The 56,587-nt window shown below is 65.1% G+C and carries 56 protein-coding genes and 2 tRNA genes (1 of these 58 only partly in view); 28 read left to right on the top strand and 30 right to left on the bottom strand.

Annotation, left to right across the window (positions count from 1 at the left end; genetic code table 11):
- Positions 1–293: 293 nt before the first annotated feature.
- Genes JL811_RS11020 through JL811_RS11040 form a run of 5 tightly spaced genes read left to right on the top strand, consistent with a single transcriptional unit; the run spans position 294 to position 4,935 of the window.
- Positions 294–1,712: a terminase large subunit domain-containing protein gene (locus tag JL811_RS11020; RefSeq protein ID WP_337924741.1), complete on the top strand. Its 1,419-nt coding sequence runs from the start codon at positions 294–296 to the stop codon at positions 1,710–1,712.
- On the top strand, positions 1,703–2,038 hold the full coding sequence (locus JL811_RS11025) for an HNH endonuclease (RefSeq protein ID WP_202688679.1): 336 nt from the start codon (positions 1,703–1,705) through the stop codon (positions 2,036–2,038). Before JL811_RS11020 ends, JL811_RS11025 begins: the two co-directional genes overlap by 10 nt.
- Before the next feature lie 3 nt (positions 2,039–2,041).
- Entirely contained in the window at positions 2,042–3,313 is a 1,272-nt protein-coding gene (locus tag JL811_RS11030) for a phage major capsid protein (protein ID WP_202688680.1), read from the top strand.
- A gap of 3 nt (positions 3,314–3,316) precedes the next feature.
- Entirely contained in the window at positions 3,317–3,868 is a 552-nt protein-coding gene (locus JL811_RS11035; protein ID WP_202688681.1) for an HK97 family phage prohead protease, read from the top strand.
- Positions 3,868–4,935 (top strand): phage portal family protein, encoded by a 1,068-nt coding sequence (locus JL811_RS11040; protein WP_202688682.1) that lies wholly within the window; start codon positions 3,868–3,870, stop codon positions 4,933–4,935. Before JL811_RS11035 ends, JL811_RS11040 begins: the two co-directional genes overlap by 1 nt.
- A 102-nt stretch (positions 4,936–5,037) precedes the next feature.
- Here the strand turns inward: JL811_RS11040 and JL811_RS11045 are convergent, their stop codons facing one another.
- A complete protein-coding gene (locus tag JL811_RS11045) occupies positions 5,038–5,358 on the bottom strand; it encodes a hypothetical protein (protein WP_202688683.1) in 321 nt (106 codons plus the stop codon).
- Positions 5,359–5,360: 2 nt separating this feature from the next.
- A complete protein-coding gene (locus tag JL811_RS11050) occupies positions 5,361–5,582 on the bottom strand; it encodes a hypothetical protein (RefSeq protein ID WP_202688684.1) in 222 nt (73 codons plus the stop codon).
- Positions 5,583–5,674: 92 nt separating this feature from the next.
- Between JL811_RS11050 and JL811_RS11055 the strand changes: the two genes are divergently transcribed.
- From JL811_RS11055 to JL811_RS11080, 7 genes are read left to right on the top strand one after another with little or no spacing between them, the layout of a single operon-like run.
- The gene (locus JL811_RS11055) at positions 5,675–5,863 is read left to right on the top strand and encodes a hypothetical protein (RefSeq protein ID WP_202688685.1); all 189 of its coding nucleotides are present in this window, start codon (positions 5,675–5,677) and stop codon (positions 5,861–5,863) included.
- Positions 5,860–6,063 (top strand): hypothetical protein, encoded by a 204-nt coding sequence (locus tag JL811_RS11060; protein ID WP_202688686.1) that lies wholly within the window; start codon positions 5,860–5,862, stop codon positions 6,061–6,063. The genes JL811_RS11055 and JL811_RS11060 overlap by 4 nt, the downstream gene beginning before the upstream one ends.
- The gene (locus JL811_RS11065; protein ID WP_202688687.1) at positions 6,060–6,290 is read left to right on the top strand and encodes a hypothetical protein; all 231 of its coding nucleotides are present in this window, start codon (positions 6,060–6,062) and stop codon (positions 6,288–6,290) included. Before JL811_RS11060 ends, JL811_RS11065 begins: the two co-directional genes overlap by 4 nt.
- Positions 6,287–6,415 (top strand): hypothetical protein, encoded by a 129-nt coding sequence (locus tag JL811_RS20155; RefSeq protein WP_273542489.1) that lies wholly within the window; start codon positions 6,287–6,289, stop codon positions 6,413–6,415. Before JL811_RS11065 ends, JL811_RS20155 begins: the two co-directional genes overlap by 4 nt.
- A 57-nt stretch (positions 6,416–6,472) precedes the next feature.
- Positions 6,473–7,099, top strand: a complete 627-nt coding sequence (locus tag JL811_RS11070) for a hypothetical protein (protein ID WP_202688688.1) — start codon at positions 6,473–6,475, stop codon at positions 7,097–7,099.
- A 4-nt stretch (positions 7,100–7,103) separates the two neighbouring features.
- A complete protein-coding gene (locus JL811_RS11075) occupies positions 7,104–7,280 on the top strand; it encodes a hypothetical protein (protein WP_202688689.1) in 177 nt (58 codons plus the stop codon).
- Entirely contained in the window at positions 7,277–8,350 is a 1,074-nt protein-coding gene (locus tag JL811_RS11080) for a tyrosine-type recombinase/integrase (protein ID WP_202688690.1), read from the top strand. Before JL811_RS11075 ends, JL811_RS11080 begins: the two co-directional genes overlap by 4 nt.
- A 20-nt stretch (positions 8,351–8,370) precedes the next feature.
- On the opposite strand, the gene JL811_RS11085 is transcribed toward JL811_RS11080, so the two are convergent.
- A tRNA-Glu gene (locus tag JL811_RS11085) sits at positions 8,371–8,445 on the bottom strand.
- A gap of 326 nt (positions 8,446–8,771) precedes the next feature.
- Positions 8,772–9,236: a copper chaperone PCu(A)C gene (locus JL811_RS11090; RefSeq protein ID WP_202688691.1), complete on the bottom strand. Its 465-nt coding sequence runs from the start codon at positions 9,234–9,236 to the stop codon at positions 8,772–8,774.
- 208 nt (positions 9,237–9,444) lie between these two features.
- Between JL811_RS11090 and glpX the strand changes: the two genes are divergently transcribed.
- Positions 9,445–10,410 carry a class II fructose-bisphosphatase gene (gene glpX, locus JL811_RS11095; RefSeq protein WP_202688692.1) on the top strand — a complete coding sequence of 322 codons (966 nt, stop codon included), beginning with the start codon at positions 9,445–9,447 and terminating at the stop codon, positions 10,408–10,410.
- 205 nt (positions 10,411–10,615) lie between these two features.
- Positions 10,616–12,370: a single-stranded-DNA-specific exonuclease RecJ gene (recJ, locus tag JL811_RS11100; RefSeq protein ID WP_202688693.1), complete on the top strand. Its 1,755-nt coding sequence runs from the start codon at positions 10,616–10,618 to the stop codon at positions 12,368–12,370.
- Between the two features lie 30 nt (positions 12,371–12,400).
- Here recJ and JL811_RS11105 read toward each other — a convergent pair whose 3' ends face one another.
- The 5 genes from JL811_RS11105 to JL811_RS11125 form a co-directional block, all read right to left on the bottom strand.
- On the bottom strand, positions 12,401–13,489 hold the full coding sequence (locus tag JL811_RS11105) for an ABC transporter ATP-binding protein (protein WP_202688694.1): 1,089 nt from the start codon (positions 13,487–13,489) through the stop codon (positions 12,401–12,403).
- An 11-nt stretch (positions 13,490–13,500) separates the two neighbouring features.
- Positions 13,501–15,156 carry an alpha-amylase family glycosyl hydrolase gene (locus tag JL811_RS11110; protein WP_420496778.1) on the bottom strand — a complete coding sequence of 552 codons (1,656 nt, stop codon included), beginning with the start codon at positions 15,154–15,156 and terminating at the stop codon, positions 13,501–13,503.
- Between the two features lie 10 nt (positions 15,157–15,166).
- Positions 15,167–16,297 (bottom strand): carbohydrate ABC transporter permease, encoded by a 1,131-nt coding sequence (locus JL811_RS11115; protein WP_202688695.1) that lies wholly within the window; start codon positions 16,295–16,297, stop codon positions 15,167–15,169.
- Entirely contained in the window at positions 16,297–17,289 is a 993-nt protein-coding gene (locus JL811_RS11120; RefSeq protein ID WP_202688955.1) for an ABC transporter permease subunit, read from the bottom strand. The genes JL811_RS11115 and JL811_RS11120 overlap by 1 nt, the downstream gene beginning before the upstream one ends.
- A 105-nt stretch (positions 17,290–17,394) precedes the next feature.
- Positions 17,395–18,750, bottom strand: coding sequence for an ABC transporter substrate-binding protein (locus JL811_RS11125; protein WP_202688696.1), 1,356 nt, complete (start codon positions 18,748–18,750; stop codon positions 17,395–17,397).
- Between the two features lie 244 nt (positions 18,751–18,994).
- Here JL811_RS11125 and JL811_RS11130 point away from each other — a divergent pair, with 244 nt between their 5' ends.
- The 3 genes from JL811_RS11130 to JL811_RS11140 are packed head-to-tail and all read left to right on the top strand — an operon-like array spanning position 18,995 to position 22,372.
- Entirely contained in the window at positions 18,995–20,026 is a 1,032-nt protein-coding gene (locus JL811_RS11130) for a LacI family DNA-binding transcriptional regulator (protein WP_202688697.1), read from the top strand.
- Position 20,027: 1 nt separating this feature from the next.
- Positions 20,028–21,383, top strand: coding sequence for a GH1 family beta-glucosidase (locus JL811_RS11135; RefSeq protein ID WP_202688698.1), 1,356 nt, complete (start codon positions 20,028–20,030; stop codon positions 21,381–21,383).
- A gap of 11 nt (positions 21,384–21,394) precedes the next feature.
- The gene (locus tag JL811_RS11140) at positions 21,395–22,372 is read left to right on the top strand and encodes a glucokinase (protein ID WP_202688699.1); all 978 of its coding nucleotides are present in this window, start codon (positions 21,395–21,397) and stop codon (positions 22,370–22,372) included.
- Between the two features lie 121 nt (positions 22,373–22,493).
- Here JL811_RS11140 and JL811_RS11145 read toward each other — a convergent pair whose 3' ends face one another.
- The 13 genes from JL811_RS11145 to JL811_RS11205 all read right to left on the bottom strand — a co-directional run bounded on the left by JL811_RS11145 (position 22,494) and on the right by JL811_RS11205 (position 42,633).
- Entirely contained in the window at positions 22,494–23,282 is a 789-nt protein-coding gene (locus JL811_RS11145; protein WP_202688700.1) for an FAD binding domain-containing protein, read from the bottom strand.
- A gap of 13 nt (positions 23,283–23,295) precedes the next feature.
- Positions 23,296–25,668, bottom strand: coding sequence for a xanthine dehydrogenase family protein molybdopterin-binding subunit (locus JL811_RS11150; protein ID WP_202688701.1), 2,373 nt, complete (start codon positions 25,666–25,668; stop codon positions 23,296–23,298).
- Positions 25,669–25,725: 57 nt separating this feature from the next.
- A complete protein-coding gene (locus JL811_RS11155) occupies positions 25,726–26,217 on the bottom strand; it encodes a (2Fe-2S)-binding protein (protein WP_202688702.1) in 492 nt (163 codons plus the stop codon).
- A 40-nt stretch (positions 26,218–26,257) separates the two neighbouring features.
- On the bottom strand, positions 26,258–26,797 hold the full coding sequence (locus JL811_RS11160) for an SRPBCC domain-containing protein (protein ID WP_202688703.1): 540 nt from the start codon (positions 26,795–26,797) through the stop codon (positions 26,258–26,260).
- Between the two features lie 143 nt (positions 26,798–26,940).
- Positions 26,941–29,184 (bottom strand): hybrid sensor histidine kinase/response regulator, encoded by a 2,244-nt coding sequence (locus JL811_RS11165; RefSeq protein ID WP_202688704.1) that lies wholly within the window; start codon positions 29,182–29,184, stop codon positions 26,941–26,943.
- A 1-nt stretch (position 29,185) separates the two neighbouring features.
- Complete coding sequence (locus tag JL811_RS11170) at positions 29,186–30,307, bottom strand: FIST N-terminal domain-containing protein (RefSeq protein WP_202688957.1); 1,122 nt, start codon at positions 30,305–30,307, stop codon at positions 29,186–29,188.
- Positions 30,308–30,362: 55 nt separating this feature from the next.
- Positions 30,363–31,076: a response regulator transcription factor gene (locus tag JL811_RS11175; RefSeq protein WP_202688705.1), complete on the bottom strand. Its 714-nt coding sequence runs from the start codon at positions 31,074–31,076 to the stop codon at positions 30,363–30,365.
- A 412-nt stretch (positions 31,077–31,488) separates the two neighbouring features.
- On the bottom strand, positions 31,489–33,120 hold the full coding sequence (locus tag JL811_RS11180) for an alpha-D-glucose phosphate-specific phosphoglucomutase (protein ID WP_202688706.1): 1,632 nt from the start codon (positions 33,118–33,120) through the stop codon (positions 31,489–31,491).
- A 16-nt stretch (positions 33,121–33,136) separates the two neighbouring features.
- Positions 33,137–35,230, bottom strand: a complete 2,094-nt coding sequence (gene glgX, locus JL811_RS11185; protein ID WP_202688707.1) for a glycogen debranching protein GlgX — start codon at positions 35,228–35,230, stop codon at positions 33,137–33,139.
- Entirely contained in the window at positions 35,227–36,651 is a 1,425-nt protein-coding gene (glgA, locus tag JL811_RS11190) for a glycogen synthase GlgA (protein WP_202688708.1), read from the bottom strand. Before glgA ends, glgX begins: the two co-directional genes overlap by 4 nt.
- Before the next feature lie 76 nt (positions 36,652–36,727).
- Positions 36,728–37,999: a glucose-1-phosphate adenylyltransferase gene (gene glgC, locus JL811_RS11195; protein WP_202688709.1), complete on the bottom strand. Its 1,272-nt coding sequence runs from the start codon at positions 37,997–37,999 to the stop codon at positions 36,728–36,730.
- A 49-nt stretch (positions 38,000–38,048) separates the two neighbouring features.
- The gene (gene glgB, locus JL811_RS11200; RefSeq protein ID WP_202688710.1) at positions 38,049–40,250 is read right to left on the bottom strand and encodes a 1,4-alpha-glucan branching protein GlgB; all 2,202 of its coding nucleotides are present in this window, start codon (positions 40,248–40,250) and stop codon (positions 38,049–38,051) included.
- Between the two features lie 19 nt (positions 40,251–40,269).
- Positions 40,270–42,633 carry a glycogen/starch/alpha-glucan phosphorylase gene (locus tag JL811_RS11205; protein WP_237684943.1) on the bottom strand — a complete coding sequence of 788 codons (2,364 nt, stop codon included), beginning with the start codon at positions 42,631–42,633 and terminating at the stop codon, positions 40,270–40,272.
- Positions 42,634–43,337: 704 nt separating this feature from the next.
- Between JL811_RS11205 and JL811_RS20160 the strand changes: the two genes are divergently transcribed.
- Entirely contained in the window at positions 43,338–43,469 is a 132-nt protein-coding gene (locus tag JL811_RS20160) for a hypothetical protein (protein WP_273542490.1), read from the top strand.
- A gap of 108 nt (positions 43,470–43,577) precedes the next feature.
- Positions 43,578–43,934 carry a TfoX/Sxy family protein gene (locus JL811_RS11210; RefSeq protein WP_202688712.1) on the top strand — a complete coding sequence of 119 codons (357 nt, stop codon included), beginning with the start codon at positions 43,578–43,580 and terminating at the stop codon, positions 43,932–43,934.
- Positions 43,935–43,954: 20 nt separating this feature from the next.
- Here JL811_RS11210 and JL811_RS11215 read toward each other — a convergent pair whose 3' ends face one another.
- Both JL811_RS11215 and JL811_RS11220 read right to left on the bottom strand, forming a co-directional pair.
- Positions 43,955–44,695, bottom strand: a complete 741-nt coding sequence (locus JL811_RS11215) for a GNAT family N-acetyltransferase (protein ID WP_202688959.1) — start codon at positions 44,693–44,695, stop codon at positions 43,955–43,957.
- A gap of 76 nt (positions 44,696–44,771) precedes the next feature.
- Positions 44,772–45,245 (bottom strand): outer membrane protein assembly factor BamE, encoded by a 474-nt coding sequence (locus JL811_RS11220; protein WP_202688961.1) that lies wholly within the window; start codon positions 45,243–45,245, stop codon positions 44,772–44,774.
- A 268-nt stretch (positions 45,246–45,513) separates the two neighbouring features.
- Here JL811_RS11220 and JL811_RS11225 point away from each other — a divergent pair, with 268 nt between their 5' ends.
- The 9 genes from JL811_RS11225 (at position 45,514) to JL811_RS11265 (ending at position 52,316) form a co-directional block, all read left to right on the top strand.
- Positions 45,514–46,197, top strand: coding sequence for a YceD family protein (locus tag JL811_RS11225; protein ID WP_202688713.1), 684 nt, complete (start codon positions 45,514–45,516; stop codon positions 46,195–46,197).
- A 234-nt stretch (positions 46,198–46,431) separates the two neighbouring features.
- The gene (gene rpmF, locus JL811_RS11230; protein ID WP_202688714.1) at positions 46,432–46,638 is read left to right on the top strand and encodes a 50S ribosomal protein L32; all 207 of its coding nucleotides are present in this window, start codon (positions 46,432–46,434) and stop codon (positions 46,636–46,638) included.
- Between the two features lie 24 nt (positions 46,639–46,662).
- On the top strand, positions 46,663–47,874 hold the full coding sequence (gene plsX, locus JL811_RS11235) for a phosphate acyltransferase PlsX (RefSeq protein ID WP_420496779.1): 1,212 nt from the start codon (positions 46,663–46,665) through the stop codon (positions 47,872–47,874).
- Positions 47,871–48,845 carry a beta-ketoacyl-ACP synthase III gene (locus tag JL811_RS11240; protein ID WP_202688716.1) on the top strand — a complete coding sequence of 325 codons (975 nt, stop codon included), beginning with the start codon at positions 47,871–47,873 and terminating at the stop codon, positions 48,843–48,845. Before plsX ends, JL811_RS11240 begins: the two co-directional genes overlap by 4 nt.
- A 93-nt stretch (positions 48,846–48,938) precedes the next feature.
- Positions 48,939–49,241: an integration host factor subunit alpha gene (ihfA, locus tag JL811_RS11245; RefSeq protein ID WP_202688717.1), complete on the top strand. Its 303-nt coding sequence runs from the start codon at positions 48,939–48,941 to the stop codon at positions 49,239–49,241.
- Positions 49,242–49,259: 18 nt separating this feature from the next.
- The gene (locus JL811_RS20165) at positions 49,260–50,474 is read left to right on the top strand and encodes a MerR family transcriptional regulator (RefSeq protein ID WP_202688718.1); all 1,215 of its coding nucleotides are present in this window, start codon (positions 49,260–49,262) and stop codon (positions 50,472–50,474) included.
- Positions 50,475–50,553: 79 nt separating this feature from the next.
- Positions 50,554–50,631 (top strand) — tRNA-Pro (locus JL811_RS11255).
- Positions 50,632–50,745: 114 nt separating this feature from the next.
- Complete coding sequence (locus JL811_RS11260) at positions 50,746–51,837, top strand: 2'-deoxycytidine 5'-triphosphate deaminase (protein WP_202688963.1); 1,092 nt, start codon at positions 50,746–50,748, stop codon at positions 51,835–51,837.
- A gap of 2 nt (positions 51,838–51,839) precedes the next feature.
- Entirely contained in the window at positions 51,840–52,316 is a 477-nt protein-coding gene (locus tag JL811_RS11265) for a hypothetical protein (protein WP_202688719.1), read from the top strand.
- 45 nt (positions 52,317–52,361) lie between these two features.
- Here JL811_RS11265 and JL811_RS11270 read toward each other — a convergent pair whose 3' ends face one another.
- From JL811_RS11270 to argS, 6 genes are all read right to left on the bottom strand, one after another.
- Positions 52,362–52,595, bottom strand: a complete 234-nt coding sequence (locus tag JL811_RS11270; RefSeq protein WP_202688720.1) for a hypothetical protein — start codon at positions 52,593–52,595, stop codon at positions 52,362–52,364.
- A gap of 9 nt (positions 52,596–52,604) precedes the next feature.
- Entirely contained in the window at positions 52,605–53,195 is a 591-nt protein-coding gene (gene scpB, locus JL811_RS11275) for an SMC-Scp complex subunit ScpB (RefSeq protein ID WP_420496782.1), read from the bottom strand.
- Positions 53,196–53,284: 89 nt separating this feature from the next.
- Positions 53,285–54,079 (bottom strand): segregation and condensation protein A, encoded by a 795-nt coding sequence (locus JL811_RS11280; RefSeq protein WP_202688722.1) that lies wholly within the window; start codon positions 54,077–54,079, stop codon positions 53,285–53,287.
- Positions 54,072–55,097 carry a glycoside hydrolase family 3 protein gene (locus tag JL811_RS11285; RefSeq protein WP_202688723.1) on the bottom strand — a complete coding sequence of 342 codons (1,026 nt, stop codon included), beginning with the start codon at positions 55,095–55,097 and terminating at the stop codon, positions 54,072–54,074. The genes JL811_RS11280 and JL811_RS11285 overlap by 8 nt, the downstream gene beginning before the upstream one ends.
- Positions 55,094–56,107 (bottom strand): SPOR domain-containing protein, encoded by a 1,014-nt coding sequence (locus JL811_RS11290; protein WP_202688724.1) that lies wholly within the window; start codon positions 56,105–56,107, stop codon positions 55,094–55,096. Before JL811_RS11290 ends, JL811_RS11285 begins: the two co-directional genes overlap by 4 nt.
- Positions 56,108–56,180: 73 nt before the next feature.
- Positions 56,181–56,587, bottom strand: partial view of an arginine--tRNA ligase gene (gene argS / locus JL811_RS11295; protein WP_202688725.1) — the final stretch only. 1,336 nt of this gene lie beyond the right edge of the window; only the last 407 of its 1,743 coding nucleotides appear in the window; the start codon falls outside the window, past its right edge; it ends in the stop codon at positions 56,181–56,183.

Raw genomic sequence — 56,587 nt, forward strand, 5'->3', positions numbered from 1 at the left:
CCATCCAGCAGGATGGGAAGCAGAAGACGCAACGATTGAATATGAGAGAGGACGGCAAGACGATGAACGGCAACACGGCAGCTCTGGGCGACCTCTTCGGCGGATCTGGTCCCAATGCCCCCAAAGTCGGCGGCCCCGGGACCGCGCGTGTGAGTGTTGCTTTCTCTCTCCTGAAAAAAATCAGGGGAAAATCGCAAGCCGTCCGCGCCATTCAATTTCTGGGCCTTTTGCACGTTCCCGAGGGCAAGAAGGCCGGAAAACCCCTGAAACTGGCCGATTTTCAACGGAAATTCGTGAAAGGCTCACTTGCCCGGAAAGTCATGGTCGGGGTGCTGTCGATCGGGCGCGGCAATGCCAAGACGGCCCTTTCGGCGGGGCTGGCCTTGGCCGAGCTGGTGGGCGCGCTGGAAGAAAAGCCGCAGCCCAAACGCGAAATCATCCTTGCGGCCCGGAACCGGGATCAGGCCAAGACCGCATTCCAGTTTCTGGTCGGCTTCATTCAGGGCCTGCCCGAGGCGGATCAATCGCTGTTCACGATCCGGCGCGGCTCAAAGCTGGAAGTGGAGTTTGCGGGCAATGGCGGCGGGCTGGCGCGCGTGATCGCAGCCGATGGCAAGTCCATTCTCGGCGGTGCCCCGACCCTTGCAATCATGGATGAACGGGCGGCATGGGAACGCGAGAAGGGCGACAGTCTGGAAAACGCGATCCTTTCCGGGCTTGGCAAGCGTGACGGGCGGGCGCTGATCATTTCCACCAGTGCGCCCGACGACGCGAACACCTTTTCCCGCTGGCTGGATGATCCGCCGCCCGGAACCTATGTGCAGGAACACCGCCCGCCCTTCGGCCTGCCCGCCGATGATCTGGAAAGCCTGCTGATCGCCAATCCCGGTGCGACCGAGGGCATCGGCGCGGCCCCGGAATGGCTGGTGTCGCAGGCGCAGCGCGCAATCGCCCGTGGCGGCTCGGCCCTGTCCAGCTTCCGCAACCTGAACCGAAACGAGCGGGTTTCGACCGAGGACCGTTCCGTGCTGGTGACGGTCGATGAATGGTTGAGTGCCGAGGTTGCGCCCGATGATCTGCCCGGGCGGGATGGCCCCTGCATCCTCGGCGTTGACCTCGGCGGGTCGCGTTCCATGTCGGCGGCGGCATTTTACTGGCCAGAAACCGGGCGGCTGGAAGCCCTCGGCACCTTCCCGGCAACCCCTTCGCTTGCGGATCGGGGCGCATCCGATGGCGTGTCGGATCGGTATTGCCAGATGCAGGACCGGGGCGAACTGTCCGTCATGGGTGAGGCGACCGTGCCGCCCGGCCCATGGCTGGCCCGGATCGTGGCGCATCTGGACGGGATCACCCCGGATTGCGTTGTCGGGGACCGTTTCCGTCATGCCGAATTCAGCGAGGCGATGCAGGCGGCAGGGCTGGCCCGCGTTCCCTTCATCTGGCGCGGCTTCGGCTGGAAGGATGGATCGGAGGACATCGAGCGATTCCGCCGCGCCCTGTTTGACGGCGAAGTGAAGGCGGCGCCCTCGATGCTTCTGCGCTTTGCCTTCTCCGACGCGATCACGCTGGTTGATCCGGCGGGCAATCACAAGCTTGCGAAGGCGCGCAGCCTCGGGCGGATCGACGCGGCGGCGGCAACCGTGCTGGCCGTGGCCCAAGGCGCGCGGATGAAAGCCGCCCCGACCCGGAAAGCGAGGGCGCTATGGGATTGATCCGCAAGGACCATGCGCGCCATTCCAAGCGCGTCACGTCAACCCGGCGCTGGCAGGTGCTGCGGCACCAGATCCTTGAGCGGGATGGCTGGAAATGCCGCTGCTGCAATGAACGCCGCCGGCTGGAAATCGACCATATCAAGCCGGTGCGGACGCACCCGGAATTGTCCTTCGATCCGCGCAACCTGCAAACCCTCTGCGGCCCCTGCCACACGAAAAAGACCCGGATCGAGTGCGGCCACAAAGAGAAATCCCCCGAGCGGAAAGCTTGGGCCGATGCCGTTGCCGAACTGGCAGCGGAAACTGCAACCCAAGCAAAGGAGTAAACCATGCTTGAATCTGTCAAGATCGCCCGGCGTCAGTCCGAGATCCGCCAGCAACTGTCCGAGCTGGTCGGCAAGCCCAGCCCGACCGAGGACGAAACCCGGTCTATGGAAACCCTTGATGCGGAATACCGCACCAATGAAACCCGCTATCGCGCGGCCCTGATTGCCGAGGATACCGAGCGCCGCGAAGCCGGGGCCGATCTGGAAACCCGCGCGGGCCGGGAATGGGAGGATCTGGTGCAGGGCTTCGAACTGCGCCAGGTGGCCCTTGCCCTGTCCGAAGGCCGCAATCTGGACGGGCGCACCGCCGAAGTGGTCGAGGAACTGCGCAGCCAAGGCGGCTATCGCGGCGTTCCGGTGCCTTGGGCTGCGCTGGAAGTGCGCAATACCGTGTCCAGCGGCACCCCGGACCCGATCAGCACCCGCCCGATCATTGACCGGCTGTTCCCGGAATCGGTCGCGGGCCGGATGGGCGCGCAGATGATCAGCATCGACGCGGGCGCGGTGGAATGGCCGGTCACGACTTCGGCAGTCTCGGCAGGCTGGGCCGCGACCGAAGGCGGCAACGTGGCCGGGCCGACGCAATACACGACCGCCGACCGCGCCCTGAAGCCCGATCACAATCTGGGCGTCCAGATGCGGATCACCCGCAAGGCGCTGCAGCAATCCGGCGCGGCGCTGGAAGCGGCGATCCGGCGCGACATGCAAGGGGCCATGGGGGCCGCGATGGACCGGGCCACCTTCCTCGGCACCGGGGCGGACGGGCAGCCCTTGGGCGTGATCACCGGGGCGGCGACCTATGGCATCACCGTCACCGAAGTTGACGCGCTGGCAAGCTGGGCAGCCTTCCGCGCGGCGGTTACCGCCTTCATGGTCGCCAATGCTGCAACCGGCCCCGCCGCGATCCGTGCGCTGATCCGGCCCGAGCTGTGGGACTATCTGGACGGCGACCTGATCACCGGCACCGCCGTTTCCGAATGGGACCGGCTGACCGCCCATATCCCGTCGGGCAATATCGCCATGTCCAGCAATGCCCTTGCCGCGCTGGCCGGTGACGTGCTGGCATCCTCGGCCCTGCTGACCACGGCGACCAGCGGCGTTTCTCCGGTCTTTGTGGGCGCATGGGGCGCGGTGGACGTGATCCGCGATCCCTTCACCGATGCGCAATCGGGCGGGCTGCGGATCACGGCGCTGGCCACGATGGACGTGACGGTTGCGCGCCCGGTGCAGCTGCGCGTCCTGACCGGCCTTGAAACCGCCGTGTCCGGGGGCTGATCCATGCTGTGGGGCGATCACACCGGCAGCCTTGAGCTGCGCACCGAAGGCGGGGCAACCCGCCTGACGGCCCGTTTCCCCTATGGACGGGAAACCGAAATCGCGGCGGGGCGGCATGAGGTGATCGCCCCCCGCGCCTTCCGCGCCCGGATCGAGGCCGGGGCGGAAATCCATCTGCTGGCCGGGCATGACTTTGAAAAGCCGCTGGCATCCCGCGCGGCGGGCACCCTGACCATGACCGATTCCGATGATGCGCTGACGCTGGATGCCCGGATCGAGGGCGGCACAAGCTGGGCGCGCGACTTCCTGTCTGCCCATGCCTCGGGCCTGATCCGGGGTCTGTCGCCCGGCTTCCGCGTCCCTGTCGGCGGGGAGCGGATCGAGCGGCGGGGCGCGGGCATCCTGCGCACCATCGCCTCGGCCGAGCTGTTTGAGCTGTCGGCCGTCACCCGCCCCGCCTATCCGGCCGCCCAGATCGAGGCGCGGAACTGGCAGCCGGTGGGCGATGTGGCCGCGCAGATCGTGACCCATCACCTGAAACGCTGGAGGCTTTGATGTTCGGATGGTTGAAACGGTGGGCCGCGCCCGAGGTTGAAAAGCGGTCCAGCGGCGCGGGTTACACCGCCCAGGTGATGGCCGCGCGGGAAAACTGGATCAGCGGCAACCTGACCGTGGCCGAACTGACAGCGGCGGTGCAAAGCTGTGTCAGCCTCTGGGAAGGGGCCTTCACGCTGGCCGATGTGAAGGGAACCGACCTGCTGGACCGGCAGACCATGGCCCTCATCGGGCGCGGCCTTGCCTTGCGGGGTGAAGCGGTGTTCCTGATCCGGGATCGGCTGATCCCCTTCACCGACTGGGATCTGACCACGCGCGACGGCATCCCCCGCGCCTATCGGGGCCAAGTGCCCGAGGTGGGCGGCGGGCGCATGGAAACCGCATTGGCAGCCGAGGTGCTGCATCTGCGGATCGCCTCGGATGCCTTCACGCCATGGGCGGGCAAGTCGCCCCTGTCGCGCGTTCCCCTGTCGGCATCTCTGCTGGCCGAGGTGGAAACCGCCCTGCGCGATGTTTACCGCGATGCGCCGCTTGGCAGCCAGATCGTGCCGGTGCCGGACGGATCCGCCGATGACATGGCCACCCTGCGCGGATCGTTCAAAGGGCGGCGGGGGGCGGCTCTGGTGATCGAGGGCCTTGCGCAATCGGTCGGCGCGGGGATGCACCCGCAGCTGGGCAAGTCGCCCGATCAGCTTTCCCCGGATCTGTCGAAATCCATGACGGGGGAAAGCCTGACAGCCGCGCGCGATGCCGTGTCGCTGGCCTTCGGTGTCCTGCCTGCGATGATGAACCGATCCGTGACCGGCCCCGCGGTGCGAGAGGCGCAACGCCACCTTGCCCAGATCGTGCTGCAACCCTTGGCCCAGATCGTGGCCGAGGAAGCCGGGGCCAAGCTTGGCGGGCGCGTCCTGATCGACGTTGTTCGGCCCATGCAAGCCTTTGACGCGGGCGGCAAGGCGCGGGCGCTGTCCACTATGATCACGGCGCTGGCAGCCGCCAAGGAAGCCGGGATCGACGGCACGACCCTGCAGGACGCGCTGGCCTTCATCGACTGGCATGACGAATAGGGCAGGATGCGCCCTGCGCAAAGGGTTCGCGCAAAGCATCCCCGTTACTCGGTGAGTGGGTAAACCCCGAGAGAGTGCCGCGCCTTCCCGTGGGCGCGGCGCTCAGTCTTCCTGATCCTCAACCACTGTTTTTCGAAAAAATCTCAAGGCAAAAAGAAACGCAATCACGGCTGGCGTCATAATTACTCCCCAACCGTTAAAGAAAAGAGACTCCATTTCTTTTTCGGGCAAGGCGGTTTTTTGTCCGATCATATAAAACGCGTCCGCAATACCAAGCGCTAGAAAAATCGCCAAAAGAAAGTATACGTATCGGTCAACTACAAAATCAAACTTCTTTGGACGGTTCTTCCCAACCCAAAATGGAAATCCAATGGCGGCAGTGATTGCCATTACGATAAGGGAAACTGCCACTGCATCGAACATTGCTAATTACCTTCCTTATCCAAAATCGAATCGGTGATTAACTTGTGCTCGTCCAGCACCTGCCGGATAAACTCCGGCCTGCTTGGCTCCGGGTCCAGCTTCGCGCGTTCGGCATCGACCCATGCCAGAAGGTCGGGCTGTAGCCGGACCATCACGGGGGTGCCTTGACCAGTAGCTGGCCGCCCCATCTTCTTTTTGGTATCATTTTGTTGTTGTTCACTCATGAACAATATGATACCAGATAAAGCGGATCGGACAAGAGCTGGAACCTCTCGCCCGATCCTAACCGAAACCCTGTTCTTAGGAGGAACAGCGAATGGCTATTCATTGCCATAGCGGACAGGCCATGCCTGCCGCAAGCCTGCACGAAATCCACGACATGCTGACCCTTGCCCTTGACGCGACCGAGCGCCCGAGCGGCTACAGCCAGACCGAACGCGAGGCCCGCAGCTACGTCCGCGCCGCCCTGCGCCGGACTGAACGCTTGATGGGGGTGCGGGCATGACACCGGAACTCAAGGAATATCTGGCCGAGCTGCAAAGGAAGGCCATGCGGCTGCAGGTTCTGATCAGCGCCATGAACGCCTGTCTGGACGATGAAACGCTGCAGGATGCGGTTGTCGCCATGGTGACCGCAGCCGAGGAACTGGCGACCGGCCTGAACAGCGGCCTTGACAGCGTGTCCCTGCCGGAGGGCGTAGCATGACGATCAGCGAAGAATTCCGCACTGCGCATGAGGATGTATCCCTGAATATCAGCCGCGCTCATGGCTTGGTCAATGCGCTCTACTTCGTCATTCAGGGATCCGACGAACTGATGAGCGATACCGATTCGTCCCGCGCGGTCACAAGCCTTGTGGCGATGCTGGAAGACGTGATCACGGCAGCGCATGACCTGCACAGCCGGTCATGGCAGCTGGCGGGCGGGAAATGAGCTGGATCGCGTGGCGCATCATCGCCCCAGTGGCCCGCGCCCTCGGGATCAACCTCAACTGGATCTTTGACCCGTGGTTCCCATGGCAGCGGCGGAAACCGTTCTGGATCGGGCGGCGGGCGTAAATGTGATATGCTCATTTAGGATTGACCGGGCATCGTAAGTGTGCTTTACGCAATAACATGAAATCCGGTCCCTTCATCAAAGCAGTTGCCGCCGCCTATCGTCTGGACGCACAGACGGTCACGCTTTTCGCGCGCAGCCTAAAAGAGGCCGGTCACATGACAAGCGGTGCGCGTGGCGTGAACGCCCCGCACATGATGCCCGGTGATCTTGCGGCGCTGACCATCGCGCTACTGGCAACAGAAAAGCCAACGAAAGCAGTTGAAATGTTCGAAGCGGTCGCGGGAATGCAGCTTGTGGGCGAAGGGCATCATGGCGCCGTCAAATCGCAACTGCCGGACAAAGATCACACTTTTCTGGATCTTCTGACCTACCTTTGCGACCCCAAAAACAAACTGGACAGCAAGTTTCCGTTTCAGATCGAGGTGACGGGCGCGGCCAATGCAACGCTCAAGCGACCGGATCTGGCGGTGATGTATTGGAATCGAAGCGAAGCAGAGCGGCTACAGAGCTTCTGGGACAACGCCCCGGCAGAGTGGGACGAAGGCAACGCAGATGCCTTGGCGGCAGAGTTCGACACATCACCCATGAGTGCCTTCGGCATGGTCACCACGCGCGAAATTTCTTCCACAACACTTCTGAATCTCCGGCGTTTTGTGTTCCTCGATCTGCCACAGGAGGGCTGAAACCGTGACCCAAGCCCGCGCCTCCCTCAAGCAATCCGACCTGACCCGCTATGCAAAGGCAATGCGGGCGGCTGGCATTGCTGAATGGCGCATCGAGATTCTGCCGTCCAAGCATGTCATCATCGCCGGGAAGGTGGACGACGCCGCCGCCGGGCCTGATCCTGACGAGCTGCTGAAATGACGCGGCGCAAGAACCCATATCCCGGCGTTCGCAGGAACATCGTCAGCGGCCATATCTACTGGAAATTTGAGGCCGGGGACTTTCGCTGCAACATCCCCGGCCCCTATGGTGGCCCTGAGTTTCTGGCGGCTTATGAGGCTGCCCTGAAAGGTGCAAAGGCCCCGAGATCCACCGCTGAACCCGGCACCGTGGCATGGCTGATCGAGCAATATCTGGGCAGCCTGAAATTCCTGAACCTGTCCCAGTCGCGCAAGCGCAGCATCCGGGGCGAACTGGATTGGCTGCGCGGCATGGCGGGCAAGTATCATTTTGCGCGCCTTGAGGTCCGGCACATCGAGGCGTTGATGGGCAAGAAAACCGGGCCAACTGCGGCGAATACCGTCAAGAAGAACCTGTCGATGCTGTTCAACTTCGCGGCCAAGAAGCTCGGCTATACCGGCCCGAATCCGGCACGATTTGCCGAGAAGATGAAAACCAACCCGGACGGATACCACACATGGACCGATGCCGAGGTTGACCGCTTTCTTGCCCGGCATCCGGCAGGATCGAAAGCCCGGCTTGTCCTGTTGCTGGCGCTCAACACCGGTATGTCGCGCTCTGATCTTTGCCGCGTCGGCTGGCAGCATGTTACCCAGACAGGCGGCAAGGCGCGGATCGCTTACAAGCGGGCCAAAACGTCGGTGGCGGCAGATCTGCCGATCCTGCCCGATCTGGCCGAGGAACTGGCAAAGGTGCCGAAAGACCGCCTGCTGTTCATCACGCAGGACGCCAAGCCCATCGGATACAAGCCCGAGACGCTCGGCAACTGGTTCCGTGATCGCTGCACCGAGGCGAAGGTGCCCGGTTCGCTGCATGGTCTGCGCAAAGCAGGTGCGACCCGGCTGGCGGATGTGGGGGCATCGAACTGGGAAATCGCATCCTATCTGGCGCACAAGGACACCAAGCAGGCCGATACCTACACCAAGAAGGCGAACCGCTCAAAACTTGCTGACAGTGGGTTCGCCAAGCTTACAAACGTGTCCAACTTTCCTGATACGTTGGACAGAAAGGCAAAAAATGCCGATCAATAACAACCACTTGCAAGGCGAAGTGGCAGCCCGTAGGGGAGTCGAACCCCTCTTTTCAGGTTGAAAACCTGACGTCCTAACCGATAGACGAACGGGCCATCGCTGGCGTGAGGCGGTGTTTAGTCAGAGGCTTTGCGACTCGCAAGAGGAAATATGCGGCATCCCTCACGGGAAGGAAAATTTTCTTGCCATGGTGTGGTTTTACCGGTTCCGGCGGGGGTATGTTTTTCAGAACCCCGGTTTCCGGGACTGCCGTTACAGCGTCCTGCCCGGGCCGACGGTCCTGCCTTTCTGCGCGACCGGGGTCGGGTGGCGTGGCGGGGCCGCCCGCCCTCTTGCTGCGCGGCTCTGCCACTGCCCCCGCCCGGATCATCCAGCAGGGGGCCGCGCCACCGGCCCGGTCAAGGCCCGATCAGGCGCCCCGTCACGGGCTGTGATGACTGTGATCCGCGCCGCCCGGCGGGTCGATCTGGAATTCGGTATCAATCCGCCCTGCCCGTTCGAAGATGAAGGTGACGGGATGCATCTCTCCCTCGACCAAGGGCGTGGTCAGGCCCATCAGCATGATATGCATGCCATCGGGTTCCAGCAGCACCACTTCACCGGGCGGGATCTCGACAGCCTCCAGCGCGACCATCCGGGCAACACCCCCGTGATGCTCGGTCACATGCAAATCAATCTTCGCGGCAATCCTGCTTTCGATGCCGATCAGCCGATCCGCCTCAGGCCCTTCATTGACGATGCCCAGATAGCCCGCCGCCGCGCGCGCCGAGGCGACGGGTTGCGGGATATGGGGGTGGATCAGTTCGATATCGCCCTGCGTCACGCCATGGGCCAGCGCCGCGGGCGTGGCCAGCAAAAGGGCAAGAACCATGCCGGTTCGGAACATCACAAATATCCTTTCATGTCATGGCCGCCCGGAGGGCAGGCCGGGGCAACCATGCTGCCTGCCCGTATCATACCGGCATCATACCGCCTGCCTGCCCGGGCGAAAGCCCCCGCGCCGTCACGCACGCCCTGCGTTAGCGCGACCACGCTTGCCGCCCCCCGCCCCAGCCGCTAGACCGGGGAAAATCCAGTTGGACGGAGGAACCCCCATGGCCGATGCCGCAGAATTCCAGGACCGCCTGTTGTCATTGGGCCTTGCCCGCGTGTCCGAGGCGGCCGCCCTTGCCTCGGCCCGGCTGGTCGGGCGCGGCGATGAAAAGGCCGCCGATCAGGCCGCCGTCACCGCGATGCGCAACCAGCTCAACCTTTTGGACATCAAGGGTGTCGTGGTCATCGGCGAGGGTGAACGCGATGAGGCCCCGATGCTTTATATCGGTGAGGAAGTCGGTTCCGGCACCGGCCCGGCTGTCGATATCGCCCTCGATCCGCTGGAAGGCACGACGCTGACCGCCAAGGACATGCCCAATGCGCTGACCGTCATCGCCATGGCACCGCGCGGCACGCTGCTGCATGCGCCCGATGTCTATATGGACAAGCTGGCCATCGGCCCGGGCTATGCGCCCGACACCGTGACGCTGGACATGTCGCCCGCCGAACGCGTTCAGGCCCTTGCCCGCGCCAAGGGCTGCGGCGCCGAAAACATCACCGTCTGCATCCTCGAACGCCCCCGGCATGAGGCGATGATCGCTGAAGTGCGCGCCACCGGCGCCGCGATCCGGCTGATCACCGATGGCGATGTGGCGGGGGTGATCCATTGCGCCGAGTCCGATGTGACCGGGATCGACATGTATATGGGATCCGGCGGCGCGCCCGAGGGGGTTCTGGCGGCTTCGGCGCTCAAATGCATGGGCGGGCAGATCTATGGGCGGCTGCTGTTTCGCAATGACGATGAACGCGCCCGCGCCGCCAAGGCGGGCATCACCGATCTGAACCGCGTCTATACCCGCGATGAAATGGTGACGGCGGATGTGATCTTTGCCGCAACCGGGGTGACCTCGGGATCCATCCTTGCGGGCATCAAGCGCGAACCTGACTGGATCACGACCGAAACCCTGCTGATGCGGTCGAAAACCGGATCGGTGCGCCGGATGACCTATCGCAGCCCCGTCCGGTGATGGAGGCCGCTGACACCCTCCGCTGACGGCATGCACTGCGCCTGAAAGCGCCTCCCGCGCTTTCATCTTGGTCCAAATACCTCCGCCGGAGGCTCCGCCCGGGGCCACCGGCACCGCCTTATGCCATAAGGGCACCCGCGCCTTGGACCGCAGGCCCCCCCGCACGGCCCTTGCGCCGCCCTGCATCCTCAGGCAGACCCGCTCCATGACCGACCGCGCTTTTCTTGATGTGACACGCTCTGCCACCGGCCGCCGCTGGATCGGTCCGACGGATGAGGAAACACGTCAGGCCGAGGCGCTGGCGCAGGGCAGCAGTCTGCCGCTGCCGCTTTGCGTGACACTGGCCCGACGCGGGGTGACGGCGCAGGATATCGACAGCTATCTGGCCCCGGCCCTGCGCGACCTTCTGCCCGATCCGTTGACTCTGCGCGACATGGGCCGGGCCTCCGAGCGTTTCCTTGTCGCGCTGAAACGGCGAGAGCGGATCGCGGTCTTTGCCGATTACGATGTGGATGGCGGCACATCGGCGGCGTTGATCCTGACATGGCTGCGCGCCATGGGGCATGGCGCCACACTCTATATCCCCGACCGGATTGATGAGGGCTATGGCCCCAATATCCCGGCCATGCAGGCGCTTGGCCGCGAGCATGACCTGATCCTTTGCGTTGATTGCGGAACGCTCAGCCATGACCCCATTGCGGCGGCGGGTTGTGATGTCGTGGTGCTGGACCACCATCTGGGCGCGGAAACCCTGCCGCCCGCGCTGGCCGTGGTGAACCCCAACCGGCAGGATGAGGATGGCAGCCTTGCCCATCTCTGCGCGGCCTCGGTCGTCTTTCTGATGCTGGTCGAGTCCAACCGCCGCCTGCGGGGCGAAGGTGTCACCGGTCCCGACCTGATGGCGATGCTGGATCTTGTGGCGCTGGCGACGGTCGCCGATGTGGCCCCGCTGATCGGGGTCAACCGCGCGCTGGTGCGGCAGGGTCTCAAGGTCATGGCGCGGCGGGAACGTGCGGGTCTGCGGGCGCTGGCCGATGTGGCGCGGATGGATCAGGCCCCCAGTACCTATTCGCTGGGCTTTCTGCTGGGCCCGCGCGTCAATGCGGGCGGCCGGATCGGGCAGGCCGATCTGGGCGCGCGCCTGCTGGCCACCGATGACCCGGCCGAGGCGGCGGCGATTGCAGAAAGGCTGGACCTTCTGAACACCGAACGCCGCGATATCGAGGCCGCCGTGCGCGCCGCCGCCATGGCACAGGCCGAGGCGCGGGGACTGGACGGTCCGCTGGTCTGGGCGGCAGGCGCGGGCTGGCATCCGGGTGTTGTCGGCATTGTCGCGGCACGGCTGAAAGAGGCGACAAACCGCCCCGCTGTGGTGATCGGCATCGAAGACGGCATCGGCAAAGGATCGGCCCGGTCGGTGTCAGGCGTCGATCTGGGGGCTGCGGTGCAGCGCGTCGCCGCCGAAGGGCTGTTCCTGAAGGGAGGCGGCCACAAGATGGCGGCGGGCCTGACGGTTGAGGAGGCCCGCATTGATGAGGCGATGGCCCGGCTGGGCGAATTGCTGGCACGGCAGGGCGCGGGGGCGGGTGGCCCGGCGGATCTGCGGCTGGACGGGCTGCTGATGCCCTCGGCGGTCACCCCCGACCTGATCGAGCGGATCGAGGCGGCGGGGCCTTTTGGCGCCGGTGCCCCTGCCCCGCGATTCGCCTTTGCCCATCAGCAGGTCAGCGCCCGGCGGGTCGGCGAAAGCCACCTGCGGATCAGCTTCGGGGACGGGATGGGCGTGAAACTGGACGCCATCGCCTTCGGGGCCTTTGACGGGCCGCTCGGGCCCTTGCTGGATCAGGGCGGCGCGGGCCGGTTCCATCTGGCGGGCAAGCTGGAGATCAACACATTCGGAGGCCGCAGCCGCCCGCAATTGCGGCTGGAGGACGCCGCCCGCAGCGACAGGGCGGACTGAACCAGCCGCCGCCCAGCCGCATGGCGGACCTCAATGCCGATACAGCAGCGACCGGCCCTTGTGGAACAGATGCACCTTGCCCGGATCGGCGGTCAGTGCGACCGAACGGTGCCGCAGACCGGCATGGATGCCCGGCAGTTTCGCCACGACCTGCGCCGCCTCGCCCTGCCGCTTGAAATACAGCAGCGTCACCTCGCCAAGCGCCTCGGTGATCTCCACCTCGCCGGTAAAGATCGCCTGATCCATGGTTTCGACCAGATCCTCGGGGCGCACGCCGATATTGACCTTCATGCCCAGATCGGAAACCTGCGTTGGAATGGCCGAACGCGCCGTGCCGCCGCCTTCCAGCCGGATCACCGTCATCGGACCGGTCTCGACCACCTCCCCCGCCAGAAGGTTCATCGCGGGTGATCCGATGAACTGTGCGACGAATTCGTTTTCGGGGCGTTCATAAAGCTGCAGTGGGCTGCCGACCTGACTGATCCCGCCCCCCGCCAGAACGACGATGCGGCTGGCCAGCGTCATCGCCTCGACCTGATCATGGGTGACATAGATCATCGTGCTTTCAGGCATCTGTTCCTTCAGCTGCGCAATCTCGATCCGGGTCGCCACACGCAGCGCGGCATCGAGGTTCGAAAGCGGCTCATCGAACAGATAGACCTTCGGATCCCGCACGATGGCCCGGCCGATGGCAACCCGCTGACGCTGCCCGCCCGACAGCGCCTTGGGCAGGCGGTCCAGATAGGGCGTCAGTTGCAGGATGCGCGCGGCCTTGTCGACGCCTGCGGCGATTTCATCCTTGGATTTCTTCGCGATCTTCAGCGCGAATTCCATGTTTTCGCGCACCGTCATATGTGGATAAAGCGCATAGGACTGGAACACCATCGCGATGCCGCGCTGCGCGGGGGGCACATCATTGACCAAAGTGCCGTCAATTTCCAGCGTGCCGCCGGTAATCCGCTCCAGCCCCGCGATCATCCGCAGCAGCGTCGATTTTCCGCAGCCCGAGGGGCCGACGAAAACGATCAGTTCCCCCTGTTTGATATCCAGATTGATATTGGCAAGGACCTTGACCTCACCATAGGCCTTTTCGACATTCACCAGTTTAAGATCGGCCATCGGTTCCCCCCTCAGACGCGCTTCACAAGGCAGGACCCCCAGGGCCCTAGCCGAACCTGGCCCGCCTGCCGCTCATCCGGGGCGACGGCCCCGACCGCCGCCCCGACGCTGCGCCAGTCGCCCGGCGGCAGGTCAACCGTCACCTCCTCCGCACCCAGATTGAAGGCACAGAAAATCTCATCGCTGCCGGCGCTGCGGATCAAGCTCAGCAGATCGCCCTCAGCCCGCATCTCGGTCTGCACGCCCTTGGACAGCGCAGGCTGGCCGCGCCGCAGCGCAATGGCCGCACGGTAATGCGACAGCAGACTGCCTGCCGCGCGTTGCTCGGACGGGGCCAGATGCAGATGCGCGGCAGGCACCGGCAGCCATGGCTTGCCGCTGCTGAACCCGCCCGTGCCATTGTCCGACTGCCAGACCATCGGGGTGCGGCATCCGTCCCGCCCCTTGAACTCGGGCCAGAATTCCTTGCCATAGGGATCCTGCAGATCCTCATAGGCGATTTCAGCCTCGGGCAGGCCCAGTTCCTCACCCTGATACAGGCAGACCGACCCGCGCAGGCACATCAACAGCGTCGCATAAGCCCTTGCCGCTGCGTCGGAAAGGTTCCAGCGCGTGATATGGCGCACGACATCATGGTTGGAATAGGCCCAGCAGGCCCAGCCCCGTGGTGCCGCCGCATCAAGCGCTGCAAAGGTCTCGGCCACCCGCGCAGGCGTCAGGGGCACGGGGGCAAGGAATTCGAAGGCATAGCACATCTGCATCCGCGCCTCGCCATCGGTATACTGGCCCAGAATCTCAAGCCCCCGCTGGCTGTCGCCCACCTCACCCACGGCGGCGGCGTTATACGGCTCCATCACGGCGCGCAGCCGCTCCAGAAAGGCGATATTCTCGGGCTGGCTTTTGTCGAACAGATGCAACTGGTGGTTATAGGGGTTCACCGCAGGTGCCGTATCGGCATTGCGCTGATCCTTGGGCAGGGGCGGATTGTCGCGCAGATGCCGGTCGTGGAAATAGAAATTGATCGTGTCCAGACGGAACCCGTCCACGCCGCGTTCCAGCCAGAATCGCGCGACATCCAGAAGGGCCTCCTGCACGGCGGGTTCGTGAAAGTTCAGATCGGGCTGCGAGGTCAGGAAGTTGTGCAGGTAATACTGTTCCCGCCGCGCGTCCCATTGCCAAGCCGGCCCTCCGAAGATCGACAGCCAGTTGGTCGGCGCCGTGCCATCCGGTTTCGGATCGGCCCAGACATACCAGTCAGCAAGGGGATTGGTCCGGTTCGCGCGGCTTTCGCGGAACCACGGATGCTGATCCGAAGTATGCGACAGCACAAGGTCGATCATGACCCGCAGGCCCAGTTCATGCGCGCGCGACACTACCGCATCGAAATCGGCCAGCGTGCCGAACATCGGATCGACATCGCAGTAATCGCTGACATCATAGCCGAAATCCTTCATCGGCGAGGTGAAGAAGGGGCTGATCCAGATCGCATCCGCGCCAAGGTCGGCGATATGCGGCAGGCGCTGCACGATGCCCGCCAGATCGCCGATCCCGTCACCCGTGCTGTCCTGAAAGCTGCGGGGATAGATCTGATAGATCACCGCGCCGCGCCACCAGTCGCGATCCGCCTGCCGCGCGTCCTGCCCAAGGCTTTGCATCATGCCCATCATCCGGTTCCCGTTACTTGACCGACCCGGCCAAGAGGCCGCGCACAAGGTATTTCTGCATGGCAAAGAACACGACCAGCGGCACCGCGATGGTGACAAAGGCCGAGGTTGCAAGGATTTCCCAATCCCCGCCGCGCGATCCCATCAGTTCCTTCAACTGCCCGGTCATCACCAGCTGATCCTGCGTATTGCCAAGGAACACCAGCGCCACCAGAAGGTCGTTCCATGTCCAGAGGAACTGAAAGATCGCGAAAGAGGCGAGTGCGGGGAAGGAAAGCGGCAGGATGATCTTCAGGAAGATCTGGAAATCGGTCGCCCCGTCGACCCGCGCGCTTTCGATGATCTCACGCGGCAGGCCGACCATGTAATTGCGCAAAAGGTAAACCGCCAGCGGCAGGCCGAACCCGGTATGGGCCAGCCAGATGCCAAGGTAACTTTTGCCAAGGCCAATCTCGTTATGCAGCTTCAAAAGCGGGATCAGCGCCAGTTGCAAGGGCACGACCAGCAGCCCCACCACCCCCGCGACCAACAGCGCGCGGCCCGGAAACTCCATCCATGCCAGCGCATAGGCGGCAAAGGCCGCGACAAGGATCGGAATGACAGTGGCCGGGATCGACACGGTCATCGTGTTCAGAAAGGCCCGGCCCAGACCTTCGGCCCCCAACACACGCCCATAGTTTTCAAAGGTAAACCGGGGCGGCGTGACCGAGGTGACGAAGATCCGCATGCCCCGCCTGCCCTCAAACTCGGTGGCCGAGGTCAGGCGGAAATCACCGTTCTGCAGAACCGTCAGATCCGCGCCATCATCGGCGGGCACGGTTTCCCCTGCCGGGAAGGCGCCGGGATCCCGCGCCGAGGTGCCAAAGGATTTCACGCTGCCGCGCCCGCCCTCGAACACATTGCCCGAAATCACGAAAACGCCGTTTTCGTCCACCGCATCCCCCGCCCCCGGGGCGCGGTATTGCAGCGTCTGTTCCGCCGGGAACATCGCCTTCCACCAGCCCGAGGCGGTGATCTGGTCGCGGTCGCGGAAGCTGGAAACCAGCAACCCGAAGGTTGGAAACAGCCACAGAAGCACCAGCGCAAGGGCCGACAGGTTCACCACCCAGACCAGCCGCGATTTCGTGCCGACGATATTGTCCATCACCGGGTCTCCTTCGCGGCATTGCGGATGTTCCAGATCATGATCGGCGTGACCATCAGCATGATGATGATCGCAGCGGTCGAGGCGCGGCCCGTGTCATTGCCGCGAAACATCCAGTCATACATCAGGTTGGCCAGAACCTGCGTGCCCCATTGCCCGTTGGTCATGGTCAGCACGATGTCAAAGACCTTCAGGACGGTAATGGTGATCGTGGTCCAGACCACAAGGATCGTGCCCCAGATCTGCGGCACCTTGATCTTGAAGAAGATCTGCAGGGGCGAGGCCCCATCAAGGATCGAGGCCTCGATGGTTTCCTCGGGGATGCCGCGCAGGGCTGCCGACAGGATGACCATGGCAAATCCGGTCTGGATCCAGACCAGCACGATCATCAGGAAGAAGGAATTGACGCCGGGAAGTGTCAGCCAGGTCTGCGCCTGCCCCCCCATAGCCGTCCAGACCGCGTTCAGGACACCGATCTGTTCCTGTCCGTCGGGGCGGTACTCATAAATCAACTTCCAGATAACCGCCGCCCCGACGAAGGAAATCGCCATTGGCATGAAGATCATTGCCTTGGCGAAATTGCCCCAGCGGATCCGGTCGGTGACCGCCGCTGCCACAAGACCCAGAAAGGTCGATGCCGCCGGAACGAAGACCAGCCACATCAGGTTGTTCCACATCGACTCGCGGAACTTCGCGTCATTGATCAGCCAGACATAATTGTCCGCGCCGACAAATGTTTCACCCCGCGCATCATGAAAAGACAGCCAGACCGAGACAAAGACCGGATAGACCAGATAGACCCCCAGAAGCGCCAGCGCGGGCATCAGGAACAGCCAGGGCCGGATCGCGCCCGCCCGGTTGATATTGCGCCCCGCCTGCGGCCCTGACGCCGGATAGATCCGGTCAAGGATCAGGTTCGAGACGAAGAAATATCCGATGCAGCCGAAGACCCCCACAAGGATCGTTACCGCCGCCATGCCCAATTGTTCCACGCGCGCCTCCCCCTCCCCAATGACGGGCACCGTCACTGGACCGCCCCGCCGTGACGGCCCCCTTTGCCTGCCGCGCGCCCGGGTTCCGGGCGCGGGCCTGTCAGGTCACTTGAGACTGTCCCAGGTACGCTGGATCTCGGCCGCGATTGTCGCGGCGTCGCCCCCGGCAGTGTAATCGACCATGCCCGTCCAGAACACGCCCGCCCCGATCGCCCCCGGCATCAGGTCCGACCCGTCAAAGCGGAAAGTGTCTGCCTCCAGCAGGATATCCCCCATCTTGCGCAGGGTCGGATCGCCATAGGTTTCGGTATTCACGCCCTTATGCGGCGTGAGAAACCCCGATTGCGCCATCCAGACCTCATGCGCGATGGGGGTCTGCAGAAATTCGATGAAGGCCTGCGCGACCGGGCTGTCCTCGGTCACGACAAACAGCGTTCCCGCCCCCAGCACCGGGCGGCCCAGATCACGGTCTGCGTAAGCGGGGAAATAGAAGAAATCGACATCCTCACCGACAAAGGTGCCTTCGGGAAAGAAGGACGGAATGAACGAGGCCTGCCGGTGCATGTAGCATTGCGGCGGAAACTGGAACAGACCCTTGGGACTGTCGCGGAAATCGGTCGAACCGACCGCCCCTGCCCCGCCCGCGACATGGGCATCATTGCGCGCGAACCAGCCGAATTCCTCAATCGCGGCCACGACTTTCGGATCGTCGAATTTCAGGTCATTCGCGACCCAGGCATCGTAATCGGCGGGGCTGTTGACCCGCAGCATCATATCCTCGACCCAATCCGTCGCGGGCCAGCCCGTCGCCGGGCCCGACCCCAGCCCGATGCACCAGGGCGTGTCGCCATCGGCCACGATCTGATCGGTCAGGGCGCGCAGGTCTTCCATGGTTTCGGGCACGTCATAGCCTGCATCCTCGAAATTTTCCGGCACATACCAGACCAGTGATTTGACATCGACCTTGTAGAAAAAGCCATACAGCGCCTCTTGCCCGTCCGCGCCCGCATAGGTGGCCAGATCGACCCAGGACTGCCCGGCTGCGTAATTTTCCCGCAGCCAGTCGGCGGTTGTCGCAGGCAGCGGGGCAAGCTGCCCCCGCGCGGCCAGATCGGCGGCAAGACCGGGCTGCGGAACGACCGCCAGCCCCGGGGGCGAACCCGCCTCGACATCAATCATCACGCGCTGCTCAAACCCGTCGCCGCCGGTATATTCGACATCGGCCCCGGTCGCGGCCTCGAAATAGGCGATCACGCTTTGAAAAAGTTCTTTGTCGATGCCGCCCCATGGCCCGTCGATGCGCAGACTTTGGCCTGAAAGGTCATGCGCAGCGCCGAACGCCTCATAGCTGTCCCAGTGGAACCGCGCATCCTCGCCGGGCGTGAATTTCAGATCCTGCGCCTGCGCGCCGCCCGCGATCAGCGCGAGCATGGCCGCGCCTGCCATCATTCTGGCCTTCATTGCATCCTCCCGATGATCCCCTCCCGGCGGCAGAATCGATTCAAACCGCTTTGGATAGGTCACATTCCCCGATCCCCTTCTTTGTGTCAATCCTTTGCCATGGCCCTGCCACCCGCAGCCTTCGCCCGACCGGGCCTCGATACGGGTTTGTCGCGCCAATCCGGCCGGGAATTCTGGTATACCTTTGACGCGCCAGCGATCCGCGGCTATTGTCCCCCCGACTTCAAACCGTTTTGGGCCAGCGATGAATCTCAAGCAACTTGCCAGCCAGCTTGGCCTTTCGCCGACCACGGTCAGCCGTGCGCTGAACGGTTATCCCGAGGTGAACGAGGCGACGCGCGAACGGGTCATGGCCGCTGCCAAACGGCACAATTACCGCCCCGATTCCCGCGCGATCCGGCTGGCGACGGGGCGCTCCATGGCCATCGGTCATGTCATTCCGGTCGCCACAAGGCATGAGATCGTGAACCCGATCTTTTCGGATTTCATTGCCGGCGCCGGTGAGGTTTATTCCCGTTCAGGCTATGACATGCTGATTTCGGTCGTCGCCGATGAGGATGAAGAAACCGCCTATCGCAACCTGCGCGCGCGGGGTGCCTGTGACGGCGTGATCCTGCATGCGCCGCGCCTGGACGATGCGCGGATCGACCTGCTGACGGAAATCGGCCTGCCCTTCGTCGTGCATGGCCGCTCAACCGGGGCGGCGCTGCCCTATTCCTGGGTCGATGTGAACAACCGCCGCGCCTTTGAGCGCGCGACCGGCTTCCTGCTCGATCTCGGCCACCGGCGGATTGCATTGGTCAACGGGCTGGAATTCATGGATTTCGCGATCCGCCGCCGCAAGGGCTATCTCGATGCCCTGGCGGCCCGGGGTATCAGCGCCGATCCCGCCCTGATGGCCAGTGACGAGATGACCGAGGCGCGGGGCCATCGCGCGGGACGGGACATGCTGTCCCTGCCCGATCCACCCACGGCCTTTGTCATCTCGTCGATGATTTCGGCCCTTGGCCTGCGCCGCGCGATTGAGGAGCAGGGCCTGAAACTCGGGCGCGATGTGTCGGTGGTGATCCATGATGATGATCTGAGCTATCTGCGCAATGGTGAGGACGTGCCGATCTTCACCGCCGCCCGATCCTCGGTGCGTGAGGCCGGCCGGCAGGCGGCAGCTATGCTGCTGGACTTGCTGGGCGCGCCGGACAGCGCCCCGCGTGAGGCCCTGCTAGAGGCCGAACTCATCATCGGCCAGTCGACCGGCCCCGCCCCGGAGCGCAAATAGGATGCTTCCCTCACGCAGTGATTTTCCCAAGGACTTCCTGTTCGGGGTCGCCACATCCGCTTATCAGATCGAAGGCCATGCGCAGGGCGGCGCAGGCCGCACCCATTGGGACGACTTTGCCGCAACGCCGGGCAATGTCGCCGGGGCCGAAGATGGCGCGCGCGCCTGTGACCACCTGAACCGCTGGCCGCAGGATCTGGACCTGATCCGCGATGGCGGCTTCGATGCCTACCGGTTTTCGGCTTCATGGGCGCGGGTACAGCCCGAGGGGCGCGGCCCCGCCAACCGCCAGGGTCTCGATTTCTACGACCGGCTGGTAGACGGGATGCTGGAGCGCGGGTTGAAACCGGCGCTGACGCTCTATCACTGGGAACTGCCCTCACCGCTGGCCGATCTGGGCGGCTGGCGCAACCGCGACATTGCGGGCTGGTTTGCCGATTACACCGAAATACTCATGGCCCGGATCGGCGACCGGATCTGGTCAGTTGCGCCGATCAATGAACCGTGGTGCGTGGCATGGCTGTCGCATTTCATGGGCCATCACGCGCCGGGGCTGCGCGATATCCGCGCCGCCGCCCGGGCGATGCATCATGTCTGTCTTGCCCATGGTCAGGCCGTCGCGGCCTTGCGCGCGGGTGGCGCGCGCAATGTAGGGGCCGTGTGCAATTTCGAATATGCCCATCCGGCCGATGACAGCCCCGCCGCCCATGCCGCTGCCCGGCTTTATGACGGGATCTACAACCGCTGGTTTGTCGAAGCGTTCTGTCAGGGGCGCTATCCCGATGATGTGCTGGAGGGCCTCGCCCCGCATCTGCCCGCAGGCTGGCAGGACGATATGGCCGGAATCGCCGCCCCGCTCGACTGGCTGGGGCTGAATTACTATACCTGCAAGCGCATCGCCCCTGCCCCCGGCCCTGATCCAGCCCCATGGCCTGCGCTGGCCGAAACGCCCGGCCCCCTTCCGGAAACCGCGATGGGATGGGAGATCTTTCCCAAAGGTCTGGGCCATTTCCTGCGCCGCATCGCGCGCGACCATGCGCCCGGCCTGCCGCTCTACGTCACTGAAAACGGCATGGCCGCCCTCGACGCCCAGACCGGCGGGGCTGTAGAGGACAACGACCGCATCACCTATCTTTCCGCCCATCTGGCCGAGGTCCGCGCGGCGATTGCGACGGGCGTGCCGGTCAGGGGTTATTTCTGCTGGTCGCTTCTCGACAATTACGAATGGGCCTATGGCTACGACAAGCGGTTCGGCCTTGTCCATGTGGATTTCGACAGCTTGCAGCGCACCCCGAAAGCATCCTATCACGCGCTTGCGCACGCGCTTGCGCGCCCTTCCGCGCAAGCCGCCCCCTGACGGAGCCCCCGATGACCGCCACCGATCCGCGCCCCAGCCTCGTCGCCGATATCGGCGGCACGAATACCCGCGTGGCGCTGGCCACCGGGGGCGCGATCCGCGAGGAGACGATCCGCCGCTTCCGCAATGCCGACCATCCGGGGCTTGCGCCCATCCTGCGGACCTATCTTGACGGGGCCGGGGCGGGCAAATGTGCCGGGGCCTGTATCGCCGTGGCAGGACCGGTGCGCGATGGCGTGGCGACGATGACCAATCTGGACTGGACCATTGACGCCAAAACGCTGGAACAGGCGACGGGCGCGCCGCGCGTGGCGATCCTGAATGACCTGCAGGCACAGGGCCATGCGCTTGGCCATATCCCGCCCGGAAAACTGACGCCGATCCTCCGTTCGGCGGCACTGCCCGCGCCCGGGGCGACAAAGCTGGTCATCGGCATCGGCACCGGCTTCAACGCGGCCCCGGTGCATGAAACCCCGCAGGGGCGGCTGGTCGCCCCGTCGGAATGCGGCCATGTCACCCTGCCGGTCCGCGATGCCGCCGACTTGCGCCTTGCCACTTTCATTGCCGAAATCCACGGTTTTCCGGGGGTCGAAGATGTGCTGTCAGGGCGCGGTCTGGAGCGTCTTTTCGCCTTTCAGGGCAAGGAAACCGGGCAGACCGGCGATCAGACTGCCGCCGGGATTGCGGCCGCGCTGGATGGGCAAGGCCCGTTTGGCCCCCGTGCGCAGGCGACGGGGCGGCTGTTCTCTCGCCTCCTGGGCAATGTGGCGGGCGATCTGGCGCTGATCCACCTGCCGTTCGGCGGCATTTATCTGTGCGGCGGCGTGGCGCGCGCCTTTGCCCCGCATCTGGCCGCGATGGGATTTACCGAAGGGTTCCGCGACAAGGGCCGTTTTGCAGGCTTCATGGAAGATTTCAGCGTCGCGGTGATCGAGGATGATTACGCCGCCCTGACCGGCTGCGCCGTGCATCTGGCGCAGGCCCAGTAAGGACGCCCGTTTTTTCTGTCCGCAAATATCCCGGGGGAGCCCCGTTTGCACGGGCATCTGCACGGGCAAACGGGGCGGGGGGCAGCGCCCCCTCCCCGCCGGGTTTGCAAAACTGACCCTGTCAGCCCGCCGCCCTGACCGCGCGCGCCGTCATCACGCCGACCAGATGCGCGCGATACTCGGCCGATCCGTGCAGATCGGCGATCATGTCATCGGCCGGAACCGTCAGCCCCGTGACCGCATCTGCGCTGAAATCGCCCGACAATGCCGCCTCGGCCTCGGCCCATCGGAACACCCCGTTATTCGAGGCCCCCGTCACCGCGACCCGCACCCCGTCGGCAAAGCGGGCAACAAAGACCCCCACCAGCGCAAAGCGGGACGCGGGCTGCGCGAATTTCACATAACCCGCTGCCTGCGGCACCGGAAAGCGCACGGCGGTGATGATCTCGCCTTCCTCCAGCGCAGTGGCGAACATGCCCTGAAAGTAATCATCCGCCGCAATGTCGCGCGTGTTCGTCACAATCGTCGCGCCCGACCCGAGGGCTGCCGCCGGATAACAGGCCGAAGGGTCGTTATTGGCAAGGCTGCCGCCGATCGTGCCCCGGTTGCGCACCGCCGGATCGCCGATCTGCCCGGCAAGGGCGGCCAGCCCCGGATAATGCGCCGCCGCCTTGGCCGCAACATCGGCATGGCAGGTCGCCGCCCCGATTGTCACACGGCCTTCCGCCGCCGAAACGCCCTGCAACTCGGCAATCCCGGTCAGGCTGACCAGCCGTTCGGGTGAGGCCAGGCGCTGTTTCATCGTCGGCACCAGCGTCTGCCCGCCCGCCAGCGCCTGCGCGCCGTCATCGCCCATTGCCTTGACCGCTTCGGCAAGGGATGCGGGTTTCACGAGTTCGAAATCATACATGGGTTTCCCTCCCTCAGCCGTTCATGGCCGCCCAGACGCGCGCAGGCGTCACGGGCATGTCGATATGGGTTACATGGGCATGACCCGCGCGTTGCAAGGCGTCGATCACCGCATTGACCACCGCAGGCGGTGATCCGATGGCCCCGGCCTCACCACAGCCCTTCACGCCCAGCGGGTTATGTGTGCAAGGCGTGATGCAGGAATGATCGACCGTGAACATCGGCAGATCATCGGCGCGCGGCATCGCGTAATCCATGAAGGACCCGGACAGAAGCTGCCCGTTGCCGTCATAGGCGCAGTTTTCCAGCAGCGCCTGACCGATTCCCTGCGCCAGCCCGCCCTGCACCTGCCCCTCGACGATCATCGGGTTGACGATATTGCCGAAATCATCAGCGGCGGCAAAGGACAGGACCTGCACCTTGCCGGTGTCAGGATCCACCTCCACCTCACAGCCATAGGCGCCCGAGGGGTAGGTGAAGTTCGACGGATCGTAGAACGCCGTTTCCTCAAGCCCCGGTTCAAGGCTTTCCAGCGGGTAATTATGCGGAACATAGGCCGCCAGCGTGACCCCCGCCCAATCCACCGATTTGTCGGTGCCCGCAACTGCGAATTTGCCGTCCTTCAGCTCGATATCGGCCTCGGACGCCTCCAGCAGATGCGCCGCGATCTTTTTGGCCTTGTTGATGATCTTGTTGGTGGCCTTCACGATGGCCGAGCCCCCGACCGCAAGCGAGCGGGAACCATAGGTGCCCATGCCCATCGGCGTGTTCGAGGTATCGCCATGCACGATGTCGATCTGGTTTGCGTCAATCCCGATCATCTCGGCCACGACCTGCGCGAAGGAAGTTTCATGCCCCTGCCCGTGGCTGTGGCTGCCGGTATAGACCGAGATCGAGCCGGTGGCATTGACCCGCACCGTGGCAGATTCGTAAAGCCCCGCCCGTGCGCCCAGCTGGCCCACAAGGTTGGACGGCGCAATTCCGCAGGCCTCGATGTAATGCGCGATGCCGAAACCGCGCAGCTTGCCGCGTGTGGCACTTTCCGCGCGCCGCGCCTCGAACCCCGCATGGTCCGAAATTTCCAGCAGCTTGTCCATCGTGGCCTGATAATTGCCGGTGTCATATACAACGGCGACCGGCGTCTGATAGGGGAACATGTCAGGCGTGATGAAGTTCTGCCGCCGCAGGTCAACCGGATCGACGCCCAGTTCCCGCGCGGCCTTGTCGACCAGGCGTTCCAGCTGAAACGTCGCCTCGGGCCGGCCCGCGCCGCGATAGGCATCGACCGGCACGGTATTTGTGAACACCGCCTTGACGTTCACATAGATCAGCGGCGTCTTGTAATTCCCAGCCATCAACGTGCCATGCAGCCATGTCGGGATCGAGGGCGCGAAGGTCGAAAGATAAGCGCCCATATTGGCATAGGTATCGGTGCGCAGTGCGGTGAAGTTGTTCTCGTCGTCCAGCGCCAGTTCGATCTTCGTCACATGATCGCGGCCATGAGCATCCGAAATGAAGGCCTCGGACCGCGACGAGGTCCATTTCACCGGACGTCCGACCAGCCTTGCGGCAAAGGTCACCGCCGCCTCTTCGGCATAGTGATAGATCTTCGATCCGAATCCGCCGCCCACATCGGGCGCCACGACCCGCAGCTTGTGCTCAGGGATCCCCAGCACGAAGGCCCCCATCAGAAGGCGGATCACATGCGGATTCTGGCTGGTGGTATACAGCGTGTACTGGTCGGAATGGGATTCAAAATCCCCCACGGCCACGCGCGGCTCCATCGGGTTCGCAACCAGCCGGTTGTTGACCAGTTCCAGCGTCGTCACATGCGCGGCCTTGGCGAATGCCGCATCAACAGCGGCCTTGTTTTCCTCGACAAACCCCCAATCGTAACACAGGTTCGAGGTCAGATCGTCATGAACCTTTACCGCCCCCTCGGCCAGCGCGGCCTTCATGTCCAGCACCGGGGTCAGTTCGGTGATATCAACCAAAACCGCCTCGGCCGCGTCTCGGGCCTGTTCATAGGTTTCGGCGATGATCATCGCGATGGGGTCACCGACATGGCGCACCTTGCCATCCGCCAGAACCGGATGCTTGGGCTCCTGCATCACCTGCCCGTGCCGGTCGGTGACCTGCCAGCCGCAGGGAATTCCACCGACCGCCGCAAAATCCGCCGCCGTCAGGATGCGCAGCACGCCCGGCATCGCCTCGGCTGCCGACAGATCAATCCCGTTGATCCGGCCATGCGCCACATCCGAGCGCAGGAAATGCGCATGGACCTGACCGCGAATGTTGATGTCGTCCGTATACCGGCCCTTGCCGGTCAGAAAGCGCATATCCTCGCGCCGCTTGGTGCTTGCACCGATGCCACCGTCTTTCGGCATGACAACCTCCCTTGATGCGATACGTCAAAAGCGGATCGCAAGTTTTTGATTTATCTCCTATTCCGCGGCGACACCAAGGCCGGAAACATCCTGCCCCGAGGCCGCCAGAACCGCCTTGACGATATTGTGGTAGCCCGTGCAGCGACACAGATTTCCCTCAAGATAATGCCGCACCTCATGTTCGGTGGGCTTGGGGTTCTCGGCCAGCAGGGCAGCTGCCGACATCACCATGCCCGGGGTGCAGAAGCCGCATTGCAGCCCGTGATGGTCCTGAAAGGCCTGCTGGATCACCGAAAGCGACCCGTCGGCATTGGCCATGCCCTCGATCGTGCGCACCTGCGCCCCCGCCACTTCCTGCGCAAAGACCGAACAGGATTTGACGGCCTTCCCATCGACATGAACCAGACAGGCCCCGCATTGCGAGGTGTCGCAGCCGATATGCGTGCCGGTCATCCCCAGCCCGTCGCGCAGAAAGGACGACAGCAGCGTGCGCCCTTCGGTGTCCGCCGAGACGGTCTTGCCATTCACCGTCATCGTGACTTTTGTCATGGTCATCCTCCCTTGAAAATCATCTGGGTAGCGATCCGGTTCAGCCGATCATGCGCTTGAACCAGCCCTTTTTCTGTTCGGGATCGGCGCCTTCTGCCGCCTCCCCGCCTTCCGTCACCTCTGCCTCATCCGCGTCCTGCGGCCCTTCGACGGCCTGCTGGAAACGGGCAAAAAACTCATCCGCCATCTTCTTGGCAAAGCCGTCGATGATGCGACTGCCAAGCTGGGCCAGCTTGCCACCGACATTGGCCTCTACCTCATAGGACAGAAGCGTGCCGCGTTCGGAGGGCGTCAGCGTGACATTGGCCCCGCCCTTGGCAAAACCCGCAGGCCCGCCCTTGCCCTCCCCCGTGATCCGCAGGCTTTCGGGGGCAACCATGTCGGACAGGGTCACCGCGCCGGTAAAGCGCGCCTTCACGGGGCCGACCTTCTGCACCACCACCGCCTCGAACCCTTCTTGGGGGCTGCCGGTCATGCTTTCGCAGCCCGGAACGCAGGCTTTCAGGACATCCGCATCAAGGATCGCGGCCCAGACGGTTGCGGGATCCGCCGCGATATCGCGCTGGTCGGTCAGTTTCACAGGTCAGTCCTCCCTTTCGCCCCTGCGCGTCGCGGCCATGGGCCGGGCAGCGTGCGATGCTGCCACACGGGGCATCGCGGGCCTTTGAAACACCCTATGCGCAAATCCGCAGGCAGGGCTATGGAACAATGGTCGTAGGCGCATCATGACGCCAGAACCCCGGTCAGGAAAGCCTGCAGCGCGGCGGGGTCCAGCGGTTTTTTCAGACAGGTCATTCCGTCGGGCAGGTCTGCCGCCTCAGCCCCCGACAGAAAAAGGCAACAGGGCAGATCGCCATGCAGATCGCAGAACTGCTGCACGAAACGGCTGGCCGCCCCGGCCCCGGCCGCGCCCGTGTCGACCAGCAGCACATCGGGCAGAATGCCGATTTCCGTGATCAGCGCCAGCGCTGCAGGCCCGTCAGCGGCATCCAGAACATTCATGCCCCATTTTTCCAGCAAAAGCCCGATGGCCCGGCGCAGATCGGCATCGGGTTCGACCAGCAGCGCGATGCGGTCGCGCGTCACTGCCCTTGCCTGCAGGCGCCCGGCGGCGTCGCTGCCCGGCGGGATTGCGGCCGGGGCGGCGGCACCCGCCCGTTCCACTGGGACCTGCAGCAGAAAGACCGTGCCCCGCCCCGTTACGGATCGCAGGCCCAAGGGATGACCCAGAAGAGCCGCCGCCCGCTCGACAATCGCCAGCCCCAGCCCCATGCCTTCCGAGGCCGAGGCGCGGGCATTCAGGCGGTGGAATTCCCGAAAGATATTGTCCTGTTCCGCCTCGGGAATACCCGGGCCGGTATCCCAGACCTCAAGCTGCAGCATCTGGCCCCGGCGCCGCGCCCCGACCACGACCCGGCCCCGTTCGGTATAGCGGATCGCATTGCCGATCAGGTTCTGCAGGATGCGCCGCAGATAGGCGGGATCGGATCGCACGACATGCCGCGCGGGCCAGACCCGCAGCGCCAGCCCGCGTGCCGCCGCCACGGGGCCGAATTCCTCGGCCAGTTGCGCAAGCAGCCCCGCCAGATCGACCGGGCCGGGTGTCACCGCCGCCTTGCCGCTGTCCAGTTTCGAGATATCCAGCAGCGCGCCCAGTATAGCCTCGACCGAATCCAGCGCATTCTGTGCCTTGCCCAGCGTCTCGCGCAATGGCGGGGGCATCGGGCCATCCTCGGCCGCAGACAGGAACAGCCGCGCCGCCGACAGGGGTTGCAAAAGGTCATGGCTGGCCGCCGCGACGAAACGCGCACGGCTGGCATTGGCCCGTTCGGCATCGGCCAGCGCGTCCTCCAGCTCCAGCGTGCGGTCGCGCACGCGTGCCTCCAGCGTTTCATTGGCCTGTGACAGCGCCGCAATCGCCGCGCGCTCGGCGGTGACATCGGAGAGTGAGATTACAAAGCCCCGGTCCGGCATTTCCTGCGCGAAGATATCCAGCACCAGCGCAGCATCGCCCCGTTCAGCGCCAAAGCGCAGATGCGGGCGCGCCGCCCCCCCGGCCTGCGCCGCAGCCCAAGCCAACAGCGCCGCCGCATCCAGACCTGCCAGCCGGAAATCGCGGGGCAGCCGGTCCATCAGCAGGCCGAATTCGGCCCCCATCCGCAAGGCCGACATCGGCAGGGCCAGCAATTCACCGAATCGCCGGTTCCAGCCGATCAGCCGCGCCTGCGCGTCGAAAATCGCCACCCCCTGCGCCAGATGGTCCAGCGTCGCCCGCACCCCGCGCGCCTGATCGTCCAGCAGCCGCCCGCGCGTTTCCCGTTCCAGCCGGATGATATCGGTCACATCGGTCTGCAGGATCACCGTGCCGCCATCCAGTGTGCGGTGTTCGGACACCTGCAGCCAGCGATCCCCGGTCAGGCTGACGCTGACATTGGCATGGGGTTCACGATGGGCCCGCATCCGGCCCGCGCGCCAATCGTCAGGCCCCTGCCCCGCAGGCAGCGCCAGATCAGAGGATCGGCTGACCATTCCGACATAATCGGCAAAGGCCAGCCCCGGGGCCAGTCGGGCATGGATGTCCCGCAAGGCCAGGCAAAATCGCGAATTAAAAAGGATCAGCCGGTCGGAGGGGTCGAACAGCGCGAACCCCTCCTGCAACTGTTCCAGCGCCGAGGCCAGATTGCGCCGCGCGGCCTCGGTCGCGCGATTGGCCTCGGCCAGACGCGCATTGGAGAGGTTGAGCAGATCCAGCGCGCGTTCCAGATCGCGCGTGCGCTCGCGCACCTCATCTTCCAGCAGCACGGCGCGCTGGAACTGCGCATAGGCGGCCCCGCCGTCATCGGTGGCCTGTTCGACGCGCTTCATCAAGGCGCCCGCAATGACCAGCAGTTTGTCGCGCTGCCGTTCGGGCGCATCCTGCGGGTCGATCAGGTCTGCGGGAACCTCGGGATCGGGGGCGCGCGCCATGTCAGACCCCCGGCGGATAAATCGCAACGCCGGTCAGCGTCTGGTTGACATGCATGGCGCCCATCTGTTCGCCATAGGTCGAAAAGCCCAGCACCCCATGCGCCCCCAGCAGTGCCGAGATTGCCCCCGTCATCTGCTTTTCCTGCGCCTCCATCCGGCGCAGGATGCAGTCGCAGGCCAGAACGGCGGGCGCCACACCGCCCTCGCGCAGTGCCTCCAGCCCTTCGGCCAGATGGGCAACCATGTCGCAAGGTTCGGCCAGCGTCAGCACCAGCCCCTCATCAATCGCTGAAAAGAACACCAGATCGCCATTCGGGGCGACCTCGCGGATGGCGCGGACATGATGCTGCCCACCGATCCGCACCACGACCGGATGGGCGGCAAAGGTGAAGGGCGTCAACTGTGCCGGATCCTTGCCCAGCAGCCGCGCATATTCCCGCGCGGCGGGTTCGGCATTGATCTGATGCACGATGCGCCGCGCAGGGCTGGCCGAGGTGACGACCATGCGCCGCGCCGTCGGGCGCAGATGGTCCAGCTTGAACACCCGCGCCCGGCAATCCGACCGCACCAGCGCCAGCACCGCCGCGTTTTCCAGCGCCCGCCCCTGATGAAAGACAAAGGTTCGCCCGAAACGCAGCCCGTCCCCCGCCGATCCGCCGAACAGCGGCACCGGCCCCAGCCCCGCCGCCAGAACGCCAGCCAGTTCATCCTCGCGCAGCGACAGCCCGTCCACCATCAGAAAGGCAAACTCATGCGCCCAGTGCGGTTCACGGTCCGCCAGCATCTGCCGGGCGCGGATCACCTGACCCGTCAGCGCCTCACGCCCGATGGCATCCAGCCCTTCGATCAGCAGCGGATGGGCGGTGAAATGCGCCGCCGGAAGCCCCACGGCCAGAAGGCTGTTTTCAGCATAGCCGCCGGGTGCGATTTCCCCCGCCGTGGTGCAGCCGATGACCGGCACCGCACCAAAGGCCGCCTGCGCCGCACCCGCGAGTGCTGCCGGGTCATGCCCCGGCCCCGCGAACAGCAGGACCAGCGCCAGCGGCCCCTCTCCCAGCCCGGCCTTCAGCGCCTGAACCGGATCGGCGGCATCGCCCGCCACATGGGCGCGCGGCAGATGGATGCCACCGCCGGGGGGCGGGCTGGGCGCGGGATCGGGACGGGTCCGGTCCACGCGCTCAGGCCTGATCCGGCATCAGGGCGGCAAAACTCGCCTCCTGCACGATCAGCACCGCCTGCGTGCGGCTTTGCACGCCCAGTTTGCGCATGATCGCGGTGACATGGGCCTTGACCGTGGTTTCCGCGATGGACAGGTCAAAGGCGATCTGCTTGTTCAGCCGCCCCTCGCAGATCAATTGCAGGATGCGCGACTGCTGCCGCGTCAGAAGCGCCAGCCGAGCCAGCGCCGCCTCACGCCGGTTGCCGGGTCCGCCCGGATCGGGAACATAGCCCTCGGGCAGATAGCGCCGACCGGCGGCCACCGCGTCAAAGGCCGCGCGGAACACCTCACGCCGGGAATGTTTCGGAACGAACGCCGCAGCCCCCGCCGCAAGCGCCGCCCCGATGGCGCGATGATCGGCCATCGAGGACACCACGACCACCGGCAGATCGGGCACGGCGCTGCGCAGCCGCACAAGCCCGTCAAAGCCCGTCACATCCGGCAGGTCGAGATCCAGCACCACCACATCGGGCAAGGGCACCAGATCCAGCCGCGCCAGCGCCGTCTCCAGCCGGTCCGCCGTGTCGATCGCGGCGATCCCCGCCACGGATTTGAGCGTCATCGCCAGCGCATCGCAAAACAGCGGATGGTCGTCGACGATCAGCGCATGACGAAACCCGCCCTTTGCGCGGCCGGGGGGGAAGGGAACGGGACTATCGGGCTTTGGCTGCATCGGCCTTTCCTTGAACTGCCCCTCAGGGTAGCAGCGCCGCAGGCCCGCGCAACAGGTCAAAAGGTCGAAGCATTTTCCGGGTGGGGTTGCCGTGAGGCACCGGGTTGGCGGTAAGCCCTCGCGATCTGTCCATGACCGGGGCCATCGCCCCGGTCATGCGAGGCGGGTGGAATTTGTCCTCCGGTGGCCCAAAGGCCGCCGGACAGCACCCGCCCGCCCCAAGGCGGGTGCTTCGCCCCCGCCCGGGCAGGCGCTGTCCTCTGATCTTTCGTGTGGCTGGCGGTTCCGGGGCAAGGTAGCGCTGCGGGCGGGGAAAAGCGGTGCTTTTCCTCATCCGCCCGAACCCGCTGCAAGCACAGCGCAAAACGGACTGGCGATAGAGAATCCTTTCCCGACTCGCCTGCCTGCCCGCTCAGGTCACCACATCCGGCGCGGTCCGGCCGGTATGCCCGGCAATTCCCGCGATTTCATGCGCGGCGCGGATCATCGGGCCCAGCGCCTCTTGCGGGTCAAGGCCCAGCCCATCGGGCCCGGGTGCATAGCGCTCAAGATACAGGCGCAGCGTCGCGCCCTCGGTCCCGGTGCCCGACAGGCGCAGCACGATCCGGCTGCCGCCCTCGAACACCACGCGCACGCCCTGATTGCGGCTGACCGAGCCATCCACCGGATCGGTATAGGCAAAATCATCGGCGGCAGCGATGGTCATGCCCTCGACCTCCAGCCCCGGCAGATCCGCCAGCCGTCCCCGCAGATCGGCAATCATCGCATCGGCCTTGGTCGTTTCGATGGCCTCGAAATCATGACGGCTGTAATAGTTCCGCCCGAACCGCGCCCAATGCGCGGCCATGATCGCCTCCACGCTTTCCCCGCGCGCGGCAAGGATGTTCAGCCATAGAAGCACCGCCCACAGCCCGTCCTTTTCGCGCACATGGTCTGATCCGGTGCCGAAACTTTCCTCACCACACAGCGTGACGCGGCCCGCATCCATCAGATTGCCGAAGAACTTCCAGCCCGTCGGCGTCTCAAAGGCCTCGATCCCCAAGGCCTCGGCCACCCGGTCCACCGCCGCCGAAGTGGGCATCGACCGCGCCACCCCGGCCAGCCCCTTGGCATAGCCGGGCGCCAGATTCGCATTGGCGGCCAGAACCGCCAGACTGTCGGAGGGTGAGACATAGATGCCGCGCCCCAGCACCATGTTGCGATCCCCGTCGCCATCCGAGGCCGCGCCGAAATCGGGTGCCTCCGCGCCCATCATCTCGGCCATCAACTCATGCGCCCAGGTCGGATTCGGATCGGGATGCATGCCGCCGAAATCGGGCAGTGGTGTGGCGTGAACCACCGTTCCGGGCGCCGCCCCCAGACGGTCCTCAAGAATGCCCTTTGCATAGGGGCCCGTCACCGCGCACATCGCATCGAACCGCATCCGGAACCCAGCCTGGAACAGACCGCGGATCGCGTCGAAATCGAACAGGCTTTCCATCAGATCGGCATAATCGGCCACCGGATCGACGATCTGCACCTCCATCGACCCCAGCGTCACCGTGCCCAGCCGGTCAAGGTCAATCGCGGGGCCGTCGAACAGGCTGTAGGCGCGGACGCCTTGCGTTGCGACATGGATCGCATCGGTCACCGCCTCGGGGGCCGGGCCGCCATTGGGCATGTTGAACTTGATGCCGAAATCCGCCTCCTCCCCCCCCGGATTGTGTGAGGCCGAGAGGATGATCCCGCCATCGGTGCCGTTCAGCCGGATCAGATGGCTGGCGGCCGGGGTCGACAGGATGCCGCCCTGCCCGACGATCACCCGCACCGCCCCCTGCCCCGCCGCCATACGCAGGATCACCTGCACCGCCTGATCGTTGTGAAACCGCCCGTCACCGCCCAGAACAAAAGTCTTGCCCTCGGCGCCGCCAATGGCCTGAAAGATCGCCTGCACGAAACATTCCAGATAATGCGGCTGTCGGAAGACCCTTGTCTTCTTGCGCAGCCCCGACGTGCCGGGCTTCTGCCCTTCAAAGGGTGTGACGGTGATGGTGCGGACGGCCATGGGTATTTCCCTTCTTTCAATCGTTCTGCGGCACGAAAACAAGGACCGAGCCTGCGGGGGCCTGATAGGATCCTGACAGATCCGTTGCTGTCGCCTCGGGGCGGGTCGTGTCAAGGATCAGCCGCCAGCGTGGCGCAGTTTCCGGCAGGTTCAGGCCGACCGGCCCGCCCGCGTTGAACCAGGCCAGCAGCGCCTCCCGCCCCTCGCCCGCGCCTTCGGCAGCCATGCGCAACTCTACCCCCAGACAGCGGAAATCGGCGTCATGCCAATCCTCGGGGCGCGGTTCAGCCCCGTCGGGGCGGCGCCAGATCACATCGCGCAACCCATCCGCCGCGCGGGCACGGGCATGCAGGAACCGTCGCTGCCGCAACACCGGATGGGCGCGGCGCAGGTCCGCCAGCCGCGCCATGAAACCGGTCATTTCGGCATCCCCCGGTTCCCATTGCAGCCATCCGGTTTCATTGTCCTGCGCATAGGCATTGTTGTTGCCGCCTTGGGAATTGCCCAGTTCATCCCCCGCCAGCCACATCGGCGTGCCCTGGCTGAGCATCAGAACCGCCATCAGATTGCGCCGCCGCAGGGCGCGGGCCGCATGGATCGCGGGTTCGTCTGATGGTCCCTCGACCCCCAGATTGTCGGAATGGTTGTCGCCATGGCCGTCACGGTTTTCCTCACCATTGGCGAGGTTGCGCTTGACGGTAAAGGACACGAGGTCCGCCAGCGTGAACCCGTCATGCGCGGTGACGAAATTGACCGAAGCGTGTGCCGCGCGCCCACCATGGTCGAACCGTTCCGCCGATCCCAGCAATCGCTTGGCCAGATCGGGCGCCATTCCCGCATCGCCGCGCCAAAAGCGCCGGACCCCGTCGCGGAACCGGTCATTCCATTCGGCGAAGGGATGCGGGAACCCCCCCAGCTGATACCCCCCCAGCCCGATATCCCAGGGTTCCGCAATCAGCTTCACCCGCCCCAGAACCGGATCCTGCCGGATCGCATCGAAGAAACCGCCGCGCGGATCGAACCCCGGCGTCTCTCGCCCCAGCACCGTGCCCAGATCGAACCGGAACCCGTCCACATGCATTTCCGTGACCCAATAGCGCAAGCTGTCCATCACCATGCGCAGCACCATCGGATGCGTCAGATCCAGCGTATTGCCGGTGCCGGTGTCATTGACATAGAACCGCCCGCCCTCACGCAGCCGGTAATAACTGGCATTGTCCAGCCCCCGGAAGGCCAGCGTCGGCCCCAGTTCGTCCCCCTCACCGGTATGATTGTAGACGACATCAAGGATCACCTCGATCCCGGCATGATGCAACCGGCTGACCATGGTGCGGAATTCCAGCATCGCATCGCGCAGCATGTAGCGCACATCAGGCGCGAAAAAGCCGATGCTCTGATAACCCCAGTAATTGCGCAATCCTTTCGAGACCAGAAACCGGTCATCGACAAAGGCATGGACCGGCAGCAGTTCCACCGCCGTCACCCCCAGCCGGGTCAGATGATCCAGCACCGGATCGGTGGCCAGTCCCAGATAGGTGCCGCGCAAGCCTTTCGGAACCTGCGGATGTAGCGCGGTCAGGCCCTTCACATGCGCCTCATAGATCACCGTATCGGTCCAGGGCCTGCCGGGGGGCGCATCCTCCCCCCAACTGAAGGCGGTGTCGGTCACCACCGATTTCGGCATGGCAAAGGCGCTGTCGCGATTGTCAAAGGACAGATCGGCCCGGGCGCTGCCGACGCGGTAACCCATCAGCGCATCCGACCAGCGCAGCCGCCCCTCCAGCCGCCGCGCATAGGGGTCGATAAGCAGTTTTGCCGGGTTGAAGCGATGCCCCTCCTCGGGCCGGTAAGGGCCATGGGCGCGAAAGCCATAGGCCTGACCGGGCAGAAGCCCTGCGACATGCATGTGCCAGACATCGCCATCGCGGTCACGAAAGGGCAGACGCGCAATCTCGCGCCGCCCGTCCTCGGCGAAAAGACACAGCTCCATCGCTTCGGCATGGGCGGAAAACACCGCAAAATTCACCCCATCCCCGGTGGGCGTCGATCCCATCGGCCAGGGCTGGCCCGGCCCTGCCGACCAGCCCGAGTGCCGCGCGGCATGGCTCATCGCAGCAGGCCTTCGTAAAGGGCGGCATAGGCGGACGCACTCGCCTCCCATCCCAGATCCTGCCGCATCGCGGCTTTCATCATCGCGGGCCAAAGCTTCGGCTGGCCATGAAGATCACAAAGACGCCCCAGCGCGCGGCCAAGCGCCATCGCATCCGTCGGATGAAAGACGATCCCCGTCGCCACCCCTGCGGCCAGCGCCACCGGACTGGCCGAAATCACCGTATCGGCCAGCCCTCCCACGGCCGAGACGACCGGCAGCGTGCCAAAGCGCAGGCCATACATCTGGGTCAGTCCGCAAGGTTCAAACCGCGACGGCACCAGCACCGCATCGCCGCCCGCAAACATCCGGCGGCTGAGGGCCTCATCATAGCCGATCCGCACCGCCACCCGCCCCGGATGGGCGGCAGCCAGCGCCTGCATCGCCCCCTCCAGCCCCGGATCGCCCGAGCCCAGCACCAGCAGCCCCCCGCCCTGCGCCACGAAATCCGCAGCAACCGGCGGGATCAGGTCGATGCCTTTCTGATCGGTCAACCGGCTGACGACAATCGCCAGTGGCCCCGGCACCTCCAGCCCGAATTCCGCGCAAAGGGCGGCACGCGCGGCCGCCTTGCCCTTCAGGCTGCGCAGCGAATAGGGCGCATCACCGGCCTCGGGCGACCAGACGGCGGTATCGACGCCGTTCAGGATGCCCGAAACATCGGCCGCCCGTTCGGCAATCACCCCTTCCAGCCCCATGCCGAACTCGGGGCGCATAAGTTCCTCGGCATAGCGGGGTGAAACCGTGGTGATCCGGTCCGCCGTCACGAGCCCCGCCTTCAGCGCGGAAATCCCGCCATAATATTCCAGCGCACCGGAATGGAACTGATCCCCCGGCAGGCGCAGTCTGGCCAGACGGTCGGCGGGGGCAAAGCCCTGAAAGGCGATATTGTGGATTGTCAGCACCGTGGGCACCGCCCGCCCGTGATAGGCGATATAGGCCGGAGCCAGCCCCGCCTGCCAGTCATGGGCATGGACCAGATCGGGCCGCCAGCCATCGGCCAGCCCCTCCTCGGCCAGCATTGCCGCCGCCCAGCAGAGTGCGGCAAAGCGTTCGGGATTGTCCGGCCAGTCGCCTTCCGGCCCCGAATAAGGCCCGCCCGCACGATCAAAAAAATGCGGCGCGTCCAGAAGCAGCACCTCCATTCCCGCCACGCGCCCGCCCCGCACCTCGCCCGGCCCGCCGAACAGATCGGCCTCGCGCCACAGCACCGGCCAATCCGCGATCCCGCCCCGCAAGCTGCGATAGGCGGGCATCAGCACGCGCATCTCCCAGCCTTGCCCCGCCAGCGCCCCGGGCAGCGCGCCCACGACATCCGCCAGCCCCCCGGTTTTCAGCAGGGGAACCGCCTCGGATGCCACCGACAAGACCCGTTTCTTCATGTCGCCTCGCCCCTGACTTCATCTGTTCAGAAATATCCTCGGGGGGTGTGGGGGGCAGACAGCCCCCCGCGTGCCCTCAGCCCAGCGCGCGCGCCCGCGCATCCAGCATGTCCTGCGTGACCAGCACCACGCCCGCCTCGGTGCGGCGGAACCATTTCGCATCCGCCTGCGGGTCCTGCCCGATCACCAGCCTTTCAGGGATCACCACGCCGCGGTCGATCACGCAATTCTTCAGCTCCGCGCCACGCCCCACCACGACATGCGGCAGCGCCACCACATATTCGAGACTGGCAAAACTATGCGTCCGGCAACCGGTAAACAGCAGGCTGTTGGACACCGAGGACCCTGAAACGATGCAATCGCCCGACACCAGCGACGACACTGCCGAGCCGCGCCGCCCGTCCTCGTCATGGATGAATTTCGCGGGTGGCACGATCTCGGCATAGGTCCAGATCGGCCAGGCATTGTCGTAAAGGTCCAGCTTGGGCACAAAATCCGTCAGGTCGATATTGGCCTGCCAGAAGGCGTCGATCGTGCCGACATCGCGCCAATAGGGTTCAGTCTCCAGCCCGCTGGTGACACAGCTTTCGGAAAAGCGATGCGCCATGGCCTTGCCGTTCTTCACGATCTCGGGGATCAGGTCATTGCCGAAATCATGGCTGGAATTCGGATCCTCGGCATCGCGCACCAGAAGATCGCGCAGAAAGGCCCAGTCGAAGACATAGATCCCCATCGAGGCCAGCGCATGATCGGGATCGCCCGGGATGCCCGGCGGGTCGGCAGGTTTTTCCAGAAAGGACAGGATGCGCCCCTCCTTGTCCACATCCATTACGCCAAAGGCCGTGGCCTCGGCCCTGGGCACGGTCAGACAGCCGATGGTCACATCCGCGCCGGTGTTCACATGCTGCTGCAGCATGATCTCGTAATCCATCTTGTAGATATGATCCCCGGCAAGGATCACGACATAACGGATGCCATAGCTGTCGACGATGTCGATATTCTGCGTCACCGCATCCGCCGTGCCCAGATACCACTTGGTTTCGGCAACCCGCTGGCTGGCCGGCAGGATGTCCAGATATTCGTTGCGCTCGGCCCGGAAGAAGCCCCAGCCGCGCTGCATGTGCCGGATCAGGCTATGGGCCTTGTATTGCGTGGCAATCGCCATCTTGCGGATGCCGGAATTGAGCGCATTGGACAGCGCGAAGTCGATGATCCGCGTCTTGCCGCCGAAATAGACCGCAGGCTTTGCCCGCCGGTCGGTCAGTTCCTTCAACCGGCTGCCGCGGCCTCCCGCCAGCACGAAGGCCATGGCCTGTGACGACAGGCGCTTGTTGGGTTTCGGTATCATCGCATCCTCCCTGATCGTGCGGGGTCGGGCCCCGCCCTGTTCACTCACATCACCCGTCCAGCCGCAGAAACACCGCCGAAAGCGGCGGCAGCACCACCTGCGCCGACTGCGCCATCCCGAAGGCGGCAACCGCTTCGGCCTCAACCCCGCCCAGATTGCCGCGATTGCCGCCGCCATAGATCGCGGCATCGGAATTCAGCACCTCGGCCCAATGGCCCGGCCCCGGCAGGCCCAGTCTCACCTTGCGCTCCACCGGCACCATGTTCACCGCAACGACAACCGGCGGCTCCCCCGGAACGCCAAAGCGTGCCCAGGCGAACCACCCTGCCTCGGCCTCATTCGCGGCAATCCAGCGGAAGCCTTGCGGCCTTGTGTCATGGCGGTAAAGCGCGGGCGTTTCGCGATAGATCCGGTTCAGATCGCGCACCAGCGCCTGCATGCCCCGGTGCAGCGCGCCCTGCCCCGGCAGATCCATCTCATGCCAGTCAAGGCTGCGGCCATGCGCCCATTCGCGCGCTTGCGCGAATTCGCAGCCCTGAAACAGCAGCTTCTTGCCCGGATGCCCCCACATGAAGCCATAATAGGCCCGCAGATTGGCGAATTTCTCGGCCTCATTGCCGGGCATCTTCTCCAGCATCGAGCCCTTGCCATGCACGACCTCATCATGGCTGATCGGCAGGATGAAGTTTTCGGACCACGCATAATGCAGCCCGAATGTCATCTGGTGATGGTGGTGTTTGCGGTAGACCGGATCACGGCCCATATAGGCCAGCGTGTCATTCATCCAGCCCATGTTCCATTTGTAGCCAAAGCCGAGACCACCGTGATCAACCGGGCGGGAGACCCCGGGAAAGGACGTGCTTTCCTCGGCCACCGTCATGATGCCCGGGCATGTGCCATAGGCTTCGATATTCACCCGCTGCAACAGCGCGATCGCCTCGTAATTCTCGCGCCCGCCATCGCGATTGGGCACCCATTCGCCGTCCGCGCGGCTGTAGTCACGATACAGCATCGAGGCCACCGCATCGACGCGCAGCCCGTCCAGATGGTATTCCTCCAGCCAGTAAAGCGCATTGGCGGTCAGGTAATTGGCCACCTCCGCACGACCGTAATTGTAGATCAGCGTGTTCCAGTCCTGATGAAACCCCTCACGCGGGTCGGCATGTTCATAAAGGGCGGTGCCGTCGAACCGGCCCAGCCCATGCGCATCGGTCGGAAAATGCCCCGGCACCCAGTCCAGCAGCACGCCGATCCCGGCCCGGTGTGCCGCATCGATGAAGGCGCGGAACTCGGCGGGCGTGCCATGGCGGATCGTGGGGGCGAACAGGCCCACCGGTTGATAGCCCCATGACCCGTCAAAGGGAAATTCGCTGACCGGCATCAGCTCGATATGGGTAAAACCCATGTCGCGGACATAGGCGACCAGCTGGTCCGCCAGTTCCGTATAGGACAGCATCCTGTCCCCAGGCGCGCGCTTCCACGATCCCAGATGCACCTCATAGACCGAGACCGGCGCATCGGTGGAATTGGCAAGCGCGCGTCGCGCCATCCAGTCTGCATCCTGCCAGTTCTCAGCACCAAGGCTGCGCACGACACTGGCATTGGCGGGCGGATGCTCGGACCCGAACCCCACCGGATCGGCCTTCAGCGGCAACAGCGTGCCGTCGCCTGCGCGGATCTCGTATTTATAGGATTGCCCTTCGGCCAGACCGGGCAGAAAAATCTCCCATATCCCGGTCGATCCGCGCCTGCGCATCGGCGCGCGCCGCCCGTCCCAATGGTTGAAATCCCCCACCACCGAGACGCGGGAGGCATTGGGCGCCCAGACCGCGAAATGCACGCCTGAGACGCCCTCATGCACAATCGGATGCGCACCCATCACCTGCCAAAGCCGCAGATGCGTGCCCTCCCCCAGCAGATATTCGTCGATCTCGCCCAGAACGGGGCCAAAGCGGAACGGGTCCTCAACCTCCCATTCCGCGCCATGACCCCGGGCGCGCAGCCGGTAAGGCTTGCGCGCGGGCAGATCGGCGACAAACAGCCCCGGCGCATCTGGAACCGGGCGCGCCGGAACGCTCTCCCCTTCGGTCACCACCTCCAACGTCTCGGCCCCCGGCATCAGTGCCCGGACCTGCCAGCCCTTGCCCAGCGGATGACAGCCCAGAACTGCAAAGGGATCGCCGTGCGCCCCCGCGACAATGGCGGCGGCTGTTTCCGGGCTCAGTCCGTGTTTCGCGCCGCCGCCTGCCATGCCGCCCCCTGCCATTGCGTCAGATCGCCGGTTCGACCGACCAGATCTCGTCCATGTAACCCCGGATCGTCCGGTCAGAGGAGAATAATCCCGACCGCGCCGTGTTCAGCGCCGCCATTTTCAGCCAGCGATCCCGGTCGGCATAGGCGTGGTCCACCTGCCCCTGCGCCGCGTGATAAGCATCGAAATCGGCGGCGACGAGGAAGTAATCGTGATGCCAGATCCGATGCACCAGCCCGTGATAGCGGTCGGGCTGATCAGGGCTGAACCGCCCTTCGGCAATCATCTGCAAGACATCCTGCAAGGGCTGGCTGGCCTCGATGGCCTTGCGGGCATGGTCGGGATCTTCGCGCCGTTTCACCACTTCGCCGGCGGTCAGCCCGAACAGAAAGAAGTTATCGGCCCCCACTTCCTGCAGGATCTCGACATTCGCACCGTCCAGTGTGCCGATGGTCGGCGCACCGTTCATCATGAATTTCATGTTGCCGGTGCCCGAGGCTTCCTTGCCCGCGGTGGAAATCTGTTCCGACAGATCCGCAGCCGGGATCAGCCTTTCGGCCATCGAGACATTGTAATTTGCCGGATAGGCGATCTGCAGCAGGTCGCGCGTCGCGGGGTCTGCATTAATGACGCTGCCGACATCGTTGATAAGGTGGATGATTTCCTTGGCCACCGCGTAACCGGGGGCGGCCTTGCCACCGAAGATGCGCAGGCGCGGCACCCAAGCGGCATTGGGGTTGTCATGGATCGACTTCCAATGCGCGACCGCCTGCAGGATGTTCAGAAGCTGCCGCTTGTATTCATGGATGCGTTTCACCTGCACATCGAAAATCGCATCGGGATCGGCCTTCACCTCGCATTCCGAGGACAGCCATTCCGCCAGCGCAACCTTGTTCTGCCGCTTCGCCGCATCGAAGGCCGCGCGGAACCCGGCATCCCCGACATGATCCTCAAGCCCGCGCAGCCGGTCGAGATGATCCTCCCATCCCGCGCCGACCGTTTCGGTGATCAGCCCCGCCAGCGGGCGGTTGCACATGCGCAGCCAGCGGCGCGGGGTCACGCCATTGGTCTGGTTGACGATCCGCCCGGGATGCAGCCGGTTCAGTTCCGGAAACAGATTGGCCTTCACCAGATCGCTGTGCAGCGCCGAAACCCCGTTCACCTTATGCGCCATGATGAAGGCAAGCTCCCCCATCCGGACCTCATGATGTTTGACGATGCCCACATAATGCGGGCGCGAGGGCCAGGTGCGCCGGTGCCAGTCGTCGATGCGTTCCACGATCTGCATATGGCGCGGCAGGACATTGCCGAAGGTGAAGGTCGCCCAGCGTTCCAGCGCCTCGGGCAAGAGCGTGTGATTGGTATAGCCCAGACAGGCGCGCGTGATCTCCAGCGCCTCGGCAAAGACCATGCCGTGATCGTCCATCAGAAGGCGGATCAGTTCGGGGCCCGCAATCGCGGGATGGGTGTCATTCATCTGGATCGCGACATGGGCGGGCAGCGAGGCCAGCGAATGACCCGCCGACAGATGGCGGCGCAGGATGTCCTGCAACGCCGCCGAGGTCAGGAAAAATTCCTGTTTCAGGCGCAGTTCCTTGCCCTGATAGGTCGTGTCATCGGGGTAAAGCACGCGGCTCAGCGTGCGGGCCAGCGCCTCGGGCTCGGCGGCGGCGGCATAATCGCCCCGGTTGAACCGGTCCAGATCGAATTGCGTGGTGGGTTTTGCCCCCCATAGCCGCAGCGTATTGGCCCATTTGCCCTGCCAACCCACCACCGGCGTGTCGAAGGCCGAGGCGATGACGGTTTCCCCCGGCACCCAATGGTCGCGCCCGTCGCGGGTCTCGACCTCTCCCTTGAAAGGGATCACATAGGCCGCTTCGGGGCGGGCGAATTCCCATGGATGCGCCTGCGACAGCCAGTCCTCGGGTGTTTCCACCTGAAACCCGGCCTCGAACCGCTGACGGAACAGCCCGTGTTCATAGCGGATGCCATAGCCATAGGCCGGGCAGCCCAGCGTCGCCATCGATTCCATGAAACAGGCGGCAAGCCGTCCCAGCCCGCCATTGCCAAGCGCCGCGTCCGGTTCATCCTCGACCAGCGCGCGATAGTCCTGCCCCAGATCGGCCATCACGCCACGCACGGTTTCATCCAGACCGATATTGACGACCGCATCTTCCAGAATCCGCCCGATCAGGAATTCCATCGACAGGTAATGCACCCGCTTGCGCCCCTCGGCCCAAGTCCGGCGGGTTGACCGGAACCATGGCCCCACGATCCGATCGCGCACCGCATAGGACAGCGCCATGCGCCAGTCATAGCGGGTGGCATGGGGCACATCCTTGCCCAGCGTATAGATCAGATGGCGCAGGATATCGTCGCGCAGCGCCTCGGCGGGAAGGTCGGCAAGCGGGGCGGAGGTGGGAAAGGGTCTGTTCACCGGGTACAATTCCATTCAAGGCCGGAGATCCCGGCAGTCGAGCATGGTCAACTCTTGACCGGCAGCACCCCCGCTGACAAGGGAGGCCACCGTAACATGCCCCAATTGCGACTTTTGCTGCGTCAAAGCGGTTTCATGTTAGCGCAAACATAGCGCAAAACCGGAGTTGTCTTCAAGAAGATTTGCACCCTGGTCTGTTTCAAAGCGCTTTCGCATAGCCACAGACCGAAACAGCGGTGCCGCGCGACTGCCACTTTGCAGGGCGGCGCGCCTGAAGTGTGGGCAATACGGAACTGCGGCGCCGATCAGGCTGCCGCGGGTTTCGGGCCAGTCCGCCCCTCACGGGGGGCTCTGCGCTGCAGATCTGACCGTTTTGCGCGGTGTGGCGGGATCCGGGATGCCGGGCAAAATTGTGCCCCCGCCCCGCCCGGATGGCGCTTTCCATCACGGGCCGGTCGCAATTGTTACAGGGAACCGGCCAAACCCCGCGCATCGTCCAGGCCAGCCCCATCAATCGGGCTTGCGGCGCGCAGGGGGCAGGCTTAGATCGCCCGAACTGCGCCACATTCGCGGCGCAGCGTAATCAGTGCGATAATCAAACCAACGCGGGCCAAACCTTGGCAGGGGTTCCCGCAAACGGATATAAAACGATGGCAAAACAGCCCAACCAACCGCAGCAAGGCGACAGCCAACCCTCCTCCCCCTCGCAACAACAAGGCCAGACCGGCACCAAGACCCCGCAACAGGGTCAGCCGATCTTCCGTGACTGGGCCTCGATCTGAGTGCCGCCGCGCGGGGTGGGGTCAGACCCCCGCCTCGTGACGGGCGGCCCGCAAGCCCCCTGCAAGCCCGGCCTTGACCGCCACGCGCAGCAGGCCGACAAAGCGGATATGAGCGACCGCGAGTCCGCCCCTGACGGGGGCACCCCGATCTCGACAATCCGCAATCTCGGTCCCGCGACCGAGGAAGCCTTTCTGCGCGCGGGCATCAAGTCAGCCGAGGCGCTGCGCGAACTGGGGGCCGATGCCGCTTATCTGGCGCTGATGCGCGCTGGCACCGCGCCGCATTTCATCGGCTATTATGTTCTGGTCATGGGGCTGCAGGGCCGCCCGTGGAATGATTGCAAAGGCGCCGAAAAGACCGCCCTGCGCAAACGGTTCGATGCGCTGAAGGCCCAGGCCGCCCCCGGCCCTGATGCCGCATTTGAGGCCGCGCTTGACCGCATCGGCGTAATTGCCCGGCGCTGACCCCGGCACAGTGACCCCTTTCAGGCGGCAACCATGCGCAACAGCCGCGCCCGCGCCTCGGGAATGGCCCCGATTTCAAGCCCGGTGAAGACATGCAGCGTGCCCAGATCCCGGTCGATCACGGCATGGTCGCTGACCCATCCCCCCATCAGCAGATAGGTCCGCAACAAGGGCGGCAACTGGCGCTGTGCCTGCCGCAGATCGGGGGCCTGCCCCGATAATTCGGCAGCATAGCGGTGAATTTCGGCCGCGCGGGGAACGGGACGGCGGTCAGGCGGGGCCAGATGACGTGCCGCCAGCAGCGCAAAGGCATCGCGAAAGGCGGCCGGATCAGTGCCGTGGAACGAGGTGCAGCCGAACAGCATTCCCACCCCCGTCGCATCGACAAAGCGCGTCAGCGCCCCCCATGCCAGCCGCAGGATATCGGGATCCTTGCGGTCAGGACGGATGCAGAAGCGGCCCAGTTCCAGAATCGGCTGCGCGATCGGGGCAAGGGCCGAAAGATCATAGAACTGCGCCGCATAGCTTTGCCCGATGGCATGGCCGCCGGGCAAGGGCAGCAGGCGGAAACAGGCCACGGGATCGGATTCCCCCTGCTCTTCCACCAGCACATGCAGACAGGCGCTGTCGAAGGTGTCAGTCTCCAGACCCTCCCCCCCATCCGCGATGAAACAGCGGTGACGCAATTGCTGTGCTGCGCGCAGATCTGCCGGGCCTGACCCCAGCCGGGTGCGATAGCGGCCTTTTTCAAATCCCAGCATTGCGGCCCCGATTTCCCACCGCCCCGGCATTTCCCGGCCCGGTCCGGCGGCGGCCCGCCGGAACGGGCCTGCCCGGTCAGGGCTGGGTGTCGAGGAACTGGCCCGGATTGAACACGCCCAGATTGCCCAGAAGCTGCCCGATGACACTGACACCCCGGATATTCGTTTCGGTCACGCGGCGCGACAGCGGCACGACATTGCCATCTTCCAGCGTGAAGCGTTCGATATTCCGGACCACGCCATCAGGCGTGAACGAGATCGCAACCAGTTGCCGGTCAATCTCCCGCGGGGCGGTGGGGCCATATTGCCGCCAGCGGCTCTGGACGTAATACCAGCCCTCATCGTTCAGCAGCCCTGCGGCCGACGGCCGGCCCACGACCGCCGCGACCGAATCGCGCGTGTCGCGTCCGACTTCCAGCCGGGCAAGATCATCATCGGTGGGAACATAGCCATGATCGCGGATAATCGGGCCGCAGGCAACAACGGCGGCAAGCGCGCCAAACAGGACGATACGGGTCACTGCATGCCGCAATTGCCGCAGCTTTTGCATCACCATGCCCGCCGCCAGATCCGCGCGGCCAGCCCGCTTCTGCCCGTGAACAGCCCGACCTTGCATCGCCACCCCTTGCCTTGCCGGGCCAAGCCCCGTATCCCGAGCCGGTTTTCCGGCGTTCCCCTTGGCTTACAGAAGCTCGGCCCCATGTTCAAGCAAAGGAACGCGACAGGGCCGATATCCGGCCCGTCTCTGGCCAACTTCCGGCCCGGGCCGGAAGCGGGCAGAATGCCGGACGGCCCACAATGCAGAAACGGAGTGGCAGATGACAGCGAGACCCGAATCCCGACGCGCCCCAAAATCCCGAGGCGCCACGGCGGGCAAAGCCGCCGCCGTCCCGGAAGCCCCCTTTCCCGCGCCCTATCGCGTGCCCGCCCTGCCCACACGCAAACCGCTGCGGTTCGATCTGCGGCTGGATGCAAAAGGACGTGAGGCGATGATGGCCGAACTTGGCCTGACCGCCCTGCCGCGCCTGCATCTGAAAGGTGAGATCCGCCCGGTCGGGCGCGGCGATTTCGAACTGGTGGCCCAGCTTGAAGCGCTGGCCGTACAGCCCTGCGCGGTCACGCTGGCGCCGGTAGAGACCCGGGTTTCGGAACCCGTCCTGCGCCGCTATGTCGAAGGCATGCTCTGGCCCGAGGCCGAAGAGGCGGAGATGCCCGGGGATGACAGCGCCGAACCGATGCCCGACCGCATCGACCTGCGCGAGATCGCGACCGAGGCATTGGTGCTGGCGCTGCCCGACTATCCCCGCGCTGAAGGCGTGGAACTGGGCGAGGCGGTCTTTGCCGCAGACGGGGCCGAACCGCTGCGCGATGCCGATCTGAAACCCTTTGCCGCCCTGTCCTCCCTGCGTGACAGTCTGACGGGCGCCGCCCCGGGCGAGGCGGAAACCGGCGATGACGGACCCGGCAAGGGTGGCAGGAAGGACGGTGCGGGCAAGGCATAGCGCCCCCGCCCCCGGCCCCGCCGCAAGGCAGACCCCGGCGCGGCCCCGGCGCGACACGATCACAGGCTCGGACACCAGCCCGGAAATCCGCCAGAAAGGGCTTGCGCCGCGCCAGAATCACAGTATGTTCCGCGCCTCGTTTGCAAGCTGGATCAGGCGCGTTTCAAGGATGGATCGCAGCCCGGATTTGCGAGAATAAACAGGGGCATGTCCCCCCGAACCCGAGGTTGAGACATGGCTGTCCCTCAGAACCGAGTCACGAAATCGCGCCGCAACATGCGTCGTTCCCATGATGCGCTGGTGGCATCGAACCCTGCTGATTGCCCCAATTGTGGTGAACTGAAGCGCCCGCATCACGTCTGCGGCGCCTGCGGTCACTATGATGCGCGCGAAGTCGTGGCCACCACGCAGGAAATCGACCTGGACGAGGACGCGGCGTAAGCCCGTCCTCACGCCTCGCGGCATATGGCTCTGGAAGACCAAAATCCGGTTGATACTTCGGCAGGTCACGGCGTTTCCGGGCCGATGACGGGTCGAATTGTGATTTCCGTCGATGCCATGGGTGGTGACAGAGGGCCTGCGGCGGTGGTCGCGGGCCTTGTCCATTCGGCTGACAAGAATCCCGAGATCGCCTTCATCCTGCATGGTGACGAAGCCGTGCTGCGCCCGATGATTGACCGGCACGCAACCCTGTCGGGGCGCTGCGCGATCCGCCATGCCACGGGCGTGGTGACGATGCATGACAAGCCCAGTCAAGTGATGCGCCACGGGCAGGACACTTCAATGTGGTCCTGTATCGACAGTCTGCGCAAGGGCGAGGCACAGGCGGCGGTCTCTTGTGGCAATACCGGTGCGCTGATGGCGATCTCGATGATCCGCCTGCGCAAACTGCCCGGCGTGAACCGCCCGGCCATTGCCTGTCTCTGGCCCTCCCGCAATCCCGGCGGCTTCAATGTCATGCTGGATGTGGGGGCCGATGTGAAGGCCGACCCCGAGGATCTGGTGCAGTTTGCGCTGATGGGGGCCACCTATGCGCGCAACGGTCTGAACCTGTCGCGCCCTCGTCTGGGACTTCTCAATGTCGGGACCGAGGAACACAAGGGCCGCACCGAATTGCGGCAGGCCGCCGAACTGATGTCGGCCGCCGCCGATCCGGGCGGATATGAATTTATGGGCTTTGTCGAGGGTGGCGATATTCCGGGTGACCGGGTCGATGTGATCGTGACCGATGGCTTTACCGGCAATGTCGCGCTGAAAACCGGCGAGGGCACGGCCAAGCTGATTGCCGATTTCCTGCGTGACGCCTTCAACGCGAATGTCCTGTCCAAGATCGCGGCCCTTCTGGCACTGGGATCGCTGCGCCGCCTGCAAAAGCGGATCGACCCCCGCCGGGTCAATGGCGGGGTCTTTCTGGGGCTGAACGGCACAGTCGTCAAGTCGCATGGATCGGCGGATGATACCGGCGTATCCTCGGCGATCAAACTGGCCTTCCAGCTTGCGAAACAAGGGTTTCAGGACCGTGTTGCGGCCCGGCTTGCCGCCGCGATGGAAGCCGCAGATGAGGCCGCCCAGACAGCAGGGCAGACACCAGACCAGACGGCCGGGCAGTCAGAACCGGAAACCGGGAAGGCAGCCCCGCCGAAAACTTCAGAACAGGAAAATGGTGGGCAGGCATGACAATGCGCGCGGTCATTCGGGGCGTCGGGCATTATCTGCCGGAACGGGTCGTTCCCAACAGCGAATTCGAGGCGACGCTCGACACAACCGATGAATGGATCCGCAGCCGGTCAGGCATCGAGCGGCGGCATTTCGCGGCGGAAGGGCAGACCACCTCGGCCATGGCCATCACGGCGGCGCAACGGGCGCTGGCAGCGGCGGGTCTTACGCCCGATGACATGGATGCGGTGATCGTGGCCACCTCCACGCCCGACCTGACTTTTCCTTCGGTCGCGACCATGGTGCAGGATGGTCTGGGCATGACGCGCGGTTTCGGCTTTGACCTGCAGGCGGTCTGTGCGGGATTCGTCTTTGCACTGACCAATGCCAATGCGCTGATCCTGTCGGGTCAGGCGCGGCGGGTACTGGTGATCGGCGCGGAAACCTTCAGCCGGATCATGGACTGGACGGATCGCTCCACCTGCGTGCTGTTCGGCGACGGGGCGGGCGCGCTGGTGCTGGAAGCGGCCGAGGGCACGGGCAACACCGCAGATCGGGGCATTCTTGCCTCGGACCTGAATTCCGACGGGCGCTATCGCGACATGCTTTATGTCGATGGCGGGGTTTCGACCACGGGAACCTCGGGCAAGCTGCGGATGCAAGGCAATCAGCTGTTCCGTCAGGCCGTGGAGAAGCTGGCCTCTACAGCGGAAACCGCGCTGGAAAGGGCGGGGCTGAGCAGCGCCGATGTCGACTGGATCGTGCCGCATCAGGCCAATCTGCGCATCATCACGGCCACGGCGCAGCGCATGGATGTGCCGATGGAACGGGTCGTGGTGACCCTGCAGGACCATGGCAATACCTCGGCGGCCTCGATCCCGCTGGCGCTGTCGGTCGGCGTGGCGCGCGGACAGATCAAACCGGGCGACCTGATCGTGACCGAGGCCATCGGCGGCGGGCTGGCCTGGGGCGCGGTTGTGCTGCGCTGGTAGGCGCGCCGCATTCTGAACAGAAACGCGCAACCCCCGATATTGACTTGGCTTTTCAAACCGCGCATCCTCGCCCAATCATCCGGGGGGATTGAAATGAGCGAAAAGACTTTGACGCGCATGGATCTGAGCGAGGCCGTCTTCCGCGAGGTGGGCCTGTCGCGCAACGAATCGGCGCAACTGGTGGAAAGTGTGCTGCAGCACATGTCCGATGCGCTTGGCACCGGAGAGACGGTCAAGATCTCCTCCTTCGGGACGTTTTCGATCCGCGACAAGAATGCAAGGATGGGCCGCAATCCCAAGACCGGCGATGAAGTGCCGATCAGCCCGCGCCGCGTGCTGACTTTCCGTCCGTCCCATCTTATGAAGGATCGCGTGGCCGCCGGAAACAAGGCCTGAGGAGGCTGAGAGGCGGGAATGGAAAAATCTCCTGAAGCGTTTCGCACGATCAGCGAGGTTGCCGATCATCTGGAAACCCCGGCCCATGTGCTGCGGTTCTGGGAAAGCCGCTTTCCGCAGATCCGCCCGGTGAAGCGCGCGGGTGGACGACGCTATTACCGCCCTTCGGATGTGGCGCTGCTGGCCGGGATCAAGCGCCTGCTGCATGAGGACGGGCTGACCATACGGGGCGTGCAGAAGATCTTGCAGGAACAGGGCGTGCGCCATGTCGCCGGTCTGGTCGATGAAGAGGCCGAGGCCGGGGTTCTGATCAGCACCCAGCCGCCGCCCCCCGCCGAACCGATCCCGCTTTTCCCGCAGAAACCGCCGCAGCAGGCTGAAACGGCTACAGCCGGTGCACAGCCCGAGGCGGCACATGACAGCGTGACCACGCCCGCCGATGCGCCGCCCCCGACGGCCGAAGGCACGCGGGCAGAGACGTCCCGGCCGGAGGCCGCGCCCGGGCCGGGCATGGCACAGACCGACAGCGCGCAGGCGGCAGAGGCCGGACCGGATGCCGTGTCGGGCCCCTCCGGGGCCACGCCTGCGCTGCCGGATCCGGCAGCGCAGACCACCGCAGCGCAACCGGATGCCCCCCCCGCCCCCGAGGCGAGCGCTGAGGTAGTGCCGCCGGATCAGCCGCAAAGCCCGGCCGAAACAGCACAAGCGCCGGAGGTGGCCACCGCTGCGCCCGAAGCAGCCCCCGCGCAAGAAAGCAGCACCGCACCGGACAGCACCGACAGTCCAGCGATGATGCCCGAGGCAGCGTCATCCGAATCCGGTTCGGCAGCACCCGCAAATGATGAGGCTGCGCAGACCGATAGCGCGACAGAGGCGGCAGGTAGCTTTGCGCCCTCTGCCCGGAATGACGCGGTTGCCGAATCTCAAGCCGGATCAACGGCCCCGGCAGCCCCCGCATCCGAATCGCCTGCCCCGGAATCGACCGGGGCGGGATCTACCGGGCCAGAATCGACCGGACTGAAAACAACCGAAGCAGAATCAACCGGACCGGAGACGACTGCTGCCCCCGCCCAACCGGCCACCGAACGTCCCCTGCGCTGGCTGGCGACCGATCTGCGCGCCCTGCCCGCCACGGCGCTGCATGACCGGGCCGAGGCCGCCGCAGCCCTTGCAGAAAGGCTGCGTGCGCTGCGTGTCCGGCTGGCCCCCGCCGGGCGCGGCCCGCATCGGTAAGCGCGATGCCGACTGTCGGTCCTGCGGTCGGTTTTGCGCTTGCCCCCGCCCGGAATATCGTTATGAAAGCGCCCAGTGTCGGGCCGTGGCGCAGCCTGGTTAGCGCGTCCGTCTGGGGGGCGGAAGGCCGCGAGTTCGAATCTCGCCGGCCCGACCAAAACCGAAACCGCCCGCCTTGCCTTTGCAAGCGCGGGCGGTTCCGTTTCCGGCTTCTGGCCGCGCAAGAGAGGCCGCAATGAACCCGGATCAGATCCCGACAGCAGCAGGCAGCATGATAGCCGCGCAATCGGGCGTGCTGCCTGACCGCGCCCTGCGCGACCTCATCGCCCAAGGCGCGATCACCGCCCGCCCCGCGATCATTCCCGAACAGGTGCAGCCCGCCAGTCTGGACCTGCGGCTGGGTCAGGTCGCCTATCGCGTCCGCGCCTCGTTTCTGACAGGCAAGGGGCGGCGGGTCGAGGACCGGCTGGCCGAATTCGAGATGCATCGCGTCGATCTGACGCCGGGCGCCGTGCTGGAAAAGGGCTGCGTCTATGTCATCCCGCTGATGGAACGGCTGCGCCTGCCCAAGGGGCTGTCCGCCGTGGCCAATGCGAAATCCTCGACCGGGCGGCTGGATCTGCTGACGCGCACGATCACCGATGGCGGCACCGAGTTCGACCGCATTCCCGAAGCCTATGACGGCCCGCTTTATGCCGAGGTCTGCCCGCGCAGTTTTTCGGTGCTGGTGCGGCCGGGGATGCGGCTGAACCAGATCCGGTTCCGCAATGGCCAGTCGGTGCTGGACGATGCCGCATTGACCGCGCTGCATGACGTCTCACCGCTGGTTTCCGGCCGGGCGGTGATTTCCGAAGGTCTGGGATTCTCGGTCGATCTGCGCCCCGGTGCGGGCGGTCTGGTGGGTTACCGCGCCAAGCCCCATACCGGGGTGATCGACCTTGACCACATCGCGCATTACGACCCCGCCGAATTCTGGGAGGATGTGCGCAGCGCAAGCGGCAGCATCATCCTCGATCCCGGCGCCTTCTATATCCTAGTCAGTCAGGAGGCGGTGACAATCCCGCCCGATTATGCCGCTGAAATGGCACCCTATCTGGCCATGGTCGGCGAATTCCGGGTGCATTATGCGGGGTTCTTCGATCCCGGATTCGGCTGGGCCGAGGCGGGCGGCGCGGGGTCGCGCGGCGTGCTGGAAGTGCGCTGCCACGAGGCGCCCTTCGTGCTGGAACACGGGCAGATCGTCGGGAGACTGGTCTATGAACGGATGGCAGCACGGCCCGACCTGCTTTACGGTGCCGGGATCGCCTCGAACTATCAGGGGCAGGGTCTGAAACTGTCAAAACATTTCCGCCCGAAGGAGTGACGATGCGTGCCGTTCTTTCGTTTCCCGTTCTGTTGCGCCCTGCTCTGGCTGCGGGCCTTGCCGGCGCGCTGTCGCTTCTGGCACTGGGGGCAAGGGCAGAGACGCCCGAGTTCAGCCTTTACCTTTCTCTCTGGCCGGTGGGCGGACCCGAGGATGAACCCGTCGCGGGTCAGGCCGCCGATACCGGTGTGGATGGGCTGACGCTTTATGCCTCGGGGCCTGACGGGCCGGTTCTGGATCTGACCGCACCCTTGTCCGATGCCACGCTTGGGGCCTTGCGCGCCGCGGTCGGGGCGCTGGCCGCGCAAGTCAGCACCCAAGACCAGACCGAGGTGCCCCGACCCAGCATATCGGTCGAATGGATGATCTCGGGGGTCAACAGCTATACGCGCGGCACTGCGGTCCTGCCCGCCAATGCCCTGCCGCCCGAGGTGATCCGCGCGCAGGAGGTGCTGTTCGGCGGGGCGCTGCTGCCCTGAACGCAGCATGAGGCCGGGGCCCGCCCTGCGCAGCCCCTGACCCGTCTATTTCCCCAGCCGCCGCGTGACCCGCGCCGCCTGACGCGCGCGTTTGGCGGTCTCGCGCGCTGTTCCTGACTGGCTGGGGCCGGTTGCCCCTGCGGCCGCTTGCCCTGCAACCTTGGTGCCCTGCCCCTTGGCGCCCTTGCCTTTCGACAGATGGCCCATGCCCTTGCTGATCCCGGCATTGACCAGACGCCGCAGGATCTGGTTCATGATCATGTTTAAGATACGTCCCATACTCTTCCCTTAATCCTCGAACAGTTCACTTTGGCCTGATGCGGGTTCTTCCTCATCGCTCTGGCGCAGGGCATGCAGCGGGCGATTGTCCAGCAGGCCCGCCGCGCGCAAGTCTTTCATACCCGGCAAGTCGCGGGCAGATTCAAGCCCGAAATGGTCAAGAAACTGTTCCGTCACCACGAAAGTCACCGGACGGCCCGGGGTCATGCGGCGGCGGCCAAAGCGAATCCACTCCAGTTCAATCAGCTGATCCACCGTACCGCGCGACACCGCAACGCCGCGGATCTCTTCGATCTCGGTCCGCGTCACCGGCTGGTGATAGGCCACGATCGCCAGCGTCTCGATCGCGGCGCGCGACAGTTTGCGGTTTTCCACCGTTTCCTTCTGCATGAGATGGCCCAGATCGGGCGCGGTGCGGAAGGCCCAGGCATCGCCAACCTTCACAAGCCGCACCCCCCGCCCGTCATAGCGCCGGCGCAACGTGACCAGCGCCTCGGCCGGATCGCAGCCATGCGGCATGCGGGCGGTCAGTTCCGCCACGGTGACGGGTTCCGCGCTTGCAAACAGGATCGCCTCGACCATGCGTTCCTGTTCGCCCATCGGCGGAGCTGCGAACAGGCTGCGCGGTTCGGGCTGGTCCGGGCGCGCATCCTCGGGCCGGTCTTCGGGCGTCCTTTGCTCCTCGGGCCTCATGGGCGGCCCTCGCGCTTGCGCACTTCAAGCGGGGCGAAAGTGTCCCCCTGCCGCAATTCAAGCTGGCCTGCCTTGGTCAGTTCAAGTACCGCCGCGAAATGTGCCGCCGTGGCCGAGCGGCGGCGCATCGGGCTGCTGTCCCAGCCCGGCGGCAGCCAGCTTGTCAGATCCGTCCATTGCCCGGCATAGCCGATCAGTCCCCGCAGCCGGTCCAGCGCCTGTTCCATGGTGAACACATGATCGCGGTCCATCACGAAAGGGCGGAATTCGTCCCGGGTGCGGATGCGGGCATAGGCCTGCATCAGATCCATCAGCGTTGCGGAATAGGTCACGCGGCGGCGGCGGGTCACATCTTCGGGCAGGCCCCGCACGAAGAAATCCCGCCCCTTCTGGTCCCGCGCCATCAGGCGGGCCGCGGCCTCACGCATGGCCTGCAGGCGTTCAAGCTGAAAGGCCAGATGCGCGGCCAGATCCTCGGCACTGGGGCCTTCCTCGGTGGGATCCGGGGGCAACAGCAGCCGCGATTTCAGATAGGCAAGCCAGGCCGCCATCACCAGATAATCCGCCGCAAGTTCAATGCGCAAATCGCGGGCCTTGGTGACGAAACCCAGATATTGTTCCGCCAGTTGCAGCACGGAAATGCGGCGCAGATCCACCTTTTGTGTCCGCGACAGCGTCAGCAGCAGATCCAGCGGCCCCTCAAACCCGTCGACATCGACAATCAGCGCCTCGGCGGCCAGACGGTCCGCGACGCTTTGCCTTGTATCTTGCTCGCTCCAGTCCTCAGACATGCGCCTTTCCGGTCAGCAGATCCGCAAGCTCCGCCTCCAGCGCGGCAATGTCAACGGGGTCGGGGTCGCGGCGCGCGGCAAGGGCGGCTGTCGCACGGCGTGCGGCCTCGCCCGCCAGATGCCCGGCTGCGGCAACGACCGCTTCCATCTCGGGGCGCTTGCCGCTGCAATGCAGGGCGATATCGCAGCCCGCCGCAATGGCGCACGCCGCGCGGGTTCGCAGATCGCCTGCCAGCGCGGACATGTTCAGATCATCGGTCAGCAACAGCCCGTCGAAGCCGATGCTTTCCCGGATCAACCGGATCGCGGCGGGGTTCTGGGTTGCGGGCAGGTCGCCCAGTTCGGGCAGCACGATATGCGCGGTCATGCCCATGGGCAGATCGGCCAGCGCGCGGAAGGGCGCAAAATCCCATGTCGCGGCGGCGGCAAGCGTGACATCGGCCACCGGCAGGCCCAGATGACTGTCGACCGTCGCGCGGCCATGGCCCGGCAGGTGTTTCATCACCGGCACCACCCCCCCCGCCAGCAGCCCCTCGGCCACGGTGCGGGCATTCCGTGTGACCGTCGCAGGATCGGTCCCGAGGCAGCGGTTGCGCAGAAAGGGATGCGTGTCCGGCCCGGCAATATCGGCGCAAGGCGCACAGTTGCTGTCGATCCCGGCCCCGCGCAGCTCTGCCGCGATGATCCGCGCGACGATCCACAGGCTGCGGGTTGCGGCCTCGGGGCCTGCTGAGGCTGCGATCTGTTCGGCCTGTTCCAGCGGTGGCAGCCACTCGCGCCAATGCGGCGCGCGCATCCGCTGCACCCGCCCGCCCTCCTGATCGACGGTGATCAGCGCATCCCGCCCCACGGCGGCGCGCAGATCATCGGTCAGGCGGCGCAGCTGGTCGGGGTTTTCCACGTTCCGCGCAAACAGGATGAAACCGAAGGGATCGGCCTCACGGAAAAAGGCGGCCTCATCCGGCGCCAGCACGGGGCCGGCGCAGCCAAGGACCGTCGCCCCCTGCCCTGAGGTCATCGCACGGTGACCGGAATGCAGGCCGCGTTTTCAGACAGCAGCGCCGAGCAGAAGCGGCGCTGATCGGCTTCATCCTCAAAGCCAGTGGCGCGCAGCCGGTAGAAGGTCCGCCCGCCGCTTTGCGCCGATTGCACGATGCGCGATTTGCCGATCATCAGATCGCCGAAGCGCCCGCCCAGACGGTCCCAGTCGCGGCGTGCATCCTCGACGGTTTCATAGGCGCCCAGTTGGACAAGTCTTGTGCCGGTTGCAAGCGTGCTGCCATCCACCTCTTGCGTGGCCGGGGCCGAAGCCAGCAGAACGGCGGCATCGGTCGCGCCATCCGCAACGGCGGGGCGTGCAACGGCAATCGCCGAACCGGGCCGCGGCATCGGCCGGGGTGAGGCCGCCAGCGCGCCACGCGGCAGGGTCGCGCTCGGGGCCTCAAGGGTGGCAGGTGCGGGGTCATCGCCCAGATCGGCCGAAAGCGGCACCGCCTCCAGCCCAAGGGCCTCGGCCAGCGCGGTCATCACCGCATCATCCTGCACCATGGGCGCGGGTTCCTCGGAGATCACAAGTGCTATCTCGGGCTCTTCACTATCCGAAAGCGCGGGCACCGGCCCCGGGGACAGATCCAGCCCCGGCATTGCCGCCGTGCGGGTCGAGGTCGGCGCCTCCTGCGCGGCCAGCGTTCCGGCCTCATCCTCGGGCGACAAAGCGGTGGGCGCAGGTGCCAGCACCAGCCGGTCAGCAGGGGGTGAGGCCACGCCGATTTCCGCCACGGAATTCACCGACAGACCCTGATGCGCAGTGATCACCCCGCCCGGATCCTCGGGCGCAATCCGCATCGGACCTTCCAGCGCCCGCACCACGGGGATGCCATGCACATCCCGCACCGCCAGCTTGTATCCCCAATAGCCCAGCCCCAGCACCAGCGCCACCGAGGTCATTGCCCCCGCCACACTGACCACCCGGGAGCCACGGCGCAACGCACCGCCGGTTTCGAACCCGTCGAATTCCACATCTGCCATGCTCTGCCTCACTGCGCCGGTTTTCCCGGTGCTGTCTTGCCTGTTCGCACTTCGGACGGGGCGCCTGTTCAGATCAGCGCATTTCCTCGACCGGAGTAACACCCAGAATAGCAAGACCGGCGCAAATCACAACGCCTGTGGATCGGGCAAGGGCGATTTTCGCCGCCATTGTGGCCGGATCGTCCTGAATGAAGCGCAAGGACTGTTCATCATTGCCGCGATTCCACAACCCGTGCAGGTCGGATGCCAGTTCATATAGGTAGAAGGCGATGCGATGCGGCTCATTCGCACGGGCGGCAATTTCCACAAGACGCGGCCATTCGGCCAGTTTGCGCGCCATGGCGATTTCCGCCGGGTGGTCCAGCCGCGCCAGATCCGCCCCGGCCAGTGCCGCATCGGACACATCCAGCCCCGCCTCGACCGCCTTGCGCAGGACCGAGTTGATCCGCGCATTGGCATATTGGACATAGAAAACCGGAT

Source organism: Szabonella alba (assembly GCF_016765775.1).
GTDB lineage: Bacteria > Pseudomonadota > Alphaproteobacteria > Rhodobacterales > Rhodobacteraceae > Szabonella > Szabonella alba.

Coding starts and splice junctions, on each gene's coding strand:
- JL811_RS11025 (WP_202688679.1), top strand. CDS start 1,703: ATGGGATTGATCCGCAAGGACCATGCGCGCCATTCCAAGCGCGTCACG.
- JL811_RS11030 (WP_202688680.1), top strand. CDS start 2,042: ATGCTTGAATCTGTCAAGATCGCCCGGCGTCAGTCCGAGATCCGCCAG.
- JL811_RS11035 (WP_202688681.1), top strand. CDS start 3,317: ATGCTGTGGGGCGATCACACCGGCAGCCTTGAGCTGCGCACCGAAGGC.
- JL811_RS11040 (WP_202688682.1), top strand. CDS start 3,868: ATGTTCGGATGGTTGAAACGGTGGGCCGCGCCCGAGGTTGAAAAGCGG.
- JL811_RS11045 (WP_202688683.1), bottom strand. CDS start 5,358: ATGTTCGATGCAGTGGCAGTTTCCCTTATCGTAATGGCAATCACTGCC.
- JL811_RS11050 (WP_202688684.1), bottom strand. CDS start 5,582: ATGAGTGAACAACAACAAAATGATACCAAAAAGAAGATGGGGCGGCCA.
- JL811_RS11055 (WP_202688685.1), top strand. CDS start 5,675: ATGGCTATTCATTGCCATAGCGGACAGGCCATGCCTGCCGCAAGCCTG.
- JL811_RS11060 (WP_202688686.1), top strand. CDS start 5,860: ATGACACCGGAACTCAAGGAATATCTGGCCGAGCTGCAAAGGAAGGCC.
- JL811_RS11065 (WP_202688687.1), top strand. CDS start 6,060: ATGACGATCAGCGAAGAATTCCGCACTGCGCATGAGGATGTATCCCTG.
- JL811_RS20155 (WP_273542489.1), top strand. CDS start 6,287: ATGAGCTGGATCGCGTGGCGCATCATCGCCCCAGTGGCCCGCGCCCTC.
- JL811_RS11070 (WP_202688688.1), top strand. CDS start 6,473: ATGAAATCCGGTCCCTTCATCAAAGCAGTTGCCGCCGCCTATCGTCTG.
- JL811_RS11080 (WP_202688690.1), top strand. CDS start 7,277: ATGACGCGGCGCAAGAACCCATATCCCGGCGTTCGCAGGAACATCGTC.
- JL811_RS11090 (WP_202688691.1), bottom strand. CDS start 9,236: ATGTTCCGAACCGGCATGGTTCTTGCCCTTTTGCTGGCCACGCCCGCG.
- glpX (WP_202688692.1), top strand. CDS start 9,445: ATGGCCGATGCCGCAGAATTCCAGGACCGCCTGTTGTCATTGGGCCTT.
- recJ (WP_202688693.1), top strand. CDS start 10,616: ATGACCGACCGCGCTTTTCTTGATGTGACACGCTCTGCCACCGGCCGC.
- JL811_RS11105 (WP_202688694.1), bottom strand. CDS start 13,489: ATGGCCGATCTTAAACTGGTGAATGTCGAAAAGGCCTATGGTGAGGTC.
- JL811_RS11110 (WP_420496778.1), bottom strand. CDS start 15,156: ATGATGGGCATGATGCAAAGCCTTGGGCAGGACGCGCGGCAGGCGGAT.
- JL811_RS11115 (WP_202688695.1), bottom strand. CDS start 16,297: ATGGACAATATCGTCGGCACGAAATCGCGGCTGGTCTGGGTGGTGAAC.
- JL811_RS11125 (WP_202688696.1), bottom strand. CDS start 18,750: ATGAAGGCCAGAATGATGGCAGGCGCGGCCATGCTCGCGCTGATCGCG.
- JL811_RS11130 (WP_202688697.1), top strand. CDS start 18,995: ATGAATCTCAAGCAACTTGCCAGCCAGCTTGGCCTTTCGCCGACCACG.
- JL811_RS11135 (WP_202688698.1), top strand. CDS start 20,028: ATGCTTCCCTCACGCAGTGATTTTCCCAAGGACTTCCTGTTCGGGGTC.
- JL811_RS11140 (WP_202688699.1), top strand. CDS start 21,395: ATGACCGCCACCGATCCGCGCCCCAGCCTCGTCGCCGATATCGGCGGC.
- JL811_RS11145 (WP_202688700.1), bottom strand. CDS start 23,282: ATGTATGATTTCGAACTCGTGAAACCCGCATCCCTTGCCGAAGCGGTC.
- JL811_RS11150 (WP_202688701.1), bottom strand. CDS start 25,668: ATGCCGAAAGACGGTGGCATCGGTGCAAGCACCAAGCGGCGCGAGGAT.
- JL811_RS11155 (WP_202688702.1), bottom strand. CDS start 26,217: ATGACAAAAGTCACGATGACGGTGAATGGCAAGACCGTCTCGGCGGAC.
- JL811_RS11165 (WP_202688704.1), bottom strand. CDS start 29,184: ATGGCGCGCGCCCCCGATCCCGAGGTTCCCGCAGACCTGATCGACCCG.
- JL811_RS11175 (WP_202688705.1), bottom strand. CDS start 31,076: ATGCAGCCAAAGCCCGATAGTCCCGTTCCCTTCCCCCCCGGCCGCGCA.
- JL811_RS11180 (WP_202688706.1), bottom strand. CDS start 33,120: ATGGCCGTCCGCACCATCACCGTCACACCCTTTGAAGGGCAGAAGCCC.
- glgX (WP_202688707.1), bottom strand. CDS start 35,230: ATGAGCCATGCCGCGCGGCACTCGGGCTGGTCGGCAGGGCCGGGCCAG.
- glgA (WP_202688708.1), bottom strand. CDS start 36,651: ATGAAGAAACGGGTCTTGTCGGTGGCATCCGAGGCGGTTCCCCTGCTG.
- glgC (WP_202688709.1), bottom strand. CDS start 37,999: ATGATACCGAAACCCAACAAGCGCCTGTCGTCACAGGCCATGGCCTTC.
- glgB (WP_202688710.1), bottom strand. CDS start 40,250: ATGGCAGGCGGCGGCGCGAAACACGGACTGAGCCCGGAAACAGCCGCC.
- JL811_RS20160 (WP_273542490.1), top strand. CDS start 43,338: ATGGCAAAACAGCCCAACCAACCGCAGCAAGGCGACAGCCAACCCTCC.
- JL811_RS11210 (WP_202688712.1), top strand. CDS start 43,578: ATGAGCGACCGCGAGTCCGCCCCTGACGGGGGCACCCCGATCTCGACA.
- JL811_RS11215 (WP_202688959.1), bottom strand. CDS start 44,695: ATGCTGGGATTTGAAAAAGGCCGCTATCGCACCCGGCTGGGGTCAGGC.
- JL811_RS11220 (WP_202688961.1), bottom strand. CDS start 45,245: ATGCAAAAGCTGCGGCAATTGCGGCATGCAGTGACCCGTATCGTCCTG.
- JL811_RS11225 (WP_202688713.1), top strand. CDS start 45,514: ATGACAGCGAGACCCGAATCCCGACGCGCCCCAAAATCCCGAGGCGCC.
- rpmF (WP_202688714.1), top strand. CDS start 46,432: ATGGCTGTCCCTCAGAACCGAGTCACGAAATCGCGCCGCAACATGCGT.
- plsX (WP_420496779.1), top strand. CDS start 46,663: ATGGCTCTGGAAGACCAAAATCCGGTTGATACTTCGGCAGGTCACGGC.
- JL811_RS11240 (WP_202688716.1), top strand. CDS start 47,871: ATGACAATGCGCGCGGTCATTCGGGGCGTCGGGCATTATCTGCCGGAA.
- ihfA (WP_202688717.1), top strand. CDS start 48,939: ATGAGCGAAAAGACTTTGACGCGCATGGATCTGAGCGAGGCCGTCTTC.
- JL811_RS20165 (WP_202688718.1), top strand. CDS start 49,260: ATGGAAAAATCTCCTGAAGCGTTTCGCACGATCAGCGAGGTTGCCGAT.
- JL811_RS11260 (WP_202688963.1), top strand. CDS start 50,746: ATGATAGCCGCGCAATCGGGCGTGCTGCCTGACCGCGCCCTGCGCGAC.
- JL811_RS11265 (WP_202688719.1), top strand. CDS start 51,840: ATGCGTGCCGTTCTTTCGTTTCCCGTTCTGTTGCGCCCTGCTCTGGCT.
- JL811_RS11270 (WP_202688720.1), bottom strand. CDS start 52,595: ATGGGACGTATCTTAAACATGATCATGAACCAGATCCTGCGGCGTCTG.
- scpB (WP_420496782.1), bottom strand. CDS start 53,195: ATGGGCGAACAGGAACGCATGGTCGAGGCGATCCTGTTTGCAAGCGCG.
- JL811_RS11280 (WP_202688722.1), bottom strand. CDS start 54,079: ATGTCTGAGGACTGGAGCGAGCAAGATACAAGGCAAAGCGTCGCGGAC.
- JL811_RS11285 (WP_202688723.1), bottom strand. CDS start 55,097: ATGACCTCAGGGCAGGGGGCGACGGTCCTTGGCTGCGCCGGCCCCGTG.
- JL811_RS11290 (WP_202688724.1), bottom strand. CDS start 56,107: ATGGCAGATGTGGAATTCGACGGGTTCGAAACCGGCGGTGCGTTGCGC.